The sequence below is a fragment of the Rhizobium oryziradicis genome (assembly GCF_001939045.1).
GTDB classification, from domain to species: domain Bacteria; phylum Pseudomonadota; class Alphaproteobacteria; order Rhizobiales; family Rhizobiaceae; genus Allorhizobium; species Allorhizobium oryziradicis.
In genome coordinates this window covers 237764-295199 of sequence record NZ_MKIM01000025.1, presented here as the reverse complement: position 1 = coordinate 295199, position 57436 = coordinate 237764, and the positions used below count along the sequence as shown (strand labels likewise).

Genomic DNA, 57436 nt, shown 5'->3' with positions numbered 1-57436 from the left:
CTGGCGTTACGCCCATGAGTTTTCCGGCGGTCAGCGTCAGCGCATTGCCATTGCCCGCGCCATGGTGCTGAAACCGCGGTTTGTCATGTTGGATGAGCCAACGTCTGCGCTGGATATGAGCGTGCAGGCGCAGGTGGTCGATCTGCTGCGCGATCTGCAGACTCGTCACGATCTGGCCTATCTGTTCATCAGCCACGACCTGAAGGTGGTAAAAGCCCTGGCCAACGACATTATTGTGATGCGCACTGGCAAAGTTGTTGAGCAAGGAACCGCAGAAGAGGTTTTCCGCGCGCCAAAACAGGACTATACCAAAGCTCTCCTCGCCGCCGCCTTTGACCTGAAGGCCATGAATATCGGTGGCATCCGCCAGTAAAACCATTTGTCTTCAAGGAATATCCATGTCTGCCAAGCCGTCCGTGGTAATTGACCTCAAGTTTTCGCGTGAAGCCATGGATCGAGCGTTGAAGGGTGCCTTTCAGGACCGAGAGGTGATTGATCTGGGCAATCCTGATCACGCGGATAAGGATATTGCGCAGGCGTCCTACGCCATTTTGTGGAAGCCCGGCCCAACCCTGTTTCAAAAAGCAACCAGCCTGCAAGTGCTGTTTTCGGGCGGCGCAGGCGTGGACCATGTGCTGACCTTGCCCGGCCTGCCAGACTTGCCCATCGTGCGCTTTGTCGATCGCAGCCTGACGGACCGGATGAGCGAATGGGTGGTGCTCAATTGTCTCTATCACCTGCGCCGCATGCCACAGTACCTTAAGCAACAGCGCGAAAAGCTCTGGCATGAAATTGCCATGCAGCCCGAAGCCCGCGAGGTTACGGTGGGTGTGATGGGCCTCGGCGTGCTGGGGCTGGATGCGGTGCGCAAATTGAAAGTCATGGGCTTCAACGTCATCGGCTGGTCGCGCCGCAAGAAAGAGATTGAGGGCGTTGAGACCTTCGATGAAGATCATATTGATGAATTTTTGGCCCGCACCGACATGCTGGTTGGCCTTCTGCCGCTGACCAATGAAACGCGTGGCCTTTTTGATAGCAGCCTGTTTGCCAAGCTGAAACAAGGTGGAGCACTTGGCAAGCCGGTGTTTCTCAATGCCGGACGCGGCGGCAGTCAGGTGGAAGTGGATGTGATCTCGGCGCTTGAAAAAGGTGTGCTGGGAGCGGCTTCGCTGGATGTGTTCGAGAAAGAGCCGCTTTTGCTGGATAGCCCGCTATGGACCATGGAAAACGTGGTGGTCACCCCGCATGCGGCCGCCGAATCCGATGTGCGGGCTTTGTTTGCTCATGTTGAGGCGCAAATCGCCCGTTATGAAGCGGGAGAACCGCTGGAGCATGTGGTGGATCGCAACGCCGGCTATTGATTCTGGATCCGTTGTCCACAATCAAGCTGGACAACAGACGCCTTTTTTTTGATAAGTTTGCTCAGGAAATGGTCATTGGATTCGGATGGCTTTGGGTAGGACGGCTCTCTTGGGCCGGGATAAGTGCAGCGAGGACAAATGGCCAAGTCAGATATTGCAAGGCGCGTGTATAATCACGCTTGGAAGCTGGATCCGATTGTCCGCAGCCTGCTGGATACGGATTTCTACAAGCTTCTGATGCTGCAGATGATCTGGAAGCTCTATCCAGATGTGAACGTATCTTTCACCCTCATCAACCGCACCACCACGGTGCGGCTGGCTGACGAGATTGACGAAGGCGAATTGCGCACCCAACTTGATCATGTGCGCACGCTCAGCCTGAGCAAAAAAGAGCTGATCTGGCTGGCTGGTAATTCTTTCTATGGCCGCACCCAGATTTTCGAGCCGGAGTTTCTGGCCTGGTTTTCCACCGTGCGCCTGCCGCCTTATGAGCTTTCCAAGCGGGATGGCCAGTATGAGCTGACCTTCCGTGGTCGCTGGCTGGAAACCACGCTGTGGGAAATCCCGGCGCTTGCGATCATCAACGAGCTACGCTCCCGCGCCGCCTTGAAGTCCTTGGGATATTTCTCGCTGGATGTGGTCTATGCCCGCGCCAAAGCCAAGATGTGGGAAAAGGTCGAGCGGCTGAAAGAACTGCCGGGTCTGCGCATTTCCGATTTCGGCACCCGCCGTCGTCATAGCTTTTTGTGGCAGCGCTGGTGTGTGGAAGCTTTGAAGGAAGGCATTGGCCCGGCTTTCACCGGCACCAGCAATGTGTTGCTGGCGATGGATTCCGACCTGGAAGCGGTGGGCACCAATGCCCATGAATTGCCGATGGTGGCGGCGGCCCTTGCCAAAAATGATCAGGAACTGGCAGACGCCCCCTATAAAGTCTTGCAGGACTGGAACAAGCTCTACAACGGCAACCTGTTGATTGTGCTGCCAGATGCCTTTGGCACGGCCGCATTCCTGCGCAATGCGCCGGACTGGGTAGCCGATTGGACCGGCTTTCGCCCCGACAGCGCACCGCCAATTGAAGGTGGCGAGAAAATCATTGCCTGGTGGGAAAAAATGGGGCGTGATCCACGCCAGAAACTGCTGATCTTCTCTGACGGTCTGGATGTGGACGCCATCGTGCAGGCCTATCGCCATTTCGAGGGCCGCGTGCGCATGAGTTTCGGCTGGGGCACCAACCTCACCAATGATTTCATGGATTGCGCGCCCCATGAGATTGCCGGGCTCAAGCCGATTTCCATCGTCTGCAAAGTCATGGAAGCCAATGGCAGGCCTGCGGTCAAGCTCTCGGATAATCCGCTGAAAGCAACGGGGGAGCCCGCCGAGGTTGAGCGCTATCTGAAATTCTTTGGCTCGGAAGACATGGTAACGCATGCCGTCAAGGTGTGAGCGACTTCGCCTCCTGCGCTTGTAGCCAAACCTTGAGGGCTTCAATCACCTTGAGGCGCAGACATGTCTTGCGGGCCATGGCGCGCAGCAGGGAGCGATCATTGGCCCCAAAGCCCATATCCTGCATGACCTCTGCGGGTGTTATGCCGCGTGCCGTCATAATGGCTTCCATGCGCTGAATTGTCTGAGGCAGCAGATAGCGGCCATTGGCAATTGGAGCCTCTGGTAGGGGTGAAGGCTTGGTTTGTGGTGGCAGATCCGTCTCTCCCTCCGCAGTCAGCCAGTTGACAAACTCCTGCCGTTCTTTCGGAGTGGCTTTTTTCCAGGAGTTTTTCAGCTTTTGCACGCGGGTTCGCTCTGGCCGTATGCCGGTAATTTTCAGCGCAGAGCGCACTGAGGCAATTCTGCCAGCTACAAAATCACTATAGGTGCCGGGAAACTGTAATCGAAGGCGCTCAAGATCTGCGGCTTTTTTCGCTTTTTCTTTTTTGGACATCATCACCCGATCAGCTTGCCGGTCAGCACGTTTGACGATGCTTTATCCGCAATGGTCACCGTTCGCCATGCAAAAGCGCCCACGCTGAGAACGAATACGGCATTTTCGCACGCCACGTTAACCGGCGGCAAGGTGTGATGAGGCGCGTTGGGCGGCCTCTGATCTGTTCTTGATCACATCGAGCACGACACTATGGAAGTCTTTGAAAAAGATGCTGCCCCACCAGTCACAATAGACATTGATTGGGGTTCGAATTCGGTAGCGGCTTGTGAGCGTAAGCTGGGTATTGCCATTGGCGAGTGGCGTGAGATGGTAGTCGCCATTGGTAAGCTTGAGGTAGTGACTATCGACGTTAATATGACCTTCAATGGCAGCAGGGATGGAATCCGGTGAAAATCGAAAATCCCAAGAAAGAAAGCGATTGGTTTCCCAGCCAGTGATCACTTCTTCAAAGCGGATGTTTTTGCTCCATTTCAGGTGGCGCACGGCGTGAATGCCCTCGCCCGTCAGCACGGCATCTTGCGGCTGCGGTACGCCGAGCACGCCATGGCTGAAGGTGAATTGCAACTCGCTCGGATCGATATTGCGAATCTCGACTGTATTTCGCCACACGATATCAGCAGGTGCCGCGATTTCGATAACAGTCGTCACCTCAGCATTGTGATCGGGATAGATCAGGTGAGGCTCAATCGGCAGTCCGATGAAGGGAAGGAGGATAACCAAGGTGGCGCGTTTGGGAGAGCGGAATTTGCGAATGATGGCCAGCGTGAGCAATGATCCCAAACTCGATCCCGAGATAAAGAGTGGCAGGCCCATAACGACACAAATGATACTCTCTTTAAAAAAGATCACGGTCAAGACGAGACCAATGCCCACAACGAGCCAGCCGAGCTTAACCTGCCGCCAACGAGTGCTTTCTCCTCTTGGATCATCAATACTTGTGGCAAGGCTTGCGATCGCTATCGGCATCAAGACGAGCCCACCGATGAAGAGCATCGCCTTATTGTCCTCGGCACCGGAACTCGCCCAAAACAAACCATAAAGCAAAAGCGCATAAATCAACGCGACAATGACGGCAATGGAAAGACGTTCACCAAAAGACGGGCGGACGGGTCTCTGTTTCATTGCATTCACGGCGCTGTGCTCCAGGGTGTGCGTGTCACTGTCGTGGTCAGGAGAACGATTACCACGGACGAACAAGCGGTCGTCAATCTTTTACGATCGAATATTGTGCCACTCAATCGGCAAAGCCTACCCTTGCGGCGTGGAAATCTCTGTGATTTCGGCCTTTACGTCTCAAAGCAAAAGTTGCCTGGAAAATGCTAAGCCGCATACCAAACTCATACTTGATATAGGTGAGGGAAGGAGAGTGACATCGTGAATATCACGTTTAAAGCTCTGCGATCGAGCTCGCACGTTGTGTAAAGCACACGTCTCTTTAAGTCGTAAGTTCTTGTTGAAAAGAATGGCGGACAGGGAGGGATTCGAACCCTCGGTACGCTTTCACGCACACACGCGTTCCAGGCGTGCGCCTTAAACCACTCGGCCACCTGTCCGTCTTTTGAAGAGCGATGCTGCAAAGCAGCTTGGCTGTTCGGGGCGGACATATATCAAGGATTCTCGCGCGATCAACCCATATTTGACAGTTTTTCGACATTCATACCGAAAACTTTTATCAACATGCCACGAGTTTGGTTGGGAAGGCGGGTTTGATCCTGTAGAACAAGGGAAAATTGACGCGTGAGGAAATTGCTATGATCCGGTTTTTATGTCGTTTTTTCAGTTTTATCGCGCTGGTTCTGGCTGTGGGCGCAGGTGTGACGGATTCCATCGAATCGGTTGCCTCTTCCGCTGTGGTCACAACATCCTTTGAATCTCTCTGGGGCGATGTCGATGCGTCAGGTCTTGCTCTGGTGAAACAGTGGGTCGCTACCCATATAGGAGGCTGGGCGCTGCAGTGGATGCAAAGCGCTCTTTTACAGCAGCCTGCGTTTGCAATCTTTCTGGGCCTTGCCCTTGTGCTGTGGATGGCTGGATACAAACGGCCGTCGCCCGAGGGACGATTTGCAGCCTGAGCCTTGATAGGAGATCGAGCATGTTTTTGAATGCGATGTTCAATAAGAAAACTGTCATGCCAACGGCTGAAGCTGCCTTGCCCGGACGGCAGACGCCTATTGTCGGGCCGATCACGCATTTTGTTTCTGGCAGGCCCCTGCACGGACCCTATCCAGACGGCTTCAAGACTGTTTACTTTGGCATGGGATGCTTTTGGGGTGCTGAAAGGCTTTTGTGGAACACGCCCGGTGTTTGGGTGACCGCTGCGGGCTATCAAGGTGGTTTTACACCCAATCCGACCTATGAAGAGACCTGCACCGGACAAACCGGCCACACGGAAGTGGTCAAGGTTGTGTATGATCCAGCGGAAGTATCGCTTGAAGGTTTGCTGAAGATTTTCTTCGAGGCGCATGATCCCACGCAAGGAATGCGTCAGGGCAATGATGTCGGCAGCACCTATCGATCTGCCATTTACACCGAAGGCGATTCCGATCTGGCAATAGCGCGCAAGGCAAAAGATGCGTTTCAGGCGGCCCTGAAGGGGGCGGGGCATCATGACGATATAACCACGGAAATCACGCCTGCGGCCCCGTTTTACTATGCTGAAGAGTATCATCAGCAGTATCTGGCCAAAAACCCGCGGGGCTATTGCGGCTTGCGTGGCACCGGTGTGTCGTGCCCGATCGGCTAAAAAAGCAGCAGGTAAGTTGATCTTTGTCTGGAATTTGTACGTTTTCCCGGCAAAATCGACTTTCATCCACTGATATTTACCAGTTGAAAAAAATCTGGTGAATTTTTTCAAAAGGCATGCAAGGATGGAAGCCAGCCAAACCTTAGAGGGGGCGGGCGCGCTTATCCTATGCCAGAGCAAAGGGGTGGAGCGGGCCTATAAGATCAATAGTAACATCAGGGCTGCACAATGAAGAAATCCCTTATCACGTTGTTTGCCATGGCCGCTATGTCGGCATCAGCTCTTGCTGCCGATATCAAGCCAGCGCTTGTGTATGGCACGGGCGGCAAATTCGACAAATCCTTCAACGAAGCAGCTTTTCATGGCGCGGAAAAGTTTGAGAAGGAAACGGGCATCAAGTTCCGCGATTTCGAACCCACCAGCGACACCCAGGGCGAGCAGGCCATTCGCAATTTTGCTTCCAAGGGCTTTAGCCCCGTTGTGGCCGTTTCCTTCGCCTGGAGCTCGGCTATGGAAAAGGTTGCGGGCGAATTTCCAGACACAAAATTTGTGATTGTTGACTCGGTGGTGGATAAGCCCAACGTACGCTCCGTGGTTTTCAAGGAAGAAGAAGGCTCTTACCTCGTTGGTCTTCTGGCTGGCATGGCATCGAAGAGCGGCAAGGTCAGCTTTGTCGGCGGCATGGATATCCCTCTGATCCGCAAGTTTGAATGCGGCTATGAGCAGGGTGCGCGCGCCGCAAACCCCAAGATCGAAGTGTTGCAGAACATGGTTGGCACCACCGGTGCTGCCTGGAATGACCCTGTTCGTGGTGGTGAATTGGCTAAAAACCAGATCGACCAAGGCTCTGACGTGATTTATGCGGCAGCTGGCGCATCCGGCATGGGTGTTTTGCAAACCGCAGCCGACAGCAAGAAATTCTCGATTGGGGTCGACTCCAACCAGAACCACCTGCACCCCGGCTCTGTTTTGACCTCCATGGTCAAGCGTGTTGATCTGGCGGTTTACAACGCCTATTCCGATGCCAAGAACGGCAAGTTCACCCCTGGTCTTCAGACCTTGGGCGTGAAGGATGACGGTGTTGCCGCCGCAATGGATGACAACAACAAGGCGCTGATCACCCCTGAGATGAAAGCCGCCGTTGAAAAGGCCAAGGCCGAGATGATCGCCGGAACCTTGAAGGTTCACGATTATATGTCTGACAATTCCTGCCCGAAGTGATTTAAAATCTGGGCGCAAGCTGTTTTGCCAGCTTGCGCCCTTTTTATATCCAGAGCATGCATGCCTGTTGTCAGGGCAGGTGCCCTTGATGTGTTTGTATCTTGCGGTGTTCAGACAGGGCGGGGGTAACGCTTATCTGGTGCCGCCGTAGCATTCGGAGCCTTAGAACGTGGTTCAAGCGCCAGCGATCGAGCTGATCGGGATCGACAAGAAATTCGGTCCTGTTCACGCCAATAAAAATATCAACCTGACGGTTGCCAAGGGCTCTATCCACGGCATTATCGGTGAAAATGGTGCAGGAAAATCGACGCTGATGTCGATTCTCTATGGATTTTATCAGGCCGATAGCGGTGAGATCAAAATCAGCGGCACGCCAACGCATATCAAGGATAGCCAGGCGGCGATCTCGGCGGGCATCGGCATGGTGCATCAGCATTTCATGCTGGTGGATAATTTTACCGTGCTGGAAAACGTGATACTGGGTGCCGAAGGCGGCATGCTGATGGCCAAAGGCACGGCTGCGGCGCGCCTTTCGCTTAAACAACTTGAAACCGATTATGGTCTTGATGTTGATCCCGATGCAGTGGTGGAAGAGCTGCCGGTGGGCCGCCAGCAACGGGTGGAAATTCTCAAAGCGCTTTATCGTGGTGCGGATATTCTCATTCTGGATGAGCCGACAGGTGTTTTGACACCGGCTGAAGCCGACCATTTGTTTCGCATTCTGGGCGTGCTGCGCGATCAGGGCAAAACCGTTATTTTGATCACCCACAAACTGCGCGAAATCATGGCGATTACCGATACGGTATCTGTCATGCGCCGTGGTGAAATTGTTGCCACGCGCCGTACCAACAATACCACCGTTGAAGAGCTTGCCGAGTTGATGGTGGGGCGCCGCGTTTTGTTGCAGGTTGACAAGCAGCCCGCCAGCCCGCGCGATGTTTTGTTGTCGGTGCGCAATTTGACGGTGATGGACAGCCGTGGGGTGATCATGGTGGACAATGTGTCGTTTGAGGTGCGGGCGGGCGAGATCCTTGGCATCGCAGGGGTTGCAGGCAATGGCCAGAGCGAGTTGCTCGAAGCAATTGCTGGTATTCGCAAACCGGTTTCTGGTGATATTTTTATCGAGGGCAAACGGGTGACCGGCTATGATCCGGCCCATTTGCGCAAGCTTGGTCTTGGCCATATCCCGGAAGATCGCCACCACATGGGGCTGGTGCTGCCGTTTGAGGAAAGCCTGAATTCCATTTTGGGCTACCATCGCGATAGCCGTTACGGCAAAGGCGTGTTTCTGGATCCCAAGGCCATTCGCCAGGGCGCAGAGGCCGATATTGCCAAATATGATATTCGCCCGCCGAATCCACGGCTGAAAACCGCCAATTTCTCCGGCGGAAACCAGCAGAAAATTGTTGTGGCCCGCGAGATCGAGCGCGATCCCAAATTGTTGATTATCGGTCAGCCCACCCGTGGTGTTGATATTGGCGCGATTGAGTTTATTCATCGCCGGATTATTGAGACACGCGACGCAGGCAAGGCGCTGCTGCTGGTGTCCGTTGAACTGGACGAAATTCGCGCACTTTCCGACCGGATTCTGGTGATGTTTGCCGGTAAGGTTGTGGGTGAAAAGACGGCAGATGCCGATGAACAGACGCTGGGCCTGATGATGGCCGGCATTGCCGCTTGAGGTTTTGATGAGTACCGCTTCCATTCCATTGCCAAACTGGATCACCTACGGCCTTTTGCCGCTGATCAACCTGCTGTTGGCGTTTTTGATTTCCGGTCTTGTTGTCTGGATTATTGGCGAAAACCCGTGGGAAGCCCTGGTGTTGATGCTGCAAGGTGCCTTGGGGCGCGGCGAGGGCATTGGCTTTACGCTCTATTATGCCACCAATTTTATTTTCACCGGCCTTTCTGTGGCGGTGGCCTATCATGCGGGCCTGTTCAACATCGGCTCTGAAGGTCAGGCCTATGTGGGCGGTCTTGGGGCAGCACTCGTGGCGCTGGCACTGGATCATTATTGTCCATGGTATGTCACCATGCCCTTTGCCATCATTGGTGCGGCCTTGTTCGGTGCGGCCTGGGCGCTGATTCCGGCATGGCTGCAAGCCAAGCGCGGTAGCCATGTGGTGATCACCACCATCATGTTCAATTTCATTGGCTCGGCGCTGATGGTCTATCTGCTGGTGCATGTGCTGATTGTGCCGGGCAAGATGGCCCCGGAAACCAGAATGTTTCTGGAAGGCGGTCAATTGCCCAAGCTGGATTGGCTGATGGCGCTGTTTGGCCTTAAACTGGGGCCAGCCCCTTTCAACGTGTCTTTTCTGATTGCACTGGTGATGTGCGCCTTGGTCTGGGTGCTGATCTGGCGCACCAAGCTGGGGTATGAAATGCGCACGCTCGGTATCAGCCGCACGGCAGCGAGTTACGCCGGTATTTCCTACGTCAAGATTGTGATGATCACCATGCTGATCTCTGGCGGCTTGGCAGGCATGATGGCGCTCAACGTGGTCATGGGCTCGTCGCAGCGCTTGCAGGTGGAGTTTGTGGGTGGTGCGGGCTTTGTTGGCATTGCCGTGAGCCTGATGGGCCGCAGCCATCCGCTTGGCATCATAGTGGCGGGCATTTTGTTTGGCATTCTCTATCAGGGCGGTGCCGAACTGTCGTTTGATATGCCCAACATTACCCGTGATATGATTGTGGTGATTCAAGGTCTGGTGATTCTCTTCGCGGGCGCTTTGGAATTCATGTTCCGCCCGGCGCTGGTGCGCCTTTATCAGAAATTGTCTTGAAGGAGCGCTCGACATGGAAAATTTCGATATGTTCGTCAGCATTCTTGGCTCGACAATACGTCTGTCCATTCCGCTGATCTTTACCGCCCTTGCCGGGCTGTTTTCCGAGCGTGCCGGGATATTTGATATTGGTCTGGAAGGCAAAATGCTGGCGGGCGCTTTTGCTGCAGCTTGTGTGGCTTACCTGACCGGCTCTGCCTGGGCAGGGCTTGCCGGTGGCATTGCAGTTTCCATTGCCTTTTCGCTGATCCACGGCTTTGCCTCGATCACCAATCGCGGCAACCAGATCATATCTGGCGTGGCGCTGAATTTTGTCGCGGCGGGCCTCACGGCTGTGTTGGGGCAGGCGTGGTTTAATCAGGGCGGGCGTACACCGCAATTGCCGTTTGATGCCCGCTTTACGCCGATTACGCTGCCCGGCGTAGAATTCATGCGCAACGTGCCCATCCTTGGGCCGCTCTACACGGATGTGATTTCCGGCAACAATGCGCTGACCTATCTGGCGTTTGCAGCGGTTCCCTTGAGCTGGTGGGTGCTGTACCGCACCCGGTTTGGTCTGCGCCTGCGCGCCGTGGGTGAAAACCCCGGTGCGGTCGATACGGCAGGTATTTCGGTGGCGTGGCTGCGTTATCGGGCGGTGATTGTCGCAGGTTTCCTCTGCGGTTTCTCCGGGGCCTATCTGGCCATTGCCCAATCGGCGGCGTTTATTCGCGATATGTCGGCGGGCAAGGGCTATATTGCGTTGGCTGCGCTGATTTTTGCCAAGTGGAAGCCGGTGCCGGTGCTGTTTGCCTGCCTGTTGTTTGGTTTTCTCGATGCCATGTCCAATTTCATGCAAGGAAAATCGGTGCCGGGCATCGGTGAAGTGCCGGTGCAGATTTTCCAGGCGCTTCCCTATGTTCTCACCTGTATTCTGCTGGCTGGCTTTATTGGTGTTGCCAATGCCCCGAAGGCCGGTGGCGTGCCCTATGTGAAGGAACGATAAGATATGGTTCAAATCGCGCAAGATTTGTTTGAAGCCGCCCGAGACGCCATGCAGCACGCGCACGCGCCCTATTCCAAGTTTCCGGTTGGGGCAGCCATTCGCGCCGATGATGGCAAGATTTATACCGGTGCCAATATCGAAAACCTGTCCTTCCCGCAGGGCTGGTGCGCCGAGCCAACTGCCATTGGCTGCATGATCATGGGCGGCGGCAGACAGATTGTTGAAATTGCGGTGATTGCCGAAAAGCTGGCGCTCTGCCCTCCTTGCGGCGGCTGCCGCCAGAAAATCCGGGAATTTGCTTCCGTGGATACCAAAATCTACCTCTGCGACGCGGTGGGTGTGCAAAAAACCATGACCATGGATGAGCTTTTGCCGTTTAGTTTCCAGACGGATACACTCGGATGATTCCAGCCGTTGACCTGTTGATTGACCGTTTGAACGGGCTGTTGCCGCGCGTTGCCATTGTGCTTGGTTCGGGCCTTGGTGGGCTGGTGGATGAGGTTGAGGACGCCATCCATATTCCCTATGATGAGCTGCCGGGTTTTCCTGAGGGTGGGGTGTCTGGCCATGCCAAGCAATTGGTGGCCGGAAATTTCGCAGGCATTCCGGTGATCATGTTGGCAGGCCGCGTCCATTACTATGAAAAAGGCGATGCATCAGCCATGCGCCTGCCGCTTGAGGTGTTGGCGGCGTTGGGCGTGACCACGCTGATCCTGACCAATGCAGCCGGTTCCTTGCGCGAAGACATGCCACCCGGATCGGTGATGCAGATCACCGATCACATCAATTTTTCCGGCTTTAATCCGCTGATTGGCGAGCCAAGCGATGCGCGGTTTGTTGGCATGACGCAAGCCTATGATGCTGATTTGATGCAGGCCATGCGGCAGGCGGCAATTGATGAAGACATTGCTTTGTCATCTGGTGTCTATATGTGGTTTTCGGGACCAAGCTTTGAAACGCCTGCCGAAATTCGTATGGCGCGCACGCTGGGTGCCGATGCGGTGGGCATGTCAACGGTGCCAGAGGTGATTTTGGCGCGGTTCCTGGGCTTGAAAGTGGCTGCAGCATCGGTGATTACCAATTACGGTGCCGGCATGACCGGGGCCGAGTTGAGCCATGACGAAACCAAGGACATGGCACCCATTGGCGGTCAACGCTTGGCTGCAATATTGAAGAGAATGCTCACGCAATTCTAGGCCATTTTGGCGCTCAATTGCCTGATCAATTATTGGGAGTACAGACCATGGATACTCGTGAATTGCGCGAATGCGCAGCCGTCGCCCTGTCGGTTCTGGATCTAACCAATCTGAAAGATGATTGCACAGCAAACGATATTGAAGATCTGTGCGCCAAGGCGTTCACGCCTTTTGGCAATACCGCAGCGATTTGCATCTGGCCGCGCTTTATTGCGCAGGCGCGCGGCATTTTGGGCGCTGACAGTCTGGTCAAAATCGCAACCGTGGTCAATTTCCCCTCCGGTGAGCTGGCTGTTGCGGATGTGGTGGCGGAAACGCAAAAAGCCATTACGGACGGTGCCGACGAGATCGATCTGGTCATCCCCTATCGCAAACTGCTCAGCGGTGATGAAAAATCAGTGGCTGATATGGTGCGCGCCGTCAAAGCCGTCATCACAGCGCCAGTGATTTTGAAGGTGATTTTGGAAACCGGAGAGTTGAAGGATATGGCGCTGATCCGCATCGCGTCCTCAATCGCCATTGCCGAAGGGGCCGACTTCATCAAGACATCGACTGGCAAAGTCGCGGTCAATGCAACGCTGGAAGCCGCCGACATCATGCTGCAAGCCATTCGCGACAGCGGTAAGAACGTTGGTTTCAAGCCAGCCGGCGGCATTTCCACCGTCAAGGATGCCCGGCTCTATTTCCGTCATGTCAACGCCATCATGGGCGAGGATTGGTTGATGCCATCGACCTTCCGCTTTGGTGCGTCCGGCCTGCTCAATGATATTATCGCGGTGCTGAGTGGTGAAAAATCCTCCGAGCAGCCAAGCGGTTATTAAGATGACGCCTCTGGAGGTTATTCGCCGCAAGCGCGATGGCATGGCCTTGAGCATTGACGACATCGACCTCTTCATTCAGGCGTTGAGCCGCGATGAATTGTCAGAGGGACAGATTGGTGCCTTTGCCATGGCCGTGTTTTTGCGCGGCATGAATGAGGCGGAAACGGTGGCGCTCACACTCGCCATGCGCGACAGCGGCACCGTTCTGTCCTTCGCCAATGCGGGCCGCCCGATTTGTGATAAGCATTCCACCGGCGGCGTTGGCGATAACGTGTCGCTGATGCTGGCTCCGATGATGGCGGCCTGCGGTTTGAGCGTGCCGATGATTTCCGGCCGCGGCCTGGGCCACACCGGCGGCACGCTGGATAAGCTGGAATCAATCCCCGGCTATAACATCGCGCCCGATTCAAAGACCTTCCATCGCCTTGTGGATGAGGTGGGCTGCGCCATCATTGGCCAGACAGCGGATCTCGCCCCGGCAGACAAGCGGCTTTACGCGGTGCGCGACGTGACGGCAACGGTGGAATCTGTGCCACTGATCACCGCGTCAATTCTGTCCAAAAAGCTGGCCTCTGGGCTGGGCAGCCTGGTGCTGGATGTCAAGCTTGGCAATGGTGCCTTCATGACCGATGTGAATGAGGCGAGAACGCTTGCCGCATCGCTGGTGGCCGTTGCCAATGGTGCAGGCACCAAAACCTCGGCTCTGTTGACCGATATGAACGAGCCTTTGGCAGATAGCGCTGGCAATGCAGTGGAATTGCGCAATTGCATCGCCTTTTTGAAGGGCGAGAAGGCCGGAACCCGGCTTGAGACCGTAACCATGGCGCTGGGGGCCGAGATGCTGGCCAACGCTGGCATTGAGCCTGATCGCGAGCGGGCAGAGCGGCTCTGCCGTGATGCAATCGCCTCAGGTCGCGCCTGCGATGTCTTTGCCCGCATGGTGCACGGGCTTGGCGGTCCTGCCGATCTGGTCGAGCGGGTTGATTATTATCTGCCAAAGGCAACAGTCGAATTGCCAGTTCTGGCACGAGACAATGGCTTTTTGAGCCATGTTACGACGCGCGATATTGGCATGGCGGTGATTGATCTGGGCGGTGGGCGCAGGCGTACCACCGATCAGATCGATCATAGTGTTGGCTTTAGTGGGCTTTTGCCGCTGGGCACGGCTGTGCATAAGGGCGATGTTCTCGCGGTGATCCACGCCAAAGACGAGCAGAGTGCCTTGAAGGCCGAAAAGACACTCATAGCAAGCTATGGTATTTCAGAAAATGCCCCCATTGACCGCCCGGTGGTGATCGAGCGGATTTGAGGCTTAAACCGCATCAATTCTCAATGGTAAACTGCACCCGATCAGCCGGAAAGCGTGTGACGGCGTATTGCACCGGCACGCCATCGGGGTCGGCGTTGAGCGCTTTGGTCACCAGCACAATGGCACCCGGCGAAAGGCCTAGCTCCTGCCGGTCGCTGGGGTCGGCATGCACAGCGCTCACTTCGGTTTTGATCCGCAAATAATCGGCAAGGCCGCAGGCGGCAAAGGCTGCGGTGACCGAGCCGGTTGCGCGATAGGCATCGTCTATCCCGGTAAAGCGCTTGGCCGGAAACCAGCTGGTTGAGCGTGACACCGGCTGGCCATCGGCCTTGCGCAGGCCCTCCATGCGGATCACTTTCTCTCCCGGCTTGAGTTTGAGATGGGCGGCCAGCTCAAGCGTTGCAGGCTCATGGGCGCTTTCCAGCAACAATCCCTCCAGAATACGGGCCTGATCGCCAATGCCGGGCGTAAAGCGCGTGCGCTTGGAGATGGGAAAGGTGATGCGGTCGCGCCGCTCAATCAGGGTGCCGCGCCCTTGCACGGCGCGCACAATGCCTTCCTGTGCGAGAGCGGCCAGCGCGCTGCGCACCGTGTGGCGATTGACCTCGAATTCGGCCGCCAGCACGGCCTCCGGCGGCACCATGCCAGTTGCATCATAAATGCCATCGCTGATTGCGACGCGGATACGATCCGCAATCTGACGCCAGAGCGCCACCCCGGTCTGTCTTTGGATGGTCTGTTTTGGGGCTGTTTGATGGGGCAGGCTTTTTGATCCGGTCATGTCACACGCTTGTCATTGCAGATAGTTATCTATAGTCTTAATTTGTATGGTTGTCTATATTAATAGACATTTGGAGTGACGTTTATGGTTGTTATGGCGAACAATGCAGCGCCAGATCAAACGGCCCGCAAACGGTCCGTTGACCTTCTGGCTCAATCAACGCTGGAGGAGCTACATGCCCTCTGGCAAACGCTACCGGAAAAGCCCGAAGCCGAATTTTTGCGGGGTCCCGAAACGGGTCTGGTGATGGTGCGCGGTCGCATTGGCGGCGGCGGTGCGGCTTTCAATCTCGGCGAAGTCACAGCCACCCGTGCCACCTGCCGCTTGAAATCCGGCATCATTGGTCATGCCCACGCGCTGGGAACTTTGAAAGAAAAGGCAAAGCTTTCTGCCATTTTCGACGCGCTTTGGCAGCAGGGCGAATATCGTCCGCAGATTGAGGCGCTTCTTGGCAAGATCGAAAGCCGCATTGCTGCTGCTGACGAGGTACGGGCGCGTGAAGTGGCGGCTACCAAAGTCGATTTCTTCACCATGGTGCGAGGAGAGGATTGATGTCGATGAATCCAGAGAATGTCATCAGTCATGAGAGCTTGCTGGGCGGCTTTGCCGATCCGGTGTTTGACACGCAAGCGGTGTTTCGCGCCGTGATGGATGCCATGGCGCGGCCGGGTCTTCGGCAAACCGTTGATCGTCCGCTCACGCCGCCCGCTGGTCTCGGCCACGCACAAGGAGCCATTGCCTTGACGCTGTGTGATCATGATGTTGGCGTCTGGTTAAGTAGCGGCCTTGCCAAAAGCCCGGTTGGTGCCTGGATTGGCTTTCACACCGGTGCGCGGCTGGTGGAAGAAAAGAGCGAGTGTCAGTTCGCCTTTCTGGAGGCGGGAACATTGCGCCTGACCTTTCATGCCTTCGCGTTGGGCAGTCAGGATTATCCAGACCGATCGACAACATTGGTGGTGGAGCTGCCGTCGCTGACCGGCGGGCCGGAGCTGATTTTGCGCGGCCCCGGCATCAAGGAGCAGGCGGTGATTGCGCCGCGCGGTCTTCCCGAGAGCTTTTTGCTGCAATGGCAGGAAAACCATCAGCAGTTTCCCCGTGGGATCGATCTGATTTTGACATCGGGCTGTGATCTCATCGGCCTGCCGCGCAGCTGCACCATCTCGCTCAAGGAGTCCTAAGCCATGTATGTTGCTGTAAAAGGTGGCGAAACCGCCATTGCCAATGCCCATCACCTGCTGGCCGATCGCCGCCGCGGGGATCGATCCTTGCCAGCGCTCACCGTGGAGCAAATTTTGTCGCAATTGTCGCTGGCTGTGGCGCGGGTGATGGCAGAAGCCTCGCTCTATGATGAAAAGCTGGCCGCCCTTGCCATCAAGCAGGCGCGCGGCGATATGATCGAAGCGATTTTTCTGCTGCGGGCCTATCGCACCACGCTGCCGCGTCTGGGATTGTCAAATCCGGTTGAGACTGGTTCCATGCAGGTCGAGAGGCGCATTTCCGCCACCTATAAGGATCTGCCCGGCGGGCAGCTTCTGGGGCCAACCTTTGATTATACCCACCGTTTGCTCGACCCATCCTTGCTGGACGAGGAGACCGTGGAGGCCCCGGCGCAAAAACCTGGCGATGGCGAGCCGGTCATGCGGGTCTCGGATATTCTGGCCAGCGAGGGCCTGATAGAGGCTGATGGCGAATTGCCGGAAGATCACATTGCTGGTGACATCACCCGCGAGCCCACCAATTTTCCCATGCCGCGGGATTTGCGGCTGCAAACGCTGGCGCGTGGCGATGAGGGCTTTTTGCTGGCGCTGGCCTATTCCACCCAGCGCGGTTATGGCCGCACGCATCCTTTTGCCGGCGAAATTCGCATGGGGGAGGTGGAGGTTGAGTTCGATGTGCCAGAGCTTGGCTTTGCTGTCTCGCTTGGCCGCATCCGGGTCACCGAATGCCAGATGGTCAACCAGTTCAAAGGCTCAAGTGCGGCCCCGCCGCAATTTACCCGTGGCTACGGGCTGGTGTTTGGCCAAAGCGAGCGCAAGGCCATGGCCATGGCACTGGTGGATCGTGCGTTGCGGGCAACCGAGCTTGGTGAAGACATCACAGCACCGGCGCAAGACGAAGAGTTCGTCATTTCCCATTGTGACAATGTGCAAGCCACCGGCTTCGTGGAGCATTTGAAACTGCCCCATTATGTAGATTTTCAGGCCGAGCTGGATCTGGTGCGCCGCATGCGCGCTGAACATGATCAATCGAAGCAAAGTGTTCGTGAGGCCGCAGAATGAGCCTGTTCAAGAATTGTCGATTCTGGGACGGGCTCTCAATCGTGGTCTGCATACCAGAAGGCACAAAGCGTCGTCATACCGAGCATAAGGGCGATGAAGATGGCGAACATCATTTCGATTTCCATGAGTCTTCTCCCTGTTTTTTGTTTGCCAGAAGGTAACGCAAAATGATTACAGAAGTTCCAAGAACTGCTGATTTAGCAAAATATAATTTTGCTTATCTGGATGAACAGACCAAGCGGATGATCCGCCGGGCTATTCTCAAAGCCATCGCTATTCCGGGCTATCAGGTGCCGTTTGCCAGCCGCGAAATGCCCATGCCCTACGGCTGGGGCACCGGCGGCGTGCAGGTCACCGCTGCCATTCTAGGCCCGGATGATGTGCTCAAGGTGATCGATCAGGGTGCCGACGACACCACCAATGCCGTCTCGATCCGCGCCTTTTTCCAAAAGGTCGCCAACGTGGCAGTCACCACCCACACCAGGGATGCCACCATCATCCAGACCCGCCACCGCATTCCTGAGGAAACGTTGAGCGAGGGGCAGGTGCTGGTCTATCAGGTACCAATCCCCGAACCTTTGCGCTTTCTGGAGCCGCGCGAGACTGAGACCCGGCAAATGCACGCTTTGGCCGAATATGGCCTTATGCATGTGAAGCTCTATGAGGATATCGCCCGCAATGGCCGCATTGCCACCACCTACGCCTATCCGGTGAAAGTGGCGGGCCGCTATGTGATGGACCCATCGCCAACGCCGAAGTTTGACAATCCGAAAATGCATATGTCCGAGGCTTTGCAGCTGTTTGGCGCAGGTCGCGAAAAGCGCATTTATGCGGTGCCGCCTTACACGCAGGTGGTCAGCCTCGATTTTGAGGATCATCCGTTTGAAGTCCAGAGCTTTGATAAGCCCTGCGCGCTGTGTGGTGCCCATAATGTCTATCTCGATGAGGTTATTCTGGATGACAGGGGCGGGCGGATGTTTGTCTGCTCCGACACCGATCACTGCGAGGATCGGCGCGCCAACGGCCATCGTGGTGAGATGCTGGCAGATGAGGCTTTGGTTGCTCGGGTTTCGGGCGGGGAGATTGTAGCATGAGCGATCAACCGCTGTTGAAGGTCCGTGACCTGTCCAAATATTATGGCCGCCGCACCGGCTGCGCCCAGGTGTCGTTTGACTTGTGGCCGGGCGAAGTGCTGGCCATTGTTGGCGAATCCGGCTCTGGCAAAACCACGCTGCTGTCGTGCCTCTCGACCCGGTTGATGCCGACCACCGGCAGCGTCGAATATCATATGCGTGATGGTCAATATCGCGACCTTTACCATATGAGTGAGGCCGAGCGCCGCTTTTTGATGCGCACCGATTGGGGCTTTGTGCATCAAAACCCGGCCGATGGCCTGCGCATGACGGTGTCGGCCGGGGCCAATGTCGGCGAGCGCCTGATGGCGATCGGTGATCGTCATTACGGCCGCATTCGCGCAACCGCTACGGATTGGCTGGAGCGGGTGGAAATTGCCGCAGACCGCATTGATGACCAGCCACGCGCCTTTTCCGGTGGTATGCGCCAGCGCCTGCAAATCGCCCGCAATCTGGTGACCAGCCCACGGCTTGTGTTCATGGATGAGCCGACCGGCGGGCTGGATGTATCGGTGCAGGCCAGATTGCTCGATCTGGTGCGCGGGCTGGTGGCCGATCTCGGCTTGTCAGCCATTGTTGTCACCCATGATCTGGCGGTGGCCCGTCTGCTTTCGCACCGCATGATGGTGATGAAGGATGGCCAGGTGATCGAGCACGGCCTGACCGACCGGGTGCTGGACGATCCGCAGCAGCCCTACACCCAGCTTCTCGTGTCTTCAATCCTGCAGGTTTGATTGGAAAAACACCATGCCTACACCTCTTATTGTTTCGGACGTTTGCAAAAGCTTCACCATGCATCTGCGTGATGGCCTGGTTTTGCCGGTGGTGCGCAATGTCAATTTTTCGGTGGCCAGTGGCACCTGCAGCGTGCTGGGCGGCCCCTCTGGCGTGGGGAAAAGCTCGATCTTGAAAATGCTCTACGGCAATTATGTTGTCGATAGTGGTCAGATTCTGGTCAAGCATCACGGCACGATTGTCGACCTCGCCAAGACTGAGCCACGCACTATTCTGGAGATACGCCGTGATAGCATGGGCTATGTCAGCCAGTTTTTGCGCACCGTTCCGCGCGTCTCAGCGCTGGATGTGGTGGCAGAACCTCTGACCATGCGCGGCGTGGTACAAGAAGAGGCTCGCAATCGCGCCTCTGATTTGCTGGCACGCCTCAACCTGCCGAAAGATCTGTGGCAATTGCCACCGGCCACCTTCTCCGGTGGCGAGCAGCAGCGGGTCAATATCGCCCGTGGCTTTATCACCGATCACTCTATCTTGCTGCTGGACGAGCCAACGGCGTCGCTTGATGCGCAAAACCGGGCCGTGGTGGTGGAGCTGATCCGCCAGAAGAAGGCTGAGGGCGTCGCCATGCTGGGCATTTTCCATGACGAGGAAGTGCGGGCGCTGGTGGCTGATACAATTTTGGATGTTTCGCAATTTTCACCAAGGACGATGGCAGCATGACCCGTAAACCTGGCCGAAAACTGGGATTGACCCCTTATATTCACGCAACCGCCAGCGTGCACAACGCCACCCTTGGCCGCTATACCGAAGTGTCAGAGCGGTGCCGCCTTGATGAGGTGGAGATGGGCGATTACTCCTATATCATGCAGGATGGGGCCATCTGGTGCGCAACCATTGGCAAATTTGCCAATATCGCCGCCAGTGTACGCATCAATGCCACCAATCACCCGACATGGCGGGCCACGCTGCACCACTTTACCTATCGCGCCGCCGATTATTTTGATGGCGCGGATATGGAAGAGGATTTCTTCGCCTGGCGGCGCGAAAACCGCGTGGTGATTGGCCATGATGTCTGGATTGGCCATGGTGCCACCATCCTGCCGGGTGTGCGCATTGGCAATGGTGCCGTGATTGGGGCCGGGGCCGTGGTTTCCAAATCGGTGGAGCCTTACACCATCGTGGGTGGCGTTCCCGCAAAGCCCATCAAGCCGCGTTTTGCGCCTGAGGTTGCAGCGGCTATGGAAAAGCTTGCCTGGTGGGATTGGTCGCACGAACAGTTGTTTCACGCATTGGCTGATTTTCGCACCCTGAGCGGCGAGGAATTTGTGCTAAAATATGCGTCCTGAAAAGGATTCAGCTTTGATGACGTTCTGATTTAAAAAATATATTTGGATATATAAAATCATCAAAATCGAAGATTGAGTTAGAGTCATATTTATAAATTTATTTCGTAATTTTTTTATAACTTCAGGTTTGTTTTATTTTTTTTGATTTCTGTAACGCTGTCATCACGTTTGTTGGAAAAGATGTGATGGAGTGAGAAATCGATGTTGAAAATCGCAATGCTTGTCACCGCGTCACTTCTGGCGTTGAACTCGGCGGCGCAGGCGCAAGACCCCAAAATATTCCGCATTGGCCTGATTGGTGGCGAAAATGAAGCGGATCGCTTGCGCAATTACCAGTGCCTGGCCGATGATTTGAAGACGGCCCTGGGCTTTGAAGACGTCAAACTTTTTCCTGCCTCCGATTATGATGCCGTGATTCAAGGGCTGCTGGGCGGCACCCTTGATTACGCGGAAATCGGTGCATCGGGCTATGCGAAAACCTATCTCAAGGATCCCAAGGCGGTTGAGCCGATTTTGACGACCATTCAGGTGGATGGCTCCATGGGCTATTATTCCATCATGGTTGCGCGCAAAGACAGCGGCATGACCAAAGCCACCGACATGAAAGGCAAAAAACTGGGCTTTTCTGATCCGGACTCCACAGCGGGCTATCTGATTCCCTTGGCGACATTGCCAGCCGCTTTTGGTGGGGTGGCTGTGAAAGATTATGTGGCGTCAACCGGGTTTGGCGGAGGCCATGAGAATCTGATCCTCGAAATTCTAAAGGGAACATTTGACGCCGGGACGACCTACGGTTCGGGCATCGGCAATTTCAAGGATGGCTACACTTCAGGCAATTTGCGAAAAATGGTCGATAAGGGCATTCTCAATATGGATGATCTTGTCGAGCTGTGGCGCTCGCCCATGGTTCCCAACTCGCCTTTGGTGGTGCGCTCCGCTTTAAGCGCAGACCTCAAGGCCAGGTTCAAGGCCTTCATGCTGGCGCTGCCGACAAAGGATCGCGCCTGCTTTTCTGCAATTCAAGGTGGTGACTTCAAGGGTTATACCGAAGTTAATTCAGATTTCTACAAGCCGGTCATTGACGCAAGAAAAACCATTATTGGCGGATGAAGTGTCATGAAATGTAAGGCTGTGCACGATCGCAATCATGATTGCCGATGGTGCACGATCTTCTTTCTCTCTGAAGTATGATGCTCACAACCCTAAATACATTTATAAATATTTCACAGAACTGACATTTCCACTTCATCGGGTTTCAGTAAGACGGTCTTGGGTAAGACATGAAGCCAAAAGAAGAAGCAGAATGAAGTTTGAACTCACGGACGTGACGCGGCGTTTCGGTGAAAAGACCGCAGTGGATAGCGTTTCGCTGTCAATTCCGCATGGTCAGATGGTTGGCGTTATTGGCCGTTCTGGTGCCGGGAAGTCGACATTGCTTCGCATGATCAATCGCCTGGCGGATCCCACATCTGGCTCCATCCGTTTTGGCGAGGTTGAGGTGTCGCGCTTGCATGGTGCAGCCTTGCGCCATTGGCAGCGCGATTGCGCCATGATCTTTCAGCAGTTCAATCTGGTTCCGCGTCTCGATGTGTTGACCAATGTGATGTTGGGACGGCTCAATCACCGCTCCACCCTGTTGAGCCTCTTGAGTATTTTTACCCGCGAAGAGCGGATTATGGCGATTGCGGCGCTGGAGCGTCTGGGCATTGAGCAAACGGCTCTGCAGGCCGCAGGCACGCTTTCGGGTGGCCAGCAGCAGCGTGTCGCCATCGCCCGCGCCTTGATGCAGGCCCCGAAAATGCTGTTGGCCGATGAGCCTATTGCCTCGCTGGACCCGCTGAACGCCAAGATCGTGATGGATTCGTTGCGCGATATCAATGAGCGCGAAGGCATTACCGTGATCACCAATCTGCATACGCTGGATACGGCGCGCGCCTATTGCGAGCGCATCATCGGCATGTCAGGTGGTCGTGTTGTGTTTGATGGTGGCCCGGAAGATCTTGATGCAGATGCCGTAAGAGCGATTTACGGCGCAGGTCATGATGGCAATGAGATCGACGAAAGCATGACCTCGACCGCCATTCGCACGCCAGCCACCAAAATCGCGAGTGACAATTCCCTATCCTCCCCCACCACCATGGTGGTCTCGGCCCATTGAGCATCGCTCAGGCATAAGGTTCGCCGCCCGCGTCAAAGGCTTAATTTTTCTAAAGCTACGTGACCGGCTTAAAGCCGGAAAATCAGGAGAGAGACCATGTTGAAGAAGATCCTGCTTGCCTCTGTGACGCTGTTGTCGCTGTCTGGCATTGCTGCTGCCGCAGACCTCAAGGAATTCCGTATCGGCATTCTGGGTGGTGAAAACGAAGCCGACCGTCTGCGCAACTTTCAGTGCTTGTCGGATGATCTGAAAAAGGAATTCGGCTTCGAGAAGGTGTCGATGTTCCCGGCTTCCGATTATGATGGCGTGATTCAAGGTCTGCTCGGCGGCACGCTGGATTTTGCAGAGCTTGGTGCGTCCGGCTATGCCAAGGCCTATCTGGCCAATCCAAAGGCAGTTGAGCCAATTCTGACCACGGTGCAGACCGACGGCTCCATGGGCTACTATTCCATCATGGTCGCCCGCAAGGACAGCGGCATGACCAAGGTGACAGACATCAAGGGCAAGAAGCTCGGCTTTGCCGATCCAGACAGCACCTCTGGCTATCTGATCCCGACTGTGACGCTGCCTGAAGCGCTCGGTGGCGTTCCGGTGAAGTCTTATGTTGCCTCCACCGGTTTTGGCGGCGGCCATGAAAATCTGGTTCTCGAAGTGCTGAAGGGCACTTTTGATGCTGGCACCACCTTTGGCTCCGGCGTTGGCGATTTCAAGGATGGTTACACATCCGGCAACCTGCGCAAGATGGTCGACAAGGGCATTCTCAACATGGCCGATCTGGTTGAATTGTGGAAGTCGCCGCTGATCCCGAATGGTCCGCTGGTGATCCGCTCATCCATCAGCCCGGAGATGAAGGCCAAGGTAACAGCCTTCTTCAAGGCATTGCCAAAGACCGATGCTGCTTGCTTCTCTGCTATCGAAGGCGGCGATTACAAGGGCTATGCGGACGTGAATGTCGATTTCTACAAGCCTGTGATTGATGCGCGCAAGGCCACAATCGGCGGCTGATCGCTTTTCATAAACACCTTGGCCGCCGGTGGGGATCGTGACCGGCGGCTCTTTTTTTCCAACAGATGCCAAAGAAGAGCCGATGAGCCCATCTGCGAAACTGCCTGTGCTGAGTGACCGTGCCGCCTTGATAGAGCAGCACTGGAATGGGCTGGCCAAAACCCGGCGGCTCTATACGCTGATCGGGGTTTTGGTGCTGCTGTTTGCCTTGTCAGGCTCGCTCTGGTTTGCCAATGAGACCAATTCAGGCAAATTTTTAAACCGTCTGCCGCATGTGCTGGATTTTACCGAAACGCTGATTCCGCGTGACGGCATGGAGATCTGGCGCGCGATGTTTGATTTGCCATCACCCTATGATGATGGCAGTTTGAAATATAGCTATACCGAAGGTCGGCTCTATATTACCCACGACTTCTACATTCCGAAATACTTCTACAAAATGCTGGAGACGCTGAACATTGCCATCGTCTCTACCCTGTTGGGTGGCCTATTTGGCTTTTGCTTCAGCTTTATGGCAGCAAACAACATGATGCCCAGTCGGTGGATCCGCTGGCCGGTGCGCAGGCTTATGGAGCTGTTGCGCGCTTTTCCCGAAGTGGTCATTGCCGGGTTTTGCCTTGCCATTCTGTCGATTGGTCCCATTCCGGCCATGATTGCCGTTTCGGTCCACACCATTGGTGCGCTGGGCAAGCTATTTTTCGAAGTGGTTGAAAATGCCGATATGAAGCCGGATGAAGGGCTTCGTGCCGTGGGTGGCAATTGGTTGGAGCGGGTGCGGTTTGGTATTGTGCCGCAGGTCATGCCCAATTTTATCAGCTACGCCCTGATGCGGCTGGAAATCAATGTGCGCGCCTCCACCATTATTGGTGCGGTCGGTGGCGGCGGTATTGGTGAGCCGCTGCGGCTGTCGATCAGCCAGGGCCATGCCGCCAAAACCATAGCCATTATCATTCTGCTGTTGTCCACCGTGATTGCTGTTGATCAGTTTTCGGCCTGGTTGCGGCGCAAGCTCGTTGGTGAGCAAGCGTTTCACGCTGTCGCCTGAGGAATTGCCATGACCATGTATGATGCCGCAGAAATGGATCGCATTGCCGCAAGGCATCCCGAAATCTTTCGCCGCAGCCTTTGGCAGCGCTACCGATTGCCGTTCGTGGTCGGTGCCGTTCTTCTCTATCTGGTGTTTTGCTGGTGGTTTTTTGCGGTTGGCAAGGTGATGTCAACGGCCAATTGGGGCATTGCCGGCAATTATGTCGCCGACTGGGTGTCCTATGAAATCCGCCCCGAGATCAATATTGATGCCGACGGGGCGATGAGCATCAATTATTCGCGCTTCGATCCCATTGGTCCAAACCCCAATCCCGATTGGCTGACGACCAAAAAAGAGATGATGACGCGCACCGAGCAGGCCCCAGCCACGACCGCTCCGGCACCGGCTGCCAAAAGCTCGGCCTTCAACTTCATGAGTGCTGCCCCGAAAACGGCGGAGGTTGAAGCGCAAACTGCGCCCGTAACGCGCCGCGAAGAGGTGATCACTGACGCATTGGTGCGCCTTGGCGCGCAAGCCACGGTCGAGGTGACGCCGTCGCAGGTGGTGTTGGTGCGCGGCTCTGAAAAAGTCGTGTTGACGCTTGATCGCAAAGCGGACGCTGTTCTGGCCAATGGCTCCCTGCCACAATGGGTCGAGCAACGTGAGCGCGGCGGGCGGGTGATGGCCTATTTCGGCATGCATGGCTGGGCCGATATCAGTTCCGATCGTGTGCGGGTGCGCAATCGGTTCTTTGGCTGGGCCAATTTTTTCTTCGATACCAATTCGGCATTTTTTGGCAAATCGGCAAGCGAGGTGTTTGGCCTGGTGACCACAGGTGCGCGGCTTGATCCCAGCCAATCCAATCTGTCTCTGGCCTGGAATGATATTCTCTACAATCCGTCGTGGCAGCATCTGGATGTATGGACCAAGCTTGCGCAAACACTGGTGATGGCCTTTGTTGGCACTCTCTTTGCCACCATCCTGTCCTTTCCATTGTCCTTTATTGCCGCGCGCAATATCACCCGCAACAGACCGCTCAATCAGATCACCAAGCGTTTCTTCGACTTTTTACGCTCAGTCGATATGCTGATCTGGGCGCTGTTTTTCACCCGCGCTTTTGGCCCCGGGCCGCTTGCGGGCATCTCGGCCATCTTTTTCACCGACACCGGCACATTGGGAAAACTCTATTCCGAAGCGCTGGAAAACATCGATGACAAGCAGCGCGAGGGTATTAAATCGGTGGGCGCATCGCCTTTGAATGTGCAACGTTTTGGCGTGCTTCCCCAAGTCTTGCCGGTGTTTGTATCGCAGGCTTTGTATTTTTGGGAATCCAACACCCGTTCCGCCACCATTATTGGCGCGGTTGGGGCAGGGGGCATTGGCCTGAAACTGTGGGAAGCCATGCGCACCAATCAGAACTGGGAAAATGTCTGCTATATGGTGTTGCTGATCCTGCTGGTGGTGTTTTTGTTTGACGGCATTTCCAACATGATCCGCTCCAAGCTCATGGGAGCCAATCGATAATTTCGAGTGATATTGTCATCAATATTTCACGGCATTTGTCTAGTGAAACAGCCTTGATTTATCCTCTCCGAGGGGGTCTTCTCAACGCCTGCTCTTTTCGATTCCCACCCTGTTTCGGGATATTTTATCGTGCGTTACGCCATTTATTTCACTCCGCCTCAAGGGCATGCGTTGACCGTTGCCGCCAGCAGCTGGCTGGGTCGCGATGCCTTCTTTAACGAAAGCATTGATCAGGCCCCGATTGCCGGTTTTTCGCAAGAGGAGATCAAAGGCTTGACGGCAGAGCCGCGCCGCTACGGCTTTCACGCCACCTTGAAAGCGCCGTTCAGCCTGAAAGATGGCGAGACGCAAGAGAGCCTGATGGATGGCTTTCAGGAGTTTTGCACCAACACAGTGGCATTTGATATTCCCAAGGTGGTTGTTGGTCAGCTTGGGCCATTTTTCGCCGTGGTGCCAGATCAGGTCTATCCAGCCTTGCAGGATTTCACCACCTCGGTCGTGCAGTTTTTCGAGCGCTTTCGTGCCCCTTTATCTGATGCCGATATGGCGCGGCGCAAACCCGAAAAACTATCCGAGCGTCAGCGGCAATTGCTGGAGCAATGGGGCTATCCTTACGTGATGGAAGAGTTTCGCTTCCACATGACCCTAACAGGTCCGGTGGATGCCGCACAAAGCCCGGCGATGCGGGATGCGCTTGAAAATACCTTTGCAGATTTCACCCATGGCGCGCTGCCCGTGTCCGGCCTTGGCCTGTTTGTCGAGGAAAGCCGGGGCGCGCCCTTTACAATCTTGAGATGGTTACCGCTCAGAGCGGCCCGAAGTCCTGGAAATTGAAGGATGTCCGATGTCGAATGAAACCGTATTTTCCAACGCCACTGTGGTTCTTGAGGATCGGCTTTTGCCCAACAGCAGCGTTGTGGTGCGCGGCGGTCTGATTGTCGATATTTCTGAAGGTGTGAGCCGGGTTGGTGAGGATTTTGGCGGGGATTATCTGATCCCCGGTCTTGTGGAACTGCACACGGATCATCTCGAATCGCATTATTCGCCACGTCCCGGCGTGCGCTGGAACAAAACGGCAGCCATTCAGGCGCACGACGCCCAAATTGTCACCTCCGGCATTACCACGGTGTTTGATTGTCTGCGTATGGGCTCTGACGAGGACGGCGGCTTTGAGCATGGTGAAATGCGCGACATGGCCGATGCCATTCAAGCGGCCGAAAAAGATGACCGTTTGCGGGCTGAACACCTGATTCACCTGCGCTGCGAAGTGGCATCGGAAAATGTGCTGCAACATTTTGAGGATTTTCGCGAAGATCCGCATGTGCGGCTTGTGTCGCTGATGGACCATTCGCCGGGCCAACGTCAGTTTCAAACCATGGATCAATATACGCTCTATTACAAAACCAAGCGCGGCCTGACGGATGAGCAATTTGCGCGCTTCGTTGAAAGCCGGCGGACGGCTTCCAACCGCTATTCCACCAAACACCGTGACGCCTTGGCCGAGATTTGCGCCGCCCGTGGCATCACTGTTGCAAGTCATGATGATGCAACGCTTGCGCATGTGGAAGAGGCCAAGGGCCATGGCGTGAAGCTGGCCGAATTTCCCACCAGCATGGATGCCGCCAAAGCCTCCCATAAGGCTGGCATGAGCGTGCTGATGGGCGCACCCAATGTGGTGCGCGGCGGCTCTCACTCTGGCAATATCGCCGCAACCGATCTGGCCGAGAATGGGGTTCTGGATGTGCTGTCATCCGATTATATTCCGCTCAGCCTGCTGCATGCGCCCTTTGTTCTGGCCGATCGGTTTGAGCATATCAGCCTGCCGCAGGCGTTGAGCATGGTCACAGCAACCCCGGCCCGCACGGTGAGCCTTGATGATCGTGGCCGGATCGCCCTTGGCCTTCGCGCCGATCTGGTGCGGGTGCGGAGAGATCATGGCGTGCCGGTGGTGCGTTCCGTCTGGCGTCAGGGCCTAAGGGTGGCGTGATGGCAGACACACAGGACGGCGTTGGGCAAAAGGGTCGAATGATTGTGGTGGTCGGCCCCAGCGGTGCCGGCAAGGACAGTCTGATTGCCTATGCTAAGCAGCATTTTGCTGAAAACCCTCACGTGCATTTTGTGCAGCGGGTCATTACCCGCCCGGCCAATGCGGGCGGCGAAGATCACAATGCGGCGACACCGTCAGAATTTGACGATCTGAAAGCCGCTGGCCGTTTTGCCGTGGATTGGGATGCGCATGGATTGAGCTATGGTATCCCGCAGGATGCCTGTTCTTGGCTGTCGCGAGGCGATGTGGTGATTGCCAACGGCTCCCGCTCTGTCCTGCCGTGCTTTCAGCGGGCATTTGCGCAGATGACGGTTGTGAACGTGACGGCCACCGCAGATGTTCTGGCCGACCGGCTTGAGGCGCGTGGGCGGGAAAACCGGGACGAAATCCTGCGCCGACTTGAGCGCAGTTCTCTGGAGATTGTTGGTGACTATCATGTTGTCACACTTGATAACTCTGGCATTTTGGCTGACGCCGGAGAGCGGTTTCTCAGCGTGATTAACGATTGTCTTCCAAAGGCCTCCTGAAAGCGAAAACCGGAGAGTGTCTCTCTCCGGTTTCATGGTCACACTGGATGGCTGAAATCTCAGAACTCTTCCCAGGATGCGTTGGCAGCTGCTGCAGACGCAGAAGACGATGGTGCCGTCTTGGCGGAAAACGCACTGGCAATCTTTCGGCCCAGCGCCCGCGCAGGTGATACCACGGCGGTGTCTGCCCTTTGTGCGGGGCGCACTGCCGCTGGTGCGTACTGGCCACCGGACAGTTTGAACTGCGACAGAAGCTGGTTCATGGATGCGACTTCTCTGGCCAGGCTGTGGCTGGCAGCGGTGGATTCTTCCACCATGGCCGCGTTTTTCTGCGTGTCCTGATCCATCTGATTGACGGCCGTGTTGATCTGCTGCAAGCCGCTGGACTGTTCATGAGCGGCCTCCACAATCGCGCTGACGTGCCGGTTGATTTCCTGCACTTCCGACACGATGGTTTCCAGAGCTTTGCCGGTTTCACCCACCAGTTGAACGCCGGATTCCACTTGTGCGTTGGACGTGTTGATCAAGGCCTTGATGTCTTTGGCAGCATTGGCGGAGCGTTGTGCAAGCTCGCGCACCTCTTGGGCTACCACGGCAAAGCCCTTGCCAGCTTCCCCCGCGCGGGCGGCTTCAACACCGGCATTCAGCGCCAGAAGATTGGTCTGGAAGGCGATCTCGTCAATCACGGTGATGATATTGGAAATCTCGCTGGATGATTTTTCAATCTGTTCCATGGCAATGACGGCCCGGCGGACCACTTCGCCAGATTTTTCAGCCCCCGCCTTTGTGCGTGCCACCAGCGTGCCAGCCTCCTGCGCGCGGTTGGTGCTGTCTTTCACTGTGGTGGTAATTTCTTCAAGGGCGGCTGCGGTTTCTTCAACCGATGCTGCCTGTTGCTCTGTGCGCTTGGCCAAATCGTCTGCGGCAGATTTGATCTCATTGGCTCCAGCATCAATGGCGCGGGCATTTTGCAAAACACCCGTCAGCGCTTGTTGCAACTTCTCTGCGGAGGCATTGAAATTGGCGCGTACAAGGTCGAGATTGGCGGTAAATGGCTGGCCAATGCGATAGGACACATCCCCTTCAGCCAGACTCGAGAGACCGCTGGCAAGGTTATCGACTGCAAACTGAATGTCTGCGGCTTCTTTTGCCTTTTGTTGTTCACGCTCCAGACGCTCTTTTTCGGAGAGGCTGCGGTTGGCTTCGGTTTCGCGTTCCAGTCGCACACGTTCAATTGCATTGTCGCGGAACACCGACACAGCTTGCGCCATCTGTCCCACTTCATCTTTCCGATCAAGGCCGCTGATGCTCTCCGCAGTTTCACCATTTGCCAGCGCTACCATTCGCGCAGCAAGCCGATTGATCGGCCCTGTGATTCCCCGCGATGCGACGTAAAGGGCTGCAGCAATACCGGCGATGAACAAAATAGTCAGCGAGAGCAGAGCACTGAAGATGGTGCTGTTGGTATTGGCGGTTATGTCGTCGCTGTCTTTCAAGAGCGCTTTGGCTTTCTCATCGTTCCAGTTCCGCAAATTGACGCGCCATTTTGTGATCATTGGGTCGGCTTTGGCCATCACGGCCTTGGCTTGCTCGATATTGCCACCCGCGGCGGCTTCAATCCCTTTATCGGTCATCGCAAAAATTGTTTTTGCCTCGCCCATGAAGCGATCAAGATCTCCGGCATTTTCGGGCGTCAGAGCCTTTGCCCTTTCAAGCCGCTCCAGCAAACTCTTCTTGCTTGCCTGATAGTCCTGTAAAACTTCCTGGACCTCAGCCGAGCCTTTTTCATAGGTCATTGCCTGATAGACGTCGTAGCCGACCGTCATCAATGACGTTACCGAGCGAGCGATCTGGTTTGCCGCCACCGTATCTGTCGCAATGAAATCGGAATAAGTGCTATCGGCAGCGCTATAGCTTTTTGCGACATAAGCAACACCACCCGCACCGATCAGACAGATGGGCAGGATCACCGAGAGAATTTTTAGCTTGATGCTCGAATTGTTCAAGAAAGACATCGGTTCTCGCTTTGTATTTGTTCGAAAATCGGGATGTTTTTTGCACGTGCAAGTAGAAATTTTTATCTCGAGCAGGTGCGAAGAGTCCTTCATGGACAATGTATTTGTAATTCATCACATTTAGGGACTCTTATTTAAAATATAATTAAAGAGACATGCATTAGAATTGACGATCATCAATTTTGTGAAATCCTATATTTTAACCAGAGCTGGATGATGTCGACGCAATCCAGCCTCGACGCCATGGCAAATCTGTCGATACATCTGGTGCTCACGTTGTCTTCAGGGCGAATGACAAGTGTTTTTTCGTTGAGAGTGGTGGTGTAAACCCGCACCAAGCTTCGTCGTCGCGCAAAGGTGCACAGCATTGTGTCACAGCGAATTTTGCGGATCCGATGGCTCGTGCTGTGTAGAGGACTGCACAATACTTTGAAAATGCTATAGAATCATGTTTTTAGAATTGTGTGGGGCCGACGGCACATCAAAGATCGGCTTTAAAATCGACGTTTGATCGTATTGGTCAAAGAGTGGGGAACCAGATGCCGAACAAGCCGATGCAACACGCAAACATGCAGCAAATATAAAGTGCTACGGCGCACAAAGAGCGGTTCAGGCTTTATGCCTTGCCACCATCCTTGGCGGCGAGCTGTTTCCAGGAATTCTGCTGGCTGAGCATGGTGCGCAGGTAGGCGACGTTGGCTTCAGCCTGCTGGGGTGACAATTCCTGCCTTGCAATTTTGTCGGCTTCGTCAAACCGGCCCTGAAGACCAACCACCAGCGCCAGATTTTGGCGCACGCGGCTGTCGGCGGCGGGTTGCTGAGCAGCAGAGCGGAGATAGGATTCCGCTGTTTTCAAATCGCCACTCAGCACATAGGACATGCCCATGTTGGACAGAACCGACGGTTCATTGGGCTGGATTTGCAGAGCTTGTTGATAGGAGGTGCGGGCATCTTGGGCGCGGCCAAGCTGATCAAAGACGGCACCCTGGGCTGAATACAGCCGCCAATCGGGCCGATCTGGGGTTTGCGCGCGGGTCAGCGTCGCCAGTGCCTGTTCCAACTGGCCAGCGGCGGCCTGCGCCTTGCCGTAAGCCCCCAGAACCTGACGGTTGGTGGGATTGGCGATGGCAACCTGCTGCATCACGGCCAGAGCTTGTGGCGCACGTCCGCTTATTTGCAACAGATTGGCGTAAGCGATGCCGATTTGCGGGTTCTGCGGTGTTTTGGCATAGGCACGTCCCATGGACTCGGTGGTAGCAGCGACCTCGCCGGGCGTCATTTGATCGACTGGTTTTGTCGATGTTGGAATAGAGCCTGTGCTCATCCGGTCAGGGGAGGCGGTTGTTGCGCAACCGGCAAGGCTGAGCGCCAGCAATGCGGCCGTCAGCGCCAATGCGAACTGCGACTGACCCTTGGGGGATGTGTGCCGAACGGTCATGCTTCTACCCTTGCGACTTTAGAACCTGTCAGGCTCTAAGCTTCCTTGTTTTCGTTCGTCTTGTCGGGAAAACCGGAGTCCACCTTTCCCTGACACACTCTAAAACCGCGCCCGGAACAGTGCTTGATTCGGCGCGAAACAAACAACCATTCCCTTCCTCTGTGTGTGTTTGCCATTTCAACAAAAGCTGGAGTGCTTCGGGGTGAAATCTCTAACACGCTCTATTGGTTGCATAATTCCTTAACCTGGATGTGATTTAACTCACCAAATCACTTTCGGGCGCAACCCAATCCTGACTTCAGTAATAATCTGTTAAGGCTAACAGAGTGTTAATTTGCGTCCATCCTCATCGAGAGCAAAAGGCAATTATGACACCCTATCAATATATTGAACGCTCCGCCCCATTTTTGACCAAAGGCGGCAAGACGCTGCCGATCTTTGCGGTAACACCTGCCCATATTGAAACCGGCACGATTGATCCGATTGCGCTCGATTGGGCCAAAAAGGCGGGCTATAAAGCCGAGGCTGGCTCGTTGTTGCTGATTCCAACCAGTGATGGTCATCTTGGCGGCGCGCTGTTTGGTTTGGGCAGCCACCCCGCAGAAAGTCCCTTTTTAACCGGCAAGCTGGCGCGCACATTGCCTGCGGGCGATTGGCACATTGAGACGGCACCCTTGACCGCCAACCGGCTGATTTTGGGCTATGGTCTGGGAAGCTACCGGTTTGATCGCTACAAGGCCGAGCGTGTGGAAACGCCCCGGTTGATGATTCCGCAGGATGCGGATGCGGACGATATCCATCGCCAATTGGCAGGCGTGTTTCTGGCCCGCGATCTCATCAATACACCCACCAATGACATGGGCCCCATTGAACTGGAAAAGGCGTTTCGCGCTCTGGCCGATCATTACAAGGCCGAGGTCAGCGTCATTACCGGCGACAATTTGTTGACCCATAATTTTCCGCTTGTGCACACGGTTGGTCGCGCAAGCTCTGAAGCGCCGCGCTTGCTCGAAATGCGCTGGGGCAAAAAGGGCCATAAAAAGATCACGCTGGTGGGTAAGGGTGTCTGCTTTGACACCGGCGGTCTCGACATCAAGCCATCGTCTTCGATGTTGTTGATGAAAAAGGACATGGGCGGGGCTGCCAATGTCATGGGCCTGGCACTGATGATCATGGATGCCAAGCTGAAGGTTGATCTGCGCGTGATTGTGCCTGCGGTGGAAAATTCCATAGCCGGCAATGCATTCCGTCCGGGCGATGTCTATACCAGCCGCAAGGGTCTGACGGTGCAAATCGATAATACCGATGCCGAAGGCCGGTTGATTTTGGCCGATGCCCTGACCTATGCCGACGAAGATCAGCCCGATCTGTTGATTGATATGGCGACCTTGACGGGAGCCGCCCGCGTGGCGCTTGGTCCCGACGTGCCAGCCCTTTTCACCAATGACGACACTTTGGCCTATGACCTCTCGGAGGCGAGCCTTGAGGCGGATGACCCCCTGTGGCGTATGCCCTTGTTTGCAGGCTATGAGAAACTGGTACGCTCGCAGATCGCAGATTTGACCAATGCGCCTGCGGGGGGCATGGCCGGTGCCATTACGGCGGCACTTTTCCTGAAGCGCTTTGTGACCAACACCCAGTCATGGGCACATTTTGATATTTATGGCTGGGCACCGCAAGAACGCCCCCACAGCCCGGTCGGCGGCGAGGCGCAGGTCATTCGTGCGCTCTATCGCCATATCGCGGGTATGAAATAACCACGTTTACCGATTCTACCCCAACAAAGGGCATCCAGCTTCGCTGGGTGCCCTTTGTTCGTTTTCAGGCAGATATTTTATCGCGTGTTTTTGGTAATCTGTTTAAGATTTTGATTTTTAATGTTTTTTAGGATTTTTCGATGAAGCGTTCATTCGTGAGCTTGGTTTCAATAGGTTGACAGTCTAAACAATCTGTCTCCTTTTTGTTGACGGTGGCATTTTCTGGGAGGTTTTGTGTCCGTATTTGGTCATCTTGCCGACATGCTGATCCCACTGAAAACCTGGAGGCGAAAGTTAAGGCTGTTCGCGCAGGCCACTCAAAGGGCACTCAAACAGGGTGCTGTTTTGTTGCGGCGCAAAAATATCCCTTTGTTTGAGCGGGATAGAAGATTTATCCGCATGTTTCCGACAGCCGCATTCTTGGCTCAGTCTGTTAAAACCGACAGAGCCGATTGTGACGTTTTGTATGATTATAATTCATAACTTTTAGCGTTAAAATCAAGGGTCTGTTTTGCAATCACTTTTTTGTTATTTTACATTAACAGCATGATTAATAACACGTATTTTGAAATTGAACCCCAATACGAGGTTACGCTCATGACTTTTCGCCAGACATTTTTGAATGCCACGGTTGCTTGTGTTGCCGGTTTTTCAGCCATGACGGCTGTTGCTTATGCACAGGATGCAGCGCTGCCCGCAGCAGGTGTTTACAAGCTTGATCCAACCCATGCTGCATTGTTGTGGTCGGTAAAGCACAATACCATTTCCAACTTTACCGCCCGGTTTGGTAAGCTGGAAGGCACGCTCACCCTTGATCCGGCCAAGATCGAATCCTCCAAAATTGCTGTCACGATTGATCCGACGTCTGTGGATGTTCCCTATCCGGCCGATTATGCTGCGAGCCACGCAAAATCGCCTTACAAGAGCTGGCCGGAAGAGATCAGCCGCGATCCGAAGCTGTTGAACTCTGACGCTTATCCAAAGATCACCTTTACCTCCACCAGCGTCAAGAAAACCGGCGACAAGACCGCCGATGTGACGGGTGATCTGACATTCCTGGGCGTAACCAAGCCCGTTACTCTTCACGCGACCCTGAATGGTGCAATTGAAAGCCATCCCTTTGCAGGCGTGCCTGCGGTTGGCTTTGCCGCTGAAGGCACGTTTGACAGAACGGAATTTGGCCAGCCTGTTGGTTATGTCGGCAAGGAGATCACCATTCGGTTTGATGGCGAATTCATTCAAGACCCGGACGCCTCCAAGACCAAGTGAGTGACGGGACTTTGCCCGATTGACAATGTCTGGATGCAGCCGGTTCTGGCTGCATCCAAAGGCGCTGAATAAACATCAATTTTAGAGTTTGTCCGGAAAAAGTGGACTCCGCTTTTTCCGAAAAGACAAACAAAAACAAGTATTCGAGTGTCTGTCAGGCTCAAGCTGACCTTGAGAGACCTGTATGTTCCTTTTCGCAGAAAAAGTTGGTTGTGTTGCCATGAATACCGCTTTCAGACCTCCCGTTCAGAGCCGTCCAGCCACACGTTACACGGCGGTTGCCATCCTGTTGCATTGGGTAACAGCCTTGCTGGTCATTTCCATGATCCCTATGGGTCTATGGATGGTGCGCGCCATTAAAGATCCGGCGACACAACAGCTTGCCTATCAGCTTTTCCAGGTCCACAAATCCATCGGCTTTGCCATTCTGGCGCTCACGGTTGTGCGCATTGTCTGGCGGCTCACCCATCCGGTTCCGGCTTTGCCAGCCGGGATGAAGAACTGGGAGAGCTTTTTGGCCAAGGCAACCCATGTTGCCTTCTATGGTTTGATGCTGGCGCTGCCGCTTTCAGGCTGGATTTACATCTCGTCAGGCTGGGCGATCAGCACGGACCGTCCGTTGCAGGTGGCAACATCGTGGTTTGGGCTGTTTGGCGTGCCGGATTTGCCGGGGCTTGAGGGCAATCGCACTGTGGCCTTTGCGGCCATGGGTGCCCATAGCTATCTGGCATGGGGCGGGATTGTGCTGATTGCCCTGCATGTGGCGGCAGCACTCAAGCACCATGTGATTGATCGTGATGCGGTGCTGGCGCAGATGATTCCTGTCTTGAGCCCTGCCTTGCCCAAGATTCGCGCCGAGCACGGTCATGGTGCTTCTGCACCATCTGGTTCCGCGTTCTACCGCGCAGGTGGCGTCATGGCTGTGGTCGTGGTTGCCATCGCGGGCTGTCTTTTCAGCCTGCCGGCACCGCTGCCGATACAGGCGGATGGCCAAGCTGAAGCCCCCGTCAGCACGGCCCCGGCTCCTGTCCAGGCTGCGGCCAACTCAGCCCCTGCGCAGGATCAGGCCAGTGCATCCACGGCCAAAACCTGGGTGATCCAGAAGGCGTCCTCCCGCATTGGCTTTGAGGGGGTGCATAACGGCAAGCCCTTTACAGGACAATTTGAGGACTGGAGCGGGGATATTCATTTTGATCCCGCCAATCTGGCAGCTTCAAGAGCAAGTGTGACCATCAAGACCGGAACGGCCAAAACCGGGGATGCGACGCAGGAAGGTTCTTTGAAAAACGGCGAATGGTTCAACTCTGCCCGCTATCCCGATGCCCGGTTTGAAACCGTGTCCTTCGCGGCGCTGGGCGGTGAACGCTATGAAGCCAAAGGCACGCTGACCATCAAGAACAAGTCGATACCCGTGGTTTTGCCGTTTACGCTGAAGATCAATGGCACCAAGGCCCATATGGAAGGTGCGCTGGAGCTGGATCGTGCCGCCATCAACATGGGCATGTTCTCTGACCCTGCCGCCGACTGGGTGTCGAAAGCCATTCAGGTGAAGGTTGTCGTTGATGCGGATGCTGGAAATCCTTAGTGCATCGATCCAAACGAACGATTCATCTGAGTTTGGATAAATCGACGCGTAGACATTAAAAAATCCCGGTGTTGCCCGCTTGCCGTCTGCTGCTTTTTGTGAAGTATGAAACGGGTACGAAATGAAACCGGAGTCCGATCATGAGTGTTGAGTTGTCGGCCACAGCCGCACTCGGGCTTTGGCATCATGTGACCCTTGCGCAGGTGCAGGATGACGGGCCAGACCTGAGCTTGCGCCAACTCACTCTGCTTTTGCATATTTATCTGGTGCCCCCGCCCCACACGGTGCGCGGGCTTGCGGCAACGCTGAATGTTACCAAGCCGGTCATTACCCGTGCGCTCGATACCATGGGCGAAATGGGGCTTGTGGATCGGGTTCGTGATGATATGGATCGTCGCAACGTGATCATCAAACGCACGGTGGCCGGTGCGCTGTATCTCGAAAAGCTGGGCGATCTGATTATGGATCGCGCCCGTACCATGAGGAGCTGACATGACCCCAGATCGTCACTTCGATCGCAGATTGCACGCCTATAGACCCGATCTGGCCGATGAAGCGCTGCGAGGAGAGGTGGAAGCCGAGCGCTATGTTATCGGTACGCCCGCGCGCATTGCCATGCCGGTGGCCGATCTGCGCCCGCGTGCTGATATAGCCTGCGGTCTGGATACACAATTGCTGTTGGGCGAGGACGTGCAGGTGTTTGAGCGCGCCGATGGCTGGGCTTGGGTCAAGGCTATGCTGGATGGTTATGTGGGCTATCTGCCAGAAACCGCACTGACGCCGATCGAATCACCGACCACCCATTGGGTCAACGTGCCACGCAGTTTTCTCTATAATGGTGCCGATCTGCGATTTCCAAACGCCCATGCTATCTCCATGGGCAGTCGTTTGACGGTGGTGGGAGAAGCGGAAACCCGTGGCACGCGCTATTATCTGCTTCAGGATGGCCGTGCGGTGATTGCCAATCACTGCGCCGGTATCGGTGAGCCTGCGGGGGCTGATTATGTCGCCATCGCCGCCCGCTTTCTGGAAACGCCCTATCTGTGGGCCGGACGCTCCGGGCTGGGCATTGATTGCTCAGGACTTGTCCAGCTTGCTCTGCACATGATGGGATTGGAGGCGCCGCGCGATTCCGACATGCAGGCGGCAGGACTTGGCAGCCCGATTGCCCGTGAAGAGTTGCGCCGTGGCGATCTGGTGTTCTGGAAAGGCCATGTAGGGATTATGGAAGACGAAAAAACGCTTCTGCACGCCAATGGCCACACCATGAGCGTGGCCCGCGAAGATTTGAATGCAGCCATTGAGCGGATTGGCTGGCTCTATGAGCAGCCAACCGGCTATCGTCGTCCAGATCGGATCGCGTGAAACGATGAATGAGGCGCTTAATGCGCCTCATCCCAGTTATGCGCGGCTCTTGCCTCCACTTTCAGCGGCACGCGCATGGAGACGGCAGGCATGGCGGCGTTTTCCATGGTGGTTATAATCACCGGCATCGCGGCTTCAATTGCCTCATCCTCGACCTCAAAGATCAATTCGTCGTGGACCTGCAACAGCATGCGGGTCTTTTCACCCAGGCCTGCTTTTGTCAAAGCCGGTTCGATCTGCACCATGGCACGACGAATAATGTCGGCGGCAGCGCCCTGAATGGGCGCATTGATTGCTGCTCGCTCGTTGAAAGCGCGCACGGAAGCGTTGGAGGATTTGATCTCCGGGTAGTGGGCGCGCCTGCCAAAAATGGTCTCGACATAACCATGTTCACGGGCGAATTCCTTGGTGCTTTCCATATAGTCCTTGATGCCCGGAAAACGCTCGAAATATTTCTTGATATAATCGCTGGCCTCCGAGCGCTCAATGCTGAGCTGATTGGCCAAACCAAAAGCCGAAATGCCATAGATTATGCCGAAATTGATGGCCTTGGCGCGACGACGCACCTCGGATGGCATGCCATCAATCGGCACCCCGAACATTTCCGAGGCCGTCATGGCGTGAATGTCGATGTCGTCAGCAAAGGCCTGGCGCAGTTGCGGAATATCGGCCACATGGGCCAAAACCCGCAGCTCGATCTGGCTATAGTCTGCCGACAGAAGCTTGTGGCCGGGCGTGGAGATAAAGGCCGTGCGGATCTTGCGGCCTTCGGCATTGCGCACCGGAATGTTTTGCAGGTTCGGCTCGGACGAAGAAAGCCGCCCCGTGGTGGTGGCTGCCATGGAATAGCTGGTGTGCACCCGTTTGGTTTCAGGATGCACATAGCCGGGCAGGGCGTCGGTATAGGTGGATTTCAGCTTGGTCAGCTGGCGCCAATCGACAATCTTGCGCGGCAGCGGTTCGCCTTGGGCGGCCAGATCTTCCAGCACTTGCGCAGACGTTGACCATTGGCCGGTCTTGGTTTTGGAACCGCCGGGCAGGCCCATTTTGCCAAACAATATATCGCCCAGCTGCTTGGGTGAGCCAACATTGAAGCGCTCACCGGCCAGCTCATAGATCTCATCTTCAAAGGCTGCGGCCTTCTGGGCCAGCTCGCCGGAGAGGCGCGAGAGAATTTGCCGATCAATGGTAATGCCGCGCTCTTCCATCATCGCCAGAACCGGAATCAGAGGCCGCTCCAGACGCTCATAAACGCGGGTGAGGCCTGCGGCCACCAGCCGCGGTTTCAGCACCAGCCAGAGGCGCAACGTTACATCTGCATCTTCGGCCGCGTAAGCCGTGGCTTTTTCAATCTCCACCCGATCAAAAGTCACCAGAGATTTGCCGCTGCCTGCCACATCCTTATAGGGGATTGGCGTGTGGCCCAACCAGCGCTCCGACAGGCTATCCATGCCGTGGGTGCCATTGCCCGCTTCCAGCACGTAGGAGAGCAGCATCGTGTCGTCAAAACCGGCAATGGTGATGCCGTGGCGTTTCATCACCAGATAATCATATTTCAGGTTTTGTGCGATTTTGAGAACCGATGTGTCTTCCAAAAGGTCTTTCAACGCATCCAGCGCGGCACCTAAGGGAATTTGCCCCTCCACCAGTTTCAGGCCATCGCTGAACAGGTCATCAGCCCCAGCCTTGTGGCCCAATGGAACATAGGCGGCGCGAATTTTTGTCGAATCCGGTGAGGTGCTGTTGTCCTGCAGGGCCAGAGAAACCCCCACCAGCTCGGCCTGCATGGGGTCCAGCGACGTGGTTTCTGTATCGAACGCCACAAGCCCACAGTCTTTGGCGTCAGCAATCCATTGTGTCAGCGCCTCGAGATCACGGATGGTGACATAGGCGCTGCGATCAATCTCCTGGCCCTTGAACACGGCATCACGGCTAGCCGTCAGACTGGCGGGTGTTGCACCTTGCGCATCCGTTCCGTCTGCGCTGGCTTTGGCTTGCGCGCTCTCGGCTGCGGGCGTGTCGTTGGTAGGGGTATCCTTCGGATCAAGATCAGGCCCACGGGCGGCATCGCCCCATTCCACGCTGATCGGAGATGGATCAATGGCGTTTGCATCACAATCGCAGGCATCGGCCACGCGCTTGGTGAGCGAGTTGAACTGCATGGTCTTGAGGAAGCCGACCAGCTTTGGCCCGTCCTGCCTTTCCAAAACCAGCGCATCCAGCTCAAGCTCCAACGGCACATCTGTGCGCAGGGTCACCAGCTGGCGCGAGAGTTTGACGGCCTCAGCGCCGGCCAGAATATTTTCGCGGCGCTTGTTTTGCTTGATCTCGGAAGCGCGCGCCATCAGCGTGTCGAGATCGCCGTATTCTTCCAGCAATTGCGCCGCTGTTTTGGGGCCAATGCCCGGAATGCCGGGGATGTTGTCGGTGCTGTCGCCGGTCAGAGATTGCAGATCAATCATCTTTTCTGGCGGCACGCCCCACTTCTCAATCACATCGGGAATGCCGATCTGCTTGTCCTTCATGGCATCATACATATGCACATTGGCGGTCACCAATTGCATCAAATCCTTGTCGGATGAGACAATGGTGACATCAGCGCCCAGTGCCTCGGCCTTGCGGGCGTAGGTGGCGATAATATCATCGGCTTCAAAGCCTTCGGTTTCAATGCACGGAAGATTGAACGCACGGGTGGCCTGACGGATCAGGCCAAATTGCGGAATAAGCTCTTCCGGCGGGGCCGAGCGGTTGGCCTTATACTCCGGGTAGATATCTTTTCGGAAGGTTTTCGACGAATAGTCGAAAATCACCGCCAGATGGGTTGGCGTCACGCCCACAGAGGTGTCGCGCGCTTCGGTCAGAAGCTTCCACATCATATTGCAAAAGCCCGAGACAGCCCCGACGGGCAGGCCGTCAGATTTGCGGGTGAGCGCTGGAAGCGCATGGAAGGCCCGGAAGATAAAACCGGAGCCGTCGACAAGGAAAAGATGATCGCCGTTTTTCATGGCAAAATGGATAGCGCGCCGCGCACAAAAGGTCCATGCCGTTGCACCATTGTTTAAACCGGAATCGGCGGGATGGTCAAAAGCGCAACACGCTTGAAAGAGCAGAAAGCCGGGCAGGATGGAGCGGGATGAAAATTCTGCTCACGAAAAGCTTACCGCATTGTAATCTTGTTACCCTTGAAATGACACAATTGGCGGCGCATTTAGTCATTACCGACGCACATTAAAAGCGTCGCGGTCTGAAAGCCGGCTCGTCCCCCGCCGCTTCAGGCTTCCAGAACAAAGGCCTTATCCCCCCTCTCCGGGCCTTTGTTCTTATTTTTGAAAGAGTCGCTACAGTATCCCCCCATGCTGTGGCGACTTTTTCATATGCAGCATCGCGCATCACAACGTTGCGTCTGTGAAAAATCCAGCTTATCATTGCGCTATGGGCTTTAATCGTGAGCAATCGCCAAGCTATCTTGTGAGCCAACTCGCCAAAGAATTTGCCAGAGCTTTGCAGGTTCAGGCAGCGCAGCTTGGGTTTTCCGCAGGCCAGTTTCCGATTTTGGTTGAGCTGTGGGAAAGTGACGGCCTCACCCAGAAGCAATTACTGGAGCGGGTTGATATCGAGCAAGCCACCATGGCCAATACGCTGTCGCGCATGGAGCGTGATGGCTTGATTGAACGAAAGCCCCATCCCAGCGATCGTCGTGCCCAATTGATTTTTCTCACCAGCAAGGCGCGCGCGATCAAAGACGGTGCGATTTCTGCCGTTTGCGCGGCTGATGACGTTCTTGTGAATGGCCTCAAGCGGTTTGAAAAAGAGCTGTTGCTGGAATTCATGCGCCACGCGCTGGAGAATGCCCGGGACGCCAACAAATCCGCAACTGATCACTGATTTTTTGATCTGCTCCCTCGAAACCGAGGGCGCGGTGGTCTATCAATTCACCAACTTGAACAGCGCAGGATAATTCCATGACCGATATTGTCTCCGTTTTGGCCGAGGCCGATAAAGCCTTGCCGCAAAGTCTTGAACGGCTTTTTGATCTCGTCCGTATTCCGTCGATTTCCACGGACCCGGCCTATAAAGCCGATTGCCGCAAGGCAGCCGAATGGCTGACAAAAGAGCTGACGGACCTTGGCTTTACCGCTTCTGTGCGCGACACCTCCGGCCATCCCATGGTGGTCGGTCATCACGATGCGCTGGCGGCCAATGCGCCGCATGTGCTGTTCTACGGCCATTATGATGTGCAGCCGGTGGATCCGCTTAATCTGTGGGAAAATGATCCGTTTGAACCGGCCATCAAGGAAATCGCGCCGGGCCGCAAGGTCATTACCGGACGCGGCACTGCCGATGACAAGGGCCAGTTGATGACCTTCGTTGAAGCTTGCCGCGCCTACAAGGCCGTGCATGGCGGTTTTCCTATCAGCATCACCATTTTGTTTGAAGGCGAAGAAGAATCCGGCTCCCCATCGTTAAAGCCATTTTTGGAAGCCAATGCGGCTGAACTGAAATGCGATTTTGCTTTGGTTTGCGATACCGGCATGTGGGACAAGGATACGCCCGCCATTGCCGCAGCGCTTCGCGGTCTGGTGGGTGAAGAAATTGTGGTAACGGCCGCTGATCGCGATCTGCATTCCGGCCTGTTTGGCGGTGCCGCTGCCAACCCCATCCATATTCTCACCAAAGTGTTGGCCGATCTGCATGATGAGACTGGCCGCATCACCATTGATGGCTTTTATGATGGCGTGGAAGAAACCCCTGCCAATATCAAGGCATCGTGGGACAAGCTGGGCCGCACGGCTGATACGTTCCTGAAAGATGTTGGTCTGTCCATTCCCGCAGGCGAGCAAGGCCGCAGCGTGCTGGAACTGACCTGGGCGCGGCCAACAGCCGAAGTCAACGGCATTATCGGTGGCTATACCGGCGAAGGTTTCAAGACGGTGATTGCGTCCAAGGCGTCGGCCAAAGTGTCATTCCGTCTGGTGGGTGATCAGAACCCGGATAAAATCCGCGAGAATTTCCGCGCCTTTGTGCGGGCGCGCATTCCGGCCGATTGCTCAGTGGAATTCCACGAGCATGGTGCATCGCCTGCTATTCAACTGCCCTATGATTCGGCGTTCCTGACCAAGGCCAAATCGGCCCTGTCGGACGAATGGCCAAAGCCTGCCGAAGTGATTGGTATGGGCGGCTCTATTCCGATTGTCGGCGATTTCCAGACATTCCTGGGCATGGATTCGCTGCTGGTCGGCTTTGGCTTGGTGGATGACCGCATTCACTCGCCCAATGAAAAATACGAGCTGAACTCGTTCCATAAGGGCATCCGCTCCTGGATCAGGATTATCGACGCTCTGGCGAAGTGAGTTTGAAAAGCGCCCGGTGCTGTGATGGTGCCGGGCATTTTTTTGCACTATTGCCCCAAAAGCAAACATGGCCCAAAAAGCAAAAAGGCCGGGGATTTAACCCGACCTTTCCCACTCGCTCATCTCGTTGCCAGTACATCCGTGGTCAACGAAGCGCGAGGCTTCAGCTACTGACGGGAAAAGGCTTTCGCCTTATCTTCCGTGTGTCTAAACTATCGCGCCAAATGCTTAATTCTTGGTTAACCAAAAACAAACATCGTCATCGATGCAGACAGCATCAGAAATCCGCGTCTGTCGCTTGACTGTAAATGGTGTCTGCCGATCATATTTCAAGGGCAGGATGAAAATTTCTGACGAATTTGCCTCAAACTGGCCTTGCGCACAGATCGCAGACCATTCCATAATTCTCGCATGAGCCTTACATCTGTCAAAGATTTCTTCGCGGTCCATGCGCCCGATATTCATGTGATTGAAACCGAGCAAAGCTCGGCCACTGTGCCTTTGGCCGCCGAGGCCCATGGGGTTGAGCCAGACCAGATTGCCAAAACCCTGTGTTTACGGGTGGGTGATGTGACCATGCTGGTGGTGGCCGCTGGCATGCGCCGGTTGGATAATAAAAAGTTCAAGGAGCGCTTTGGTGGCAAACCGCGCATGCTGGGCGCGGATGAGGTGGTGGCACTAACCAGCCATCCGGTGGGCGGTGTATGCCCGTTCGGGGTGGCAACACCGCTACCGATCTTTTGCGATGTATCTCTGAAAGATTATGATGTTGTGGTGCCAGCCGCTGGTGCTACCAATTCGGCGGTGCGCATTGCGCCGCAACGCATGGCCGAGTTGACCCAGGCGCAATGGATTGATGTTTTTCAATAAAAAAGGGCAGCGCATCATGCGCCACCCTTTTGCCTCGCCATAAAATCTGCCGAATCAATACCAGCGGCGGCGGGGTTCTTCTGCGGTCTGGCTGCCCAGCAGGTAGCCCAGCAGGCCGCCAACCAATGCCGCACCCAGCAGAGCTGTCGATGTTGCCGTGGGGTGCTCGCGCACGATGCCAGCAACGGATGCCGCTTCATTGCGGGCGTAACGGGTGGCACCATCAACCTTGCGGGCGGCACCACTGAAAGCAGAGGAGGCAGTGTCGCGGACCTGATCTGCAACAGAATAGCCTTGCGACGTCAAACTATCCTTCAAAGTGGCAATCTGCTCTTGAAGTGCGCGCATTTCTTCTTGCATACGTGTATTATCAGCCATCGGGTAACTCCCTGTTTGTTTTCGCAAGGACAACGGCGACGGCGGTGTTTTGTTCCCTTTTCTCTGCGGATAAACCCGGTCTTTCTTAGAGTTGCCGCAAATAGCGTGCAGCAGGGGCATGGTCTTCCCTCATGGGTCAAGACATTATAAGTAGATTTTTCCGGCAGAGGTTCCCACGTTCGGCCTTTATAAAGGTCGACCAGCACATAATGGCAGGTATGAAGAAGTCACGAAACCGTATCGAGCCCTCCTTTGGCGCGCCTGAGGATGATGACAGCGATGATGACATCCGGGTCGATAGCAGTGATCGCGTGGCTGGTGGACGTTCAAAGGCTGCCGCCAACAGGAAATCCCGCGAACGCGTTGATGAGCCACCGCCGAGAAAGGCACGTCGGCGCGAAAGAGCCAACTCCACTGGCCTGTTTGGCTGGATCCGCCGCCTGTTTTACTGGTGCATTGTTTTCGGCATTTGGGGCACCATCGGCGTTGTGGGCATGGTGATCTATTTTGCCTCGCAAATGCCCAGTGCCAGCACATGGCAGGTGCCCGCGCGCGCGCCCAACATCAAGATTGTCGCAACCGATGGCACCTTGATTGCCAACCGTGGCGTAACCGGTGGCGAAGCCTTGCCGCTGGATGAAATGTCGCCCTATATGCCAGAAGCCATTGTGGCCATTGAAGACAAGCGCTTCTACAGCCATTTTGGTGTGGATTTTGTAGGGATTGGCCGCGCCTTTGTCACCAATATTCTGCTGGGCCATCGGGCGCAGGGTGCCTCGACCATCACCCAGCAATTGGCCAGAAACCTGTTTTTGTCGCCGAAGAAAACCCTTGAGCGCAAGGTGCAGGAAGTGCTTCTGTCGCTCTGGCTGGAGCAGAAATATACCAAAGACCAGATTTTGGCGATGTATCTCAATCGCGTCTATTTTGGTGATAACGCCTATGGCGTCGAGGCCGCATCGCGGCGCTATTTTAACAAATCAGCGCGCGACATCAATCTGGGTGAAGCCGCACTTTTGGCGGGGCTGGTGCAGGCACCGTCGCGACTGTCGCCGGTCAACGATCCAAAACCTGCGGAGGATCGTGCCAAGATTGTTCTGGGTGTGATGCGCGAGCAGGGCTATATCACCGACAGCGACTTTAATCGCGCCATGAAGCAGACACCGGATCACGCCAAGCGCCAGGCCGATGGATCGGGCCAGTATGTGGCCGATATGGTGGCGGGTCAGTTGAAGGGGCTGATTGGCGAGGTCAAACAGGATATTGTGGTGACCACCACCATTGATCCGGCACTGGAGAGTGCGGCGCAGGCGGCAATTGCCACCACGCTGGACAAGGATGGCAAGAAATTCAACGCATCGCAGGCAGCACTTGTTGCCCTTGATGGCAACGGGGCCGTGCGCGCGCTTGTGGGCGGGCGCGATTATGCCACCAGCCAGTTTAACCGGGCGGTAACGGCAAAGCGCCAGCCGGGATCGTCGTTTAAGCCATTTGTCTATGCAACGGCGATGGAAATGGGCGATACACCGGCAACGGTGATGACCGACGGTCCGGTGAAAATCGGCAATTGGACGCCGGAAAATTACGAACATAAATACAATGGTCCCGTGACGCTGGCCTATGCATTGGCCAATTCGCTCAACACCATTGCTGCACAATTGGTGGTGAAGGTGGGGCCTGATCAGGTCATCAAGATGGCGCACCGTCTCGGCATTGAATCAGAGTTGCAAAGCAACGCCTCCATTGCCCTTGGCACGTCTGAAGTTTCGCTGCTCGAGCTAACTTCCGCTTATGCGCCTTTCATGAACGGTGGTTACAAGGCAACCTCGCATGTGATCAGCCAGATTACCGACACAGATGGCAAGGTTCTATACACCGCAGACTATGGTGCGCCGCCGCGGGTGCTGAGCCAGAAGGTGGTGGGTGAAATGACCCAGATGATGGAAGGCGTGATCACCAGTGGCTCGGGCAAGGCGGCGCGCCTGAAAGACTGGCAGGCGGCTGGCAAGACCGGCACCACCCAATCCTATCGCGACGCCTTGTTTGTTGGTTTCACCAGCAATCTCACCACTGGCGTGTGGTTTGGCAATGATGATGGTACGCCGATGAAAAAGGTGACCGGTGGTGGCCTGCCGGCCAAAACCTGGAAGGATTTCATGACGGTGGCGCAAAAAGGGCTGACGCCGGTGCCGCTGTTCGGCGATCCAACCCCGCAAACAGATCAGGAACCTTCGCTGACCTCGATGATCCGTCAGGTCTTGTCTGGCACGCCGTCGACGCCGGAAAATGAGTATCCGCCTGCGCCACAGCCGGTGGACCCGACCCAGATGCCTGCAGGATCTTCGCAAGCGCCAAATCCGGCACCAAATCCGGCGATGAACCAACCGCAGGACGCTTATCCGCCCGCAACCTATCCAAATGCAAATCAGCCTAATGTTCGCCAGCCAGCACAACAAGGTGTGCCTCCGCGACAGCAAGGCCAATATGGGCAGGGTCGCTATGAGCCAGACAATCGGCCAGAAGATGCCGATCCTTACGATCGTCCATATAACGCTCCGGGCGATGGCCGCCCGGAAGGTCCGCTGGTGTTGGAAGGACGTGTGCCGCCGGGTCAGGAGCCGCAAGGCTATCCGCCGGTGCAAAACGGTTATCCTGGCGGAGATGCCGGTGCAATGCCGCCCGCCGATGTGGGCGGACGTCCGCGCGCACAGGGCAATCGAGGCGATAACACCACCTTGCTCGACATTTTGATGGGACGCTAACCATGCTGCGGCCTGTAGAAAGAGCGAAATGCCCCCTTTTACGGTAGCTGTGGCAGGACAGTACTGGGGTATCGCCAATAATGTTGGCGTCCTGGATGGCTTATGAGGTAAGGTTGCGACAAGGTGACGGAATGAAACAATGATCACACGCGGGTTGACGTGCTTCTTATGCACACCCACCTCACTATTCTGACAAAAACGAATATGACAAAAAACGGAGATGTTTGCAGGCATCGTCAATTTGGTGCCTTGCAGTCGCAAATTCCGCTTCTTATATAGCCCGCATAAGGCAGCGCAGCTGCGCATTCCCGTAGACCATGCACGTCGAGGGGTTGTCACTGAATGCCTGTTGGGGTTCTGACAGCCTGCTTCAAGGAGAGAATAAAATGGCTAAAGTAATCGGTATTGACCTTGGCACGACCAATTCTTGCGTGGCCGTCATGGACGGCAAGGATTCCAAGGTAATTGAGAATTCTGAAGGCGCACGTACAACGCCTTCCATGGTGGCTTTCTCGGACGATGGCGAGCGCCTCGTTGGCCAGCCCGCCAAGCGTCAGGCCGTCACCAATCCAACCAACACGCTCTTCGCTGTCAAGCGCCTCATTGGCCGCCGCTACGAAGATCCAACGGTTGAAAAGGACAAGGGCCTTGTGCCGTTCAATATCGTCAAGGGCGATAATGGCGACGCATGGGTACAGGCCAATGACAAGGGTTATTCGCCAGCCCAGATCTCTGCGATGATCTTGCAGAAGATGAAGGAAACGGCAGAAGCTTACCTTGGCGAAAAGGTCGAGAAGGCCGTCATCACCGTTCCCGCTTACTTCAATGACGCCCAGCGTCAGGCCACCAAGGATGCAGGCCGCATCGCTGGTCTCGAAGTTCTACGCATCATCAACGAGCCAACCGCTGCCGCTCTCGCTTACGGCCTCGACAAGACCGAAGGCAAGACCATTGCCGTTTACGACTTGGGCGGTGGTACTTTCGATATTTCCGTTCTGGAAATCGGCGATGGCGTGTTTGAAGTGAAGTCTACCAATGGTGACACCTTCCTCGGTGGTGAAGACTTCGACATGCGTCTGGTTGAATATCTGGCAGCAGAATTCAAGAAGGAGCAGGGCATTGAACTGAAGAACGACAAGCTCGCTCTTCAGCGTTTGAAGGAAGCTGCTGAAAAGGCCAAGATCGAACTGTCGTCTTCGCAGCAGACCGAAATCAATCTGCCGTTCATCACGGCTGATGCGTCTGGTCCAAAGCATTTGACCATGAAGCTGACCCGCGCCAAGTTTGAAAACCTGGTGGACGATCTGGTTCAGCGCACTGTTGCACCGTGCAAGGCAGCCCTCAAGGACGCTGGCGTGACTGCTGCTGACATCGACGAAGTTGTTCTGGTTGGTGGCATGAGCCGCATGCCAAAGGTGCAGGAAGTTGTAAAGCAGCTGTTCGGCAAGGAGCCACACAAGGGTGTGAACCCGGACGAAGTGGTTGCCATGGGTGCTGCCATTCAGGCTGGCGTGTTGCAGGGCGACGTCAAGGACGTTCTGCTGCTCGACGTGACCCCGCTGTCGCTCGGCATTGAAACCCTCGGCGGTGTCTTCACCCGTCTGATCGACCGTAACACGACGATCCCGACCAAGAAGAGCCAGGTGTTCTCGACCGCTGACGACAATCAGCAGGCAGTGACCATCCGTGTGTCTCAGGGTGAGCGCGAAATGGCTGCTGACAACAAGCTGCTGGGCCAGTTCGACCTCGTTGGCCTGCCACCAGCACCCCGCGGCGTACCTCAAATCGAAGTGACCTTCGATATCGACGCCAACGGCATCGTGCAGGTTTCGGCCAAGGACAAGGGCACCGGCAAGGAACAGCAGATCCGCATTCAGGCCTCTGGTGGTCTGTCGGATGCTGACATCGAGAAGATGGTCAAGGACGCTGAAGCCAATGCTGAAGCCGACAAGAACCGTCGCGCCGTTGTTGAAGCCAAGAACCAGGCCGAAAGCCTGATCCACTCCACCGAGAAGTCGGTGAAGGATTATGGTGATAAGGTGTCTGCTGAAGACCGCAAGGCGATCGAAGATGCGATTGCCACCCTGAAGGAAGCCGTTGAAGTGTCCGAGCCAAACGCTGAGGACATTCAGGCCAAGACACAGACCCTCATGGAAGTGTCCATGAAGCTGGGTCAGGCGATTTACGAATCGCAGCAGGCTGAGGGCGGTGCAGATGGTGCAGCACAACATGATGACGGCATCGTTGATGCCGATTATGAAGAAGTGAAGGACGATAGCACGAAGAAGTCGGCTTGATGCGGTCTTCCAAGCGGCAAAATCTCCTCAGATGGCTGGCCTTCGGGCCAGCCGCATTTGCTTTGGCTGGCAGCCTGACCGCCCATGCCGCGTCAAGCAGCGACGTGCATGAGCGGATCAGCAATGCCGAAAAGGCAATGATCAAGGCAATTTCAGCGCATGATACGGCGCTTTTGCGCCGTATCGTTGGCAGTCTCGGACCGTTGATAGAGGATGCGTTGAAGCGCAAGAAAGCAGGCGGACAAGTGTCCTCTTGTGATCTGGCAGCCCATTCTCTTGGTTTTGCAGGCACGTCTCTTTCAGAGGCAATTGCAGAGCGCGGTAAAGAGAGGCAGTTGCTAATGGGGGATGCGCAGCAAGCGGCTGCTGATTTTGACAGGGACATGTCTGCCTGCGATGCACAGGCTGGACAAAAGACAGGCAACCACGCAGGCGTGGCTAAGGCTTTGAGAGCTTTGTAAGATCATGGCAAAAGCAGATTATTACGAGACACTGGGTGTCTCCAAAACAGCAGACGAAAAGGAGCTGAAAAGCGCTTTTCGCAAATTGGCGATGAAGTATCACCCGGATAAAAATCCAGGCGACGCCGAATCGGAAAAGAAGTTTAAAGAGATCAATGAGGCCTATGAAACGCTGAAAGATTCCCAGAAGCGTGCGGCCTACGATCGTTTTGGCCATGCTGCTTTTGAGCAGGGCGGCATGGGCGGCGGCGGCGGCGGCGGTTTTGCTGGCGGCGGCGGCTTCTCGGACATCTTTGAAGATATTTTTGGCGAAATGATGGGTGGTGGCCGTGGTGGCCGTCAGCGCTCGACCGGTGGTCGTGAACGCGGCGCAGACCTACGCTACAACATGGAAATTTCGCTGGAAGAGGCCTTTACCGGCAAAACTGCCCAGATCCGGGTGCCAACCTCGATCACCTGTGATGTCTGCTCTGGCTCCGGTGCCAAGCCCGGCACCAAGCCCACCACCTGCGGCACCTGTCAGGGGTCTGGCCGGGTGCGGGCAAGCCAAGGCTTTTTCTCGGTGGAGCGCACCTGCCCGACCTGTCATGGGCGCGGCCAGATCATCAGTGATCCTTGCGTCAAGTGCCATGGCCAGGGCCGCACCACGGAAGAGCGCCAGCTCTCGGTGAGCATTCCAGCCGGTATTGAAGATGGTACCCGCATTCGTCTGCAAGGCGAGGGCGAGGCAGGCTTGCGCGGTGGTCCGTCAGGCGATCTCTATATGTTCCTGTCGGTCAAGCCGCATCAGTTCTTCCAGCGCGAAGGGGCCGATCTCTATTGCTCCGTGCCGATTTCGATGACCACGGCAGCACTGGGCGGCACATTTGATGTCACCACGCTGGACGGCACCAAGTCGCGCGTGAGCGTGCCGGAAGGAACCCAGTCAGGCAAGCAATTCCGCCTGAAGGGCAAGGGCATGCCGGTGCTGCGCTCGGCGCAGATGGGTGATCTCTACATCCAGATCCAGATCGAAACCCCGCAAAAGCTGACCAAACGTCAGCGTGAGCTGTTGCAGGAGTTCGAGCAGATTTCATCCAAGGAAAACAACCCAGAATCCACCGGCTTCTTTGCCCGGATGAAGGAATTTTTTGAAGGTTGAGGGAGGGGCCGATGCTTTGCAGCATCGGCCTTTTTCGCTTGCATCAGTAATGGGGCGGCTTGGTAATCGGCACACTGTCGTGCGATTGTTCTTCGAGATTGAGAAAGCGCTCGGTTAATCGGTCCAGCTTGGCACGCACCTGTTCGACCACTTTCCATTGGTCGGCCAACTGATCGGAGAGCTCTTCAATGGTCTTGGCCTGATGGGCCACGGTCTCTTCCAGCCGGATAAGACGTTCTTCCTCGTCAGCCATCCTGTGCTCCTGTCTCGTTGCGCATTGTCATAAGCTGCGGTCCTATCGCGAATTCGCCCGGCGACCAAGTGCGATCTTGATATTGGAAAGTGTATGATGATCTCTATGGTCTCATTCGTTAAACCGGAATCGATTTGAGGAATGAAGCAGTCATCGTCGTTTCCGCATAATATGAAATCGCATCACTTGGATTGGTATGGCGCAGAAAACTTTCATCACCCGGCTGAAACTGACCGACTTCCGCAATTATGCGCAAGCGTCGCTTACGCTGGATGGTCGCCACGTTGTGCTGACTGGCAATAACGGTTCTGGCAAGACCAATCTGATGGAGGCGGTGTCCTTTTTGTCGCCGGGCAGAGGATTGCGTCGCGCCGTCTTGCCGGAAGTGGCGCGGGCTGGCGCTGCTGGCGGCTTTTCCATTTTCGCAAGCCTCGAGGGCATGTCCGGTGACGTGGAGATGGGCACGGGCACCGAGGTGCAGGACGACACAACGGTGCGGCGTCTTCGGCTGAATGGCGCCCCAAGCCGTTCTGTGGACGATCTGACCGACCATCTGCGAGTGCTGTGGTTGACGCCGTCCATGGATGGGCTGTTTACCGGCTCCTCCTCTGAGCGCCGCCGGTTTTTGGATCGGCTGGTGCTCTCGATTGATCCGGCTCACGGTCGCCGCGCCAGCGATTTTGAACGCGCCATGCGCAGCCGCAATCGGTTGCTGGGCGAGGGGCGGTTTGATCCAAGCTGGCTTTCTGGTCTCGAGCAGCAGATGGCAGCCCTTGGCATTGCCATGGCACTGGCGCGCCATGAAATGATGCGGCTGTTGTCGTCCTTGATTGACCAGAGCCGCGATCCCTCCGGCTTTCCTGTAGCGGATCTTGCGCTTGCTGGTTTTTTGGATGATGTCGGCATGGATACGCCAGCCATTGATCTGGAGGATCTTTATCGCGAACGCTTGGCCGCCAACCGTGGGCGCGACGCCGCGGCTAGCCGCACGCTGGAAGGCCCGCATCGGAGCGATTTGCTGGTGCGTCACCGTGACAAGGACATGGACGCGGCGCGCTGCTCGACCGGCGAGCAAAAGGCGCTGTTGGTTGGCCTGATTTTGGCCCATGCCGAGTTGGTGGCCACCATGACGGGCTTTGCGCCGATCTTGCTTTTGGACGAAATTGCTGCCCATCTGGATGAGGGGCGACGGGCCTCCTTGTTTGACCGCATTGACGCCCTGGGCGGACAGGCGTTTATGACAGGCACGGATGCGCAAATGTTTTCAAGCCTTGGCAGTCGCGCCCAGTTCGTTGGCGTGGATGATGGCCAGCTTTTACCCTGAACCGGTAAGGAGAGAGATATGGACGAAAACCCGGCACTGCCGCTCTCAATGGAAGAAATTCAACGCTATCAACGCCATATACTCTTGCCGGAAATTGGTGGTGCAGGCCAGCAAAAGCTGAAGGCAGCAAGGGTGATGGTGATTGGAGCCGGAGGGCTGGGTGCGCCCGTGTTGCAATATCTGGCCGCCGCTGGCGTCGGCACGCTTGGCATTGCCGATGATGATCATGTGTCCCTGTCCAACCTGCAACGGCAGGTGATCCACGATACCGGCACCATCAACCTGCAAAAAACGCAGAGTGCGGCAAAGGCAATTGCCGGTTTGAACCCGCATGTGCGTGTTGTTCAGTTTGAAGAGCGTTTTGACGCGGCTTTTGCCGCAACCCATCTGCGTGGATTTGATCTTCTGATCGACGGCTCCGATAATTTCGATACGCGCTATGCCGCCGCCGACGCCGCAGATATCCATCAGCGTCCCTTGGTCACAGGCGCTGTTGGCCGGTTCGAGGGATCGCTCACCGTGCTAAAGCCCTATGAAAAGGGCAGCGATGGGCAGTTTTATCCACGCTATCGCGACCTGTTTCCTGAAAAACCGCCCGCCGGGCTCATTCCCAATTGCGCCGAAACCGGAATCATCGGTGCCTTGACCGGTGTGATTGGCACATTGATGGCCATGGAAGCGATAAAACTTATTGTCGGCATTGGTGAACCGTTAGTAGGACGTCTGCTAATGTACAACAGCTTGTCCGCCCGGTTCGATATGGTGACCTACCGTCGGCGCGACCAAAACAGGAAAGGCTGACCGCGTGGTGAACATCGTTCAGATCGATGAGAGTTTTGAAAATTGGGATGGACTTCTGGCCTTGGTGCAGGAAGCCTTTGATTACATGCATACGCGGATCGATCCGCCGTCCTCGGCCATTAAGCTGACGGCCGACACGTTAAAATCGAAAGCGCATGAGGAAATCGGTTATGCGGCCATGATTGATGGTAAGCTGGTCGGCTGTCTTTTCTGTCGTCAGGATGCCGAGGATACGCTCTATGTGGGCAAAGTGGCGGTATTGCCCAATCTGCAAGGCCAGGGCATTGGCCGGGCCATGTTGAAGGCGGCCGAAGGTGTGGCCCATGCCTGCGGCGTTGAAAAGCTAAGGCTAGAGACCCGCATTGAGCTGGACAATAACCACATGCGATTTGAAAAATGGGGCTTTCACAAGGTGGCGGAAAAAAGCCATCCCGGCTTTGATCGCGTCACCTATATCCAGATGGAAAAAACCGTCGCTTCGGCCTGAATGACCAAAGCGATACGGTGAATGGGATCAATCCCGTCCGGGAAGCACCCTGTTTGGTGGGCGATGCCCATCAAAATAGGTTCGAATATTGATGATAACCTTCTCGCCCATATCAATCCGGCCCTCAATGGTGGCAGAGCCCATATGGGGCAACAGCACCACCTTGCCCTGTTCAGCCAGCTTGATCAGCTTGGGATTGACGGCCGGTTCGTTTTCAAAAACATCAAGCCCTGCACCCGCAATTTTTCCCTCGCGAATGTATTGAATAAGGGCAGCCTCATCGATAATCCCGCCGCGCGAGGTGTTGACGATATAGCTGGTGGGCTGCATCAGCGCTAAGCGCCGCGCTGAGAGCAGGTGATAGGTTGCCGGAGTAGACGGGCAATTGACGGAAACAATATCCACCCGCGCCAGCATTTGGTCGAGACTATCCCAATAGGTGGCCTCCAACTCGTTTTCTGTCTGCGGGTTGGCGCGCTTTCTGTTGTGATAATGGATGGACAGGCCAAAAGCCTTGGCGCGGCGCGCAACCGCCGTGCCAATACGGCCCATGCCGACAATGCCAATCCGCTTGCCCCAAATGCGCCGCCCCAGCATCCAGGTGGGCGACCAGCCAGCCCAGTCCGTGGAAGGGTCGGTCAGGATGCGTGATCCTTCTGCCAGCCGCCGTGGCACTGCCAGAATAAGCGCCATGGTCATATCGGCAGTGTCTTCAGTCAATACGTTCGGGGTGTTGGTCACGGTAATGCCTTTGCGGGCTGCCGCGTCCACATCAATATGGTCTGTTCCGTTGGAAAAACTGGCAATAAGCTTCAGTTGTGGCCCGGCGGCCTCGATCAGACCAGCATCGACAACATCTGTCACAGTTGGCACCAGAACATCACAGGTCGCGACCGCTTGCAGCAATTGCTCGCGCGTGCGCGGGCTATCATCAATGTTCAGATGCGCATCAAAAAGCTCCCGCATGCGCGTTTCCACAGCGTCCGGTAGCTTGCGCGTGATGTAAACCGTGGTTTTTTTTCTGTGGGTCATGAAGACTTTCGATGCCTTGTAAAGATGTTCTTAACCAAGATAATGAGATGATTTACCTCAAAGCTACGCTCAATGTCGCTGACGTTTGGCAAAGTTTGGTGCCGCAAACTGTGGTGTGTTCATGTTTAGCCTGCTGTATGTTTGCGCGAACCAAAAGCCGTTTCGTCAATTATGCCGCAAGATTGAATTTCTATCAAACCTGTCTGCGAAGACAAACACATCTTGTTGTTCGAAAGAATAGAGACATGTGACGGAACCAGCGGTGGGGGCTTGGGGTTTCGTGATAGATATAGACCAGTGGAAAGCCATGCCCAAAGGGTTAAAACGCTCCTGTTGCACTTTGTTCGCCACCGCCTTCCTTCTGGCGGGTGTTGCCGATGTTATGGCACAAGGTCCGTCAAAAGGGCCAAGCGGCCTGCCGCTGCCGCGCTTTGTCAGTTTGAAGTCAGGGCGTGTCAATTTGCGCATCGGGCCAAGCACCGATTACGCCGTATCGTGGATGTATACGCGCAGCGGTCTGCCGGTTGAAATTGTTCAGGAATACGACAATTGGCGCAGAATTCGCGATGCCGATGGCACCGAAGGCTGGGTCAATCAGACCTTGTTGTCAGGGGAGCGCACGGCCCTTGCAGCCCCATGGATGAAGGGCAAGGGCAGTGATATCTATGTCAACGTGCGCCAGGAAGGCCAAACCAATTCCAGCGTTGTGGCCAAGCTTCAGCCCGGCGTGCTGACCAAGGTGTTGGAATGCACCGGAACCTGGTGCCGCATCGAGGTGGACGGCACCAAGGGATGGGTGACCCAGACCGAAATCTGGGGTGCTTATCCGGGAGAGGCCTTTAAATAAGCCCTGCTTCGATTGCGGCTTCTTTCAAAGAGCCTGCGGGACGCGGGCCAATTTGCTGAATGACAATGCCGGCGGCAAGGCAGCCCAGCTTGCCGCAATCTTCCAATGAGCGGCCTTGGGTATAGCCATAGAGAAAGCCCGACGCAAAAAGATCACCAGCGCCGGTGGTATCCACCAACTCGCCAATGGTGGTGGCCGGCACATGGATGCGCTCTTCGCCACGCAGAATCATCGCGCCATCTTCGCTCATGGTCACGGCGGCCAGTTTGCAATCCCTGGAAATCAGATCCAGTGCCTGCTCAAAATCCTCTGTCTCATAGAGCGCCAGCGCTTCCTGGCGATTGGCAAAGACAATATCGACGGTGCCGGAGCGCATCAGGTCCAGAAATTCCGAGCGATAGCGGTGAACGCAAAAACTGTCCGACAGCGTCATAGACACTTCGCGACCATTGTCATGGGCAATTTTGGCGCACTCGAGAATGGCCTGTTTGGCGCGTGGCGGATCCCACAAATAGCCTTCGAAATAGGTCACTTTCGATTGAGCAACCACCTGCGCTTCAACATCTTCCGGGCCAAATTCCACACAGGCACCCAGATAGGTGTTCATCGAGCGCTCGCCGTCATCGGTGACAAAAATCATCGAGCGAGCCGTTGGCGGTTCCTTGCCCTTGGTCAGGGTTTGATAGTGCACACCTTGCGCCTGCATGTCATGGGCAAAAATTTCGCCCAACTGGTCATCGGCAACCTTGCCAAAATAGGCCGTTTTGGCTCCCAGACTGGCAGCCCCTGCCGCCGTATTACCTGCGCTGCCGCCTGAGGCCTCAATAGCGGGGCCCATCAGGTCGTAGAGTTTTACGGCACGTTCAGTATCAATCAGGTTCATTGCGCCCTTGATAATGCCGTTGTCGTCCAGAAACTGGTCTTCACAGCGGGCGATGATATCCACGATAGCGTTGCCAATGGTAAGAACGTCGAATTGCGTCATAAGAAGCCGGTTCCTCGGTTTAAAATCCGCTTCTGTCATAGACGAATTTCAGTTTCATGAAAGTAAAAATGGTTGCCACGATAAACTCTGGT

The 57436-nt window shown here is 55.5% G+C and carries 54 protein-coding genes and 1 tRNA gene (1 of these 55 only partly in view); 44 read left to right on the top strand and 11 right to left on the bottom strand.

Annotation, left to right across the window (positions count from 1 at the left end; genetic code table 11):
- From BJF95_RS09350 to pncB, 3 genes are all read left to right on the top strand, one after another.
- Positions 1 to 373: the 3' portion of an ABC transporter ATP-binding protein gene (locus BJF95_RS09350; protein ID WP_075639173.1), read on the top strand. Its footprint begins 1256 nt before the window's first position; 373 of the gene's 1629 nt are visible here — the last part of the coding sequence; its start codon lies off the left edge, out of view; the stop codon is at positions 371 to 373.
- Between the two features lie 25 nt (positions 374 to 398).
- Complete coding sequence (locus tag BJF95_RS09345) at positions 399 to 1361, top strand: 2-hydroxyacid dehydrogenase (protein ID WP_075639172.1); 963 nt, start codon at positions 399 to 401, stop codon at positions 1359 to 1361.
- Between the two features lie 138 nt (positions 1362 to 1499).
- A complete protein-coding gene (gene pncB, locus BJF95_RS09340; protein WP_075639171.1) occupies positions 1500 to 2804 on the top strand; it encodes a nicotinate phosphoribosyltransferase in 1305 nt (434 codons plus the stop codon).
- On the opposite strand, the gene BJF95_RS09335 is transcribed toward pncB, so the two are convergent.
- The 3 genes from BJF95_RS09335 to BJF95_RS09325 form a co-directional block, all read right to left on the bottom strand.
- Positions 2794 to 3303 (bottom strand): hypothetical protein, encoded by a 510-nt coding sequence (locus tag BJF95_RS09335; RefSeq protein ID WP_175577231.1) that lies wholly within the window; start codon positions 3301 to 3303, stop codon positions 2794 to 2796. The genes pncB and BJF95_RS09335 overlap by 11 nt on opposite strands.
- A gap of 114 nt (positions 3304 to 3417) precedes the next feature.
- Positions 3418 to 4425 (bottom strand): SRPBCC family protein, encoded by a 1008-nt coding sequence (locus tag BJF95_RS09330; RefSeq protein WP_075639170.1) that lies wholly within the window; start codon positions 4423 to 4425, stop codon positions 3418 to 3420.
- 341 nt (positions 4426 to 4766) lie between these two features.
- Positions 4767 to 4856: transfer RNA gene (locus BJF95_RS09325), tRNA-Ser, on the bottom strand.
- A 201-nt stretch (positions 4857 to 5057) separates the two neighbouring features.
- On the opposite strand from BJF95_RS09325, the gene BJF95_RS09320 reads away from it, so the two are divergent.
- From BJF95_RS09320 to deoA, 10 genes are all read left to right on the top strand, one after another.
- Complete coding sequence (locus BJF95_RS09320; protein WP_075639365.1) at positions 5058 to 5375, top strand: hypothetical protein; 318 nt, start codon at positions 5058 to 5060, stop codon at positions 5373 to 5375.
- Between the two features lie 20 nt (positions 5376 to 5395).
- Positions 5396 to 6046 (top strand): peptide-methionine (S)-S-oxide reductase MsrA, encoded by a 651-nt coding sequence (msrA, locus tag BJF95_RS09315; RefSeq protein WP_075639169.1) that lies wholly within the window; start codon positions 5396 to 5398, stop codon positions 6044 to 6046.
- Positions 6047 to 6274: 228 nt separating this feature from the next.
- On the top strand, positions 6275 to 7267 hold the full coding sequence (locus BJF95_RS09310; protein WP_075639168.1) for a BMP family lipoprotein: 993 nt from the start codon (positions 6275 to 6277) through the stop codon (positions 7265 to 7267).
- A gap of 169 nt (positions 7268 to 7436) precedes the next feature.
- Positions 7437 to 8948, top strand: a complete 1512-nt coding sequence (locus BJF95_RS09305) for an ABC transporter ATP-binding protein (RefSeq protein WP_075639167.1) — start codon at positions 7437 to 7439, stop codon at positions 8946 to 8948.
- A gap of 7 nt (positions 8949 to 8955) precedes the next feature.
- A complete protein-coding gene (locus tag BJF95_RS09300) occupies positions 8956 to 10053 on the top strand; it encodes an ABC transporter permease (protein ID WP_075639364.1) in 1098 nt (365 codons plus the stop codon).
- Positions 10054 to 10066: 13 nt separating this feature from the next.
- Positions 10067 to 11038: an ABC transporter permease gene (locus BJF95_RS09295; protein ID WP_075639166.1), complete on the top strand. Its 972-nt coding sequence runs from the start codon at positions 10067 to 10069 to the stop codon at positions 11036 to 11038.
- Positions 11039 to 11050: 12 nt separating this feature from the next.
- Positions 11051 to 11443, top strand: a complete 393-nt coding sequence (locus BJF95_RS09290; RefSeq protein WP_075639363.1) for a cytidine deaminase — start codon at positions 11051 to 11053, stop codon at positions 11441 to 11443.
- Entirely contained in the window at positions 11440 to 12234 is a 795-nt protein-coding gene (locus BJF95_RS09285; RefSeq protein WP_075639165.1) for a purine-nucleoside phosphorylase, read from the top strand. The genes BJF95_RS09290 and BJF95_RS09285 overlap by 4 nt, the downstream gene beginning before the upstream one ends.
- Positions 12235 to 12281: 47 nt before the next feature.
- Positions 12282 to 13055: a deoxyribose-phosphate aldolase gene (gene deoC, locus BJF95_RS09280; RefSeq protein WP_075639164.1), complete on the top strand. Its 774-nt coding sequence runs from the start codon at positions 12282 to 12284 to the stop codon at positions 13053 to 13055.
- 1 nt (position 13056) lies between these two features.
- Entirely contained in the window at positions 13057 to 14364 is a 1308-nt protein-coding gene (gene deoA, locus BJF95_RS09275) for a thymidine phosphorylase (RefSeq protein ID WP_075639163.1), read from the top strand.
- A 13-nt stretch (positions 14365 to 14377) separates the two neighbouring features.
- Here deoA and phnF read toward each other — a convergent pair whose 3' ends face one another.
- On the bottom strand, positions 14378 to 15145 hold the full coding sequence (gene phnF, locus BJF95_RS09270; protein WP_075639162.1) for a phosphonate metabolism transcriptional regulator PhnF: 768 nt from the start codon (positions 15143 to 15145) through the stop codon (positions 14378 to 14380).
- An 84-nt stretch (positions 15146 to 15229) separates the two neighbouring features.
- Between phnF and phnG the strand changes: the two genes are divergently transcribed.
- The 15 genes from phnG to phnN all read left to right on the top strand — a co-directional run bounded on the left by phnG (position 15230) and on the right by phnN (position 28926).
- Entirely contained in the window at positions 15230 to 15697 is a 468-nt protein-coding gene (phnG, locus tag BJF95_RS09265) for a phosphonate C-P lyase system protein PhnG (RefSeq protein WP_075639161.1), read from the top strand.
- A complete protein-coding gene (gene phnH / locus BJF95_RS09260) occupies positions 15697 to 16323 on the top strand; it encodes a phosphonate C-P lyase system protein PhnH (RefSeq protein WP_075639160.1) in 627 nt (208 codons plus the stop codon). Before phnG ends, phnH begins: the two co-directional genes overlap by 1 nt.
- 3 nt (positions 16324 to 16326) lie before the next feature.
- On the top strand, positions 16327 to 17424 hold the full coding sequence (locus tag BJF95_RS09255) for a carbon-phosphorus lyase complex subunit (protein ID WP_075639159.1): 1098 nt from the start codon (positions 16327 to 16329) through the stop codon (positions 17422 to 17424).
- Between the two features lie 167 nt (positions 17425 to 17591).
- Positions 17592 to 18518, top strand: coding sequence for an alpha-D-ribose 1-methylphosphonate 5-phosphate C-P-lyase PhnJ (locus tag BJF95_RS09250; protein ID WP_075639158.1), 927 nt, complete (start codon positions 17592 to 17594; stop codon positions 18516 to 18518).
- Positions 18515 to 19291, top strand: coding sequence for a phosphonate C-P lyase system protein PhnK (gene phnK, locus BJF95_RS09245; RefSeq protein WP_075639157.1), 777 nt, complete (start codon positions 18515 to 18517; stop codon positions 19289 to 19291). The genes BJF95_RS09250 and phnK overlap by 4 nt, the downstream gene beginning before the upstream one ends.
- 13 nt (positions 19292 to 19304) lie before the next feature.
- A complete protein-coding gene (phnL, locus tag BJF95_RS09240; RefSeq protein ID WP_075639156.1) occupies positions 19305 to 20012 on the top strand; it encodes a phosphonate C-P lyase system protein PhnL in 708 nt (235 codons plus the stop codon).
- Positions 20009 to 20638 (top strand): DapH/DapD/GlmU-related protein, encoded by a 630-nt coding sequence (locus BJF95_RS09235; RefSeq protein WP_075639155.1) that lies wholly within the window; start codon positions 20009 to 20011, stop codon positions 20636 to 20638. The genes phnL and BJF95_RS09235 overlap by 4 nt, the downstream gene beginning before the upstream one ends.
- A 201-nt stretch (positions 20639 to 20839) precedes the next feature.
- Positions 20840 to 21748 carry a phosphonate ABC transporter substrate-binding protein gene (phnD, locus tag BJF95_RS09230; protein ID WP_075639154.1) on the top strand — a complete coding sequence of 303 codons (909 nt, stop codon included), beginning with the start codon at positions 20840 to 20842 and terminating at the stop codon, positions 21746 to 21748.
- 193 nt (positions 21749 to 21941) lie between these two features.
- Complete coding sequence (gene phnC / locus BJF95_RS09225; RefSeq protein WP_075639153.1) at positions 21942 to 22796, top strand: phosphonate ABC transporter ATP-binding protein; 855 nt, start codon at positions 21942 to 21944, stop codon at positions 22794 to 22796.
- 96 nt (positions 22797 to 22892) lie between these two features.
- Positions 22893 to 23801 carry a phosphonate ABC transporter substrate-binding protein gene (gene phnD / locus BJF95_RS09220; protein WP_075639152.1) on the top strand — a complete coding sequence of 303 codons (909 nt, stop codon included), beginning with the start codon at positions 22893 to 22895 and terminating at the stop codon, positions 23799 to 23801.
- Positions 23802 to 23883: 82 nt separating this feature from the next.
- Entirely contained in the window at positions 23884 to 24846 is a 963-nt protein-coding gene (gene phnE / locus BJF95_RS09215; RefSeq protein WP_075639362.1) for a phosphonate ABC transporter, permease protein PhnE, read from the top strand.
- 9 nt (positions 24847 to 24855) lie between these two features.
- Entirely contained in the window at positions 24856 to 26352 is a 1497-nt protein-coding gene (phnE, locus tag BJF95_RS09210; protein WP_075639151.1) for a phosphonate ABC transporter, permease protein PhnE, read from the top strand.
- A gap of 129 nt (positions 26353 to 26481) precedes the next feature.
- Positions 26482 to 27186 carry a DUF1045 domain-containing protein gene (locus BJF95_RS09205; protein WP_075639150.1) on the top strand — a complete coding sequence of 235 codons (705 nt, stop codon included), beginning with the start codon at positions 26482 to 26484 and terminating at the stop codon, positions 27184 to 27186.
- A gap of 10 nt (positions 27187 to 27196) precedes the next feature.
- Positions 27197 to 28339: an alpha-D-ribose 1-methylphosphonate 5-triphosphate diphosphatase gene (locus tag BJF95_RS09200; RefSeq protein ID WP_075639149.1), complete on the top strand. Its 1143-nt coding sequence runs from the start codon at positions 27197 to 27199 to the stop codon at positions 28337 to 28339.
- Positions 28339 to 28926 carry a phosphonate metabolism protein/1,5-bisphosphokinase (PRPP-forming) PhnN gene (phnN, locus tag BJF95_RS09195; RefSeq protein WP_075639148.1) on the top strand — a complete coding sequence of 196 codons (588 nt, stop codon included), beginning with the start codon at positions 28339 to 28341 and terminating at the stop codon, positions 28924 to 28926. The genes BJF95_RS09200 and phnN overlap by 1 nt, the downstream gene beginning before the upstream one ends.
- 59 nt (positions 28927 to 28985) lie before the next feature.
- Here phnN and BJF95_RS09190 read toward each other — a convergent pair whose 3' ends face one another.
- Complete coding sequence (locus BJF95_RS09190) at positions 28986 to 30941, bottom strand: methyl-accepting chemotaxis protein (RefSeq protein WP_075639147.1); 1956 nt, start codon at positions 30939 to 30941, stop codon at positions 28986 to 28988.
- Positions 30942 to 31557: 616 nt separating this feature from the next.
- Positions 31558 to 32379 (bottom strand): tetratricopeptide repeat protein, encoded by an 822-nt coding sequence (locus BJF95_RS09185; protein WP_075639146.1) that lies wholly within the window; start codon positions 32377 to 32379, stop codon positions 31558 to 31560.
- A gap of 368 nt (positions 32380 to 32747) precedes the next feature.
- On the opposite strand from BJF95_RS09185, the gene BJF95_RS09180 reads away from it, so the two are divergent.
- The 5 genes from BJF95_RS09180 to BJF95_RS09155 all read left to right on the top strand — a co-directional run bounded on the left by BJF95_RS09180 (position 32748) and on the right by BJF95_RS09155 (position 38355).
- Positions 32748 to 34136, top strand: coding sequence for a leucyl aminopeptidase family protein (locus tag BJF95_RS09180; protein WP_075639145.1), 1389 nt, complete (start codon positions 32748 to 32750; stop codon positions 34134 to 34136).
- Positions 34137 to 34733: 597 nt separating this feature from the next.
- Complete coding sequence (locus BJF95_RS09170; RefSeq protein WP_075639143.1) at positions 34734 to 35405, top strand: YceI family protein; 672 nt, start codon at positions 34734 to 34736, stop codon at positions 35403 to 35405.
- Positions 35406 to 35589: 184 nt separating this feature from the next.
- On the top strand, positions 35590 to 36990 hold the full coding sequence (locus tag BJF95_RS09165; RefSeq protein ID WP_245297276.1) for a cytochrome b/b6 domain-containing protein: 1401 nt from the start codon (positions 35590 to 35592) through the stop codon (positions 36988 to 36990).
- 140 nt (positions 36991 to 37130) lie between these two features.
- Positions 37131 to 37481 carry a MarR family transcriptional regulator gene (locus BJF95_RS09160; protein ID WP_075639142.1) on the top strand — a complete coding sequence of 117 codons (351 nt, stop codon included), beginning with the start codon at positions 37131 to 37133 and terminating at the stop codon, positions 37479 to 37481.
- 1 nt (position 37482) lies between these two features.
- Entirely contained in the window at positions 37483 to 38355 is an 873-nt protein-coding gene (locus BJF95_RS09155) for a C40 family peptidase (RefSeq protein WP_075639141.1), read from the top strand.
- Between the two features lie 17 nt (positions 38356 to 38372).
- Here BJF95_RS09155 and polA read toward each other — a convergent pair whose 3' ends face one another.
- The gene (gene polA / locus BJF95_RS09150; RefSeq protein ID WP_075639140.1) at positions 38373 to 41360 is read right to left on the bottom strand and encodes a DNA polymerase I; all 2988 of its coding nucleotides are present in this window, start codon (positions 41358 to 41360) and stop codon (positions 38373 to 38375) included.
- Positions 41361 to 41787: 427 nt separating this feature from the next.
- Here polA and BJF95_RS09145 point away from each other — a divergent pair, with 427 nt between their 5' ends.
- The 3 genes from BJF95_RS09145 (at position 41788) to BJF95_RS09135 (ending at position 44576) form a co-directional block, all read left to right on the top strand.
- The gene (locus BJF95_RS09145; RefSeq protein ID WP_075639139.1) at positions 41788 to 42240 is read left to right on the top strand and encodes a MarR family winged helix-turn-helix transcriptional regulator; all 453 of its coding nucleotides are present in this window, start codon (positions 41788 to 41790) and stop codon (positions 42238 to 42240) included.
- 77 nt (positions 42241 to 42317) lie between these two features.
- Positions 42318 to 43706, top strand: a complete 1389-nt coding sequence (locus BJF95_RS09140; protein WP_075639138.1) for a M20/M25/M40 family metallo-hydrolase — start codon at positions 42318 to 42320, stop codon at positions 43704 to 43706.
- 411 nt (positions 43707 to 44117) lie between these two features.
- On the top strand, positions 44118 to 44576 hold the full coding sequence (locus tag BJF95_RS09135) for a YbaK/EbsC family protein (protein ID WP_075639137.1): 459 nt from the start codon (positions 44118 to 44120) through the stop codon (positions 44574 to 44576).
- 54 nt (positions 44577 to 44630) lie between these two features.
- Here BJF95_RS09135 and BJF95_RS09130 read toward each other — a convergent pair whose 3' ends face one another.
- Complete coding sequence (locus BJF95_RS09130) at positions 44631 to 44954, bottom strand: hypothetical protein (protein ID WP_075639136.1); 324 nt, start codon at positions 44952 to 44954, stop codon at positions 44631 to 44633.
- A gap of 209 nt (positions 44955 to 45163) precedes the next feature.
- Between BJF95_RS09130 and BJF95_RS09125 the strand changes: the two genes are divergently transcribed.
- From BJF95_RS09125 to dnaJ, 4 genes are all read left to right on the top strand, one after another.
- On the top strand, positions 45164 to 47716 hold the full coding sequence (locus tag BJF95_RS09125; RefSeq protein ID WP_075639135.1) for a PBP1A family penicillin-binding protein: 2553 nt from the start codon (positions 45164 to 45166) through the stop codon (positions 47714 to 47716).
- A 386-nt stretch (positions 47717 to 48102) separates the two neighbouring features.
- Positions 48103 to 50013, top strand: a complete 1911-nt coding sequence (dnaK, locus tag BJF95_RS09120) for a molecular chaperone DnaK (RefSeq protein ID WP_075639134.1) — start codon at positions 48103 to 48105, stop codon at positions 50011 to 50013.
- Entirely contained in the window at positions 50013 to 50474 is a 462-nt protein-coding gene (locus BJF95_RS09115; RefSeq protein ID WP_075639133.1) for a hypothetical protein, read from the top strand. The genes dnaK and BJF95_RS09115 overlap by 1 nt, the downstream gene beginning before the upstream one ends.
- Before the next feature lie 4 nt (positions 50475 to 50478).
- A complete protein-coding gene (dnaJ, locus tag BJF95_RS09110; RefSeq protein ID WP_075639132.1) occupies positions 50479 to 51615 on the top strand; it encodes a molecular chaperone DnaJ in 1137 nt (378 codons plus the stop codon).
- 43 nt (positions 51616 to 51658) lie between these two features.
- On the opposite strand, the gene BJF95_RS09105 is transcribed toward dnaJ, so the two are convergent.
- Entirely contained in the window at positions 51659 to 51868 is a 210-nt protein-coding gene (locus BJF95_RS09105; protein ID WP_075639131.1) for a SlyX family protein, read from the bottom strand.
- Between the two features lie 196 nt (positions 51869 to 52064).
- Between BJF95_RS09105 and recF the strand changes: the two genes are divergently transcribed.
- The 3 genes from recF to BJF95_RS09090 are packed head-to-tail and all read left to right on the top strand — an operon-like array spanning position 52065 to position 54480.
- Complete coding sequence (gene recF / locus BJF95_RS09100) at positions 52065 to 53192, top strand: DNA replication/repair protein RecF (RefSeq protein ID WP_075639130.1); 1128 nt, start codon at positions 52065 to 52067, stop codon at positions 53190 to 53192.
- An 18-nt stretch (positions 53193 to 53210) separates the two neighbouring features.
- On the top strand, positions 53211 to 53993 hold the full coding sequence (locus BJF95_RS09095; protein ID WP_075639129.1) for a molybdopterin-synthase adenylyltransferase MoeB: 783 nt from the start codon (positions 53211 to 53213) through the stop codon (positions 53991 to 53993).
- A gap of 4 nt (positions 53994 to 53997) precedes the next feature.
- Positions 53998 to 54480: a GNAT family N-acetyltransferase gene (locus BJF95_RS09090; protein WP_425348686.1), complete on the top strand. Its 483-nt coding sequence runs from the start codon at positions 53998 to 54000 to the stop codon at positions 54478 to 54480.
- Between the two features lie 27 nt (positions 54481 to 54507).
- Here the strand turns inward: BJF95_RS09090 and BJF95_RS09085 are convergent, their stop codons facing one another.
- Positions 54508 to 55512, bottom strand: coding sequence for a 2-hydroxyacid dehydrogenase (locus BJF95_RS09085; protein WP_075639128.1), 1005 nt, complete (start codon positions 55510 to 55512; stop codon positions 54508 to 54510).
- A 307-nt stretch (positions 55513 to 55819) separates the two neighbouring features.
- Here BJF95_RS09085 and BJF95_RS09080 point away from each other — a divergent pair, with 307 nt between their 5' ends.
- Positions 55820 to 56359, top strand: coding sequence for an SH3 domain-containing protein (locus BJF95_RS09080; protein WP_075639127.1), 540 nt, complete (start codon positions 55820 to 55822; stop codon positions 56357 to 56359).
- On the opposite strand, the gene BJF95_RS09075 is transcribed toward BJF95_RS09080, so the two are convergent.
- Positions 56352 to 57344 carry an adenosine kinase gene (locus BJF95_RS09075; RefSeq protein ID WP_075639126.1) on the bottom strand — a complete coding sequence of 331 codons (993 nt, stop codon included), beginning with the start codon at positions 57342 to 57344 and terminating at the stop codon, positions 56352 to 56354. The two genes, BJF95_RS09080 and BJF95_RS09075, sit on opposite strands and share 8 nt — an antisense overlap.
- Between the last annotated feature and the right edge of the window lie 92 nt (positions 57345 to 57436).

Coding starts and splice junctions, on each gene's coding strand:
- BJF95_RS09300 (WP_075639364.1), top strand. CDS start 8,956: ATGAGTACCGCTTCCATTCCATTGCCAAACTGGATCACCTACGGCCTT.
- BJF95_RS09080 (WP_075639127.1), top strand. CDS start 55,820: ATGCCCAAAGGGTTAAAACGCTCCTGTTGCACTTTGTTCGCCACCGCC.
- BJF95_RS09295 (WP_075639166.1), top strand. CDS start 10,067: ATGGAAAATTTCGATATGTTCGTCAGCATTCTTGGCTCGACAATACGT.
- phnD (WP_075639154.1), top strand. CDS start 20,840: ATGTTGAAAATCGCAATGCTTGTCACCGCGTCACTTCTGGCGTTGAAC.
- BJF95_RS09125 (WP_075639135.1), top strand. CDS start 45,164: ATGGCAGGTATGAAGAAGTCACGAAACCGTATCGAGCCCTCCTTTGGC.
- dnaK (WP_075639134.1), top strand. CDS start 48,103: ATGGCTAAAGTAATCGGTATTGACCTTGGCACGACCAATTCTTGCGTG.
- dnaJ (WP_075639132.1), top strand. CDS start 50,479: ATGGCAAAAGCAGATTATTACGAGACACTGGGTGTCTCCAAAACAGCA.
- BJF95_RS09085 (WP_075639128.1), bottom strand. CDS start 55,512: ATGACCCACAGAAAAAAAACCACGGTTTACATCACGCGCAAGCTACCG.
- BJF95_RS09170 (WP_075639143.1), top strand. CDS start 34,734: ATGACTTTTCGCCAGACATTTTTGAATGCCACGGTTGCTTGTGTTGCC.
- BJF95_RS09135 (WP_075639137.1), top strand. CDS start 44,118: ATGAGCCTTACATCTGTCAAAGATTTCTTCGCGGTCCATGCGCCCGAT.
- phnN (WP_075639148.1), top strand. CDS start 28,339: ATGGCAGACACACAGGACGGCGTTGGGCAAAAGGGTCGAATGATTGTG.
- BJF95_RS09115 (WP_075639133.1), top strand. CDS start 50,013: ATGCGGTCTTCCAAGCGGCAAAATCTCCTCAGATGGCTGGCCTTCGGG.
- BJF95_RS09255 (WP_075639159.1), top strand. CDS start 16,327: ATGTATGTTGCTGTAAAAGGTGGCGAAACCGCCATTGCCAATGCCCAT.
- phnK (WP_075639157.1), top strand. CDS start 18,515: ATGAGCGATCAACCGCTGTTGAAGGTCCGTGACCTGTCCAAATATTAT.
- phnH (WP_075639160.1), top strand. CDS start 15,697: ATGTCGATGAATCCAGAGAATGTCATCAGTCATGAGAGCTTGCTGGGC.
- BJF95_RS09130 (WP_075639136.1), bottom strand. CDS start 44,954: ATGGCTGATAATACACGTATGCAAGAAGAAATGCGCGCACTTCAAGAG.
- BJF95_RS09155 (WP_075639141.1), top strand. CDS start 37,483: ATGACCCCAGATCGTCACTTCGATCGCAGATTGCACGCCTATAGACCC.
- BJF95_RS09310 (WP_075639168.1), top strand. CDS start 6,275: ATGAAGAAATCCCTTATCACGTTGTTTGCCATGGCCGCTATGTCGGCA.
- msrA (WP_075639169.1), top strand. CDS start 5,396: ATGTTTTTGAATGCGATGTTCAATAAGAAAACTGTCATGCCAACGGCT.
- BJF95_RS09335 (WP_175577231.1), bottom strand. CDS start 3,303: ATGATGTCCAAAAAAGAAAAAGCGAAAAAAGCCGCAGATCTTGAGCGC.
- phnF (WP_075639162.1), bottom strand. CDS start 15,145: ATGACCGGATCAAAAAGCCTGCCCCATCAAACAGCCCCAAAACAGACC.
- BJF95_RS09190 (WP_075639147.1), bottom strand. CDS start 30,941: ATGTCTTTCTTGAACAATTCGAGCATCAAGCTAAAAATTCTCTCGGTG.
- phnL (WP_075639156.1), top strand. CDS start 19,305: ATGCCTACACCTCTTATTGTTTCGGACGTTTGCAAAAGCTTCACCATG.
- pncB (WP_075639171.1), top strand. CDS start 1,500: ATGGCCAAGTCAGATATTGCAAGGCGCGTGTATAATCACGCTTGGAAG.
- deoA (WP_075639163.1), top strand. CDS start 13,057: ATGACGCCTCTGGAGGTTATTCGCCGCAAGCGCGATGGCATGGCCTTG.
- BJF95_RS09235 (WP_075639155.1), top strand. CDS start 20,009: ATGACCCGTAAACCTGGCCGAAAACTGGGATTGACCCCTTATATTCAC.
- BJF95_RS09105 (WP_075639131.1), bottom strand. CDS start 51,868: ATGGCTGACGAGGAAGAACGTCTTATCCGGCTGGAAGAGACCGTGGCC.
- BJF95_RS09180 (WP_075639145.1), top strand. CDS start 32,748: ATGACACCCTATCAATATATTGAACGCTCCGCCCCATTTTTGACCAAA.
- phnE (WP_075639362.1), top strand. CDS start 23,884: ATGAGCCCATCTGCGAAACTGCCTGTGCTGAGTGACCGTGCCGCCTTG.
- BJF95_RS09160 (WP_075639142.1), top strand. CDS start 37,131: ATGAGTGTTGAGTTGTCGGCCACAGCCGCACTCGGGCTTTGGCATCAT.
- BJF95_RS09250 (WP_075639158.1), top strand. CDS start 17,592: ATGATTACAGAAGTTCCAAGAACTGCTGATTTAGCAAAATATAATTTT.
- deoC (WP_075639164.1), top strand. CDS start 12,282: ATGGATACTCGTGAATTGCGCGAATGCGCAGCCGTCGCCCTGTCGGTT.
- BJF95_RS09075 (WP_075639126.1), bottom strand. CDS start 57,344: ATGACGCAATTCGACGTTCTTACCATTGGCAACGCTATCGTGGATATC.
- phnG (WP_075639161.1), top strand. CDS start 15,230: ATGGTTGTTATGGCGAACAATGCAGCGCCAGATCAAACGGCCCGCAAA.
- BJF95_RS09095 (WP_075639129.1), top strand. CDS start 53,211: ATGGACGAAAACCCGGCACTGCCGCTCTCAATGGAAGAAATTCAACGC.
- recF (WP_075639130.1), top strand. CDS start 52,065: ATGGCGCAGAAAACTTTCATCACCCGGCTGAAACTGACCGACTTCCGC.
- phnE (WP_075639151.1), top strand. CDS start 24,856: ATGACCATGTATGATGCCGCAGAAATGGATCGCATTGCCGCAAGGCAT.
- phnD (WP_075639152.1), top strand. CDS start 22,893: ATGTTGAAGAAGATCCTGCTTGCCTCTGTGACGCTGTTGTCGCTGTCT.
- BJF95_RS09200 (WP_075639149.1), top strand. CDS start 27,197: ATGTCGAATGAAACCGTATTTTCCAACGCCACTGTGGTTCTTGAGGAT.
- polA (WP_075639140.1), bottom strand. CDS start 41,360: ATGAAAAACGGCGATCATCTTTTCCTTGTCGACGGCTCCGGTTTTATC.
- BJF95_RS09285 (WP_075639165.1), top strand. CDS start 11,440: ATGATTCCAGCCGTTGACCTGTTGATTGACCGTTTGAACGGGCTGTTG.
- BJF95_RS09185 (WP_075639146.1), bottom strand. CDS start 32,379: ATGACCGTTCGGCACACATCCCCCAAGGGTCAGTCGCAGTTCGCATTG.
- phnC (WP_075639153.1), top strand. CDS start 21,942: ATGAAGTTTGAACTCACGGACGTGACGCGGCGTTTCGGTGAAAAGACC.
- BJF95_RS09330 (WP_075639170.1), bottom strand. CDS start 4,425: ATGAAACAGAGACCCGTCCGCCCGTCTTTTGGTGAACGTCTTTCCATT.
- BJF95_RS09345 (WP_075639172.1), top strand. CDS start 399: ATGTCTGCCAAGCCGTCCGTGGTAATTGACCTCAAGTTTTCGCGTGAA.
- BJF95_RS09140 (WP_075639138.1), top strand. CDS start 42,318: ATGACCGATATTGTCTCCGTTTTGGCCGAGGCCGATAAAGCCTTGCCG.
- BJF95_RS09145 (WP_075639139.1), top strand. CDS start 41,788: ATGGGCTTTAATCGTGAGCAATCGCCAAGCTATCTTGTGAGCCAACTC.
- BJF95_RS09165 (WP_245297276.1), top strand. CDS start 35,590: ATGTTCCTTTTCGCAGAAAAAGTTGGTTGTGTTGCCATGAATACCGCT.